Consider the following 44,693-nt stretch of genomic DNA (forward strand, 5'->3'; position numbering starts at 1 on the left):
ATACCCAGTTGTTCCGCGAGCTCGTTCTCCGAGTACATGACTCCAGACTTGAGAACCCCATCCCGGATTGCCTGCTGAATCTGGAGATACGCCCGGCGCGAGAGGGTTGGGGGACGCTCGACTGCCTGAATACCCGCCAGCTTCGACATGCCGCCACCTTACCTGGGTTTTGGTATGTGACGTACTTGTATACTACACACTAGTTGTACTAGCGTGAGACGTGGCTCACTCGGCCACACCTCACGAACGGAGAAGCTCCATGCCACTGTCCGTCGATGACAAGGTCGCCATCGAGACCTTGTCGAACACGCAAATGCGCTATCTCGATCAGCATGCAGTCGATGAATGGGTCGGCTGTTGGGCTGACGATGGCCGATTCATCGCCACCTATGGCACCTTTACCGGGCACGCGGCCATCAAGGAGTTCATCGTCGGTCATATCGCCGCGGGCAAGGAAGACGGTGCACGCCATCTGATGTCGAACTACGTCATCGAAGGTGATGGTGACCGCGCGACGTCCTACTGCGTGGTCCTCAAGGTGCAGGTGGAAAAGGCGCCGCACATCATCGCCTCCGGGGTCTACAACGACGTTCTCGTCAGGACGTCGCAGGGCTGGAAATTCGAGTCCCGCCAACTCGACGTCGACAACGGGGTGTTCGCCGCGGCAGCGGCCATCGCCGCCGAGCAAGGCTGATCGCCGATGAGTGCACTTGCCGCTGAGCGTTGGGGCAATCGTGGCCCGCGCGTTGTACTCGTCCACGGAAGCCTGAACTCTGCTGCCGCGGCATTCGCGGAACAGCAGGTTCTTGCCGACCGCTATCAACTCGTCGCTCCCTATCGGCGCGGATACGCACCAAGTCCGTCGACTGACCGAGTGGACCCAGACCGAGACGCCGTCGACATCGTTGACCTCCTCGCGGAGGGCGCTCACCTCGTTGGAACCTCCATGGGAGGTGTCGTAGCGATGCGCGCGGCTGCCTTGGCCCCCGAGAAAGTCCGATCACTGACCGTGATCGAGCCCCCCGCACTGCCGAACGGGGCTGGCCGCCCTGCGGCCGACAAACTTGCAACAGCAATACGCGAGCATTTTGAAGCAGCCGATCCCACTGACTTGGAGACATTCGCCGCCGGATTTCTCGAAGTTCTCAACGTGAGGATGCAGTTGCCGTCACCACTGCCGCCGCCTCTCGCTGAAGCTATCGGTAACCTCACCACTGAGCGTCCTTGGCTCACCGGGGTTCCAGTCGACGTGCTCGCTACGACGTCATTTCCCAAGCTGATAGTCACTGGCGGTGGCACACCGGGATTCGAGGATGTCGCTGATGCTCTGGCCGAGGTGTTGCATGCCAAGCGAGTCCTATTCGAGGGTAGTCCACATGCTGTCCAGCGGATCGGTGAGCGGTTCAATAACGAATTGATTGCCCACCTGACTGCCGCTGAGAAGGCAGCGGTATAACGCGTGGTGGTCTGTTCGCCGACCCTTGGGAGCAGGCCACCCCGCCGTTGCCACAGCCACGTAGTGCTCGTCGTCTCGGATAAGCAAGATCGTGATCGCGACAGCGAAGAAAGTGATCACGAACAGGCTCAGAAGCCCAGATTCCGGCTGAGGGTCTCGGCGACGCGATCTGCGAGACCGATCGAGGACCGCAGGCCGTCACGCCCTCGCAGTGATCCTGCGGCGTATTGCGTGCGTCCGCTCCTTCGGACCGGATCGGGAGTTCGTCGCTGCGGACAACGCGATAGCACCCGAGGGCATCCTCACGGAAACTCTCACCTTCAGCCCGTATCGCTTCGTCGGAACCCTGGAACTGGATCGCGAACATGCCTTTTCAGCACGGCTACCTAGATGTTCGCCGCCGCGTGCCGGTCGCCGCCCCTTGTCGTGAGGACTCTGGATCGAGTGGTCAAACCGGTCAGCGATAAGGTCGGACGTCGCTCCTCGAAGCACCATCCCTCTGTCGACCGAGTGGGCAATCTCCCGCAGGCGGGCGACTTGGTCCGCGTGGCCCGTTCGAAGAGGTTGGCAGCGCCGCCGGTGTCGCGGCGGCAACTATGCGATGACCATGGTCATAGTTGCCGCCACCGGCTGATCTCGAACCCGTGCACCAGCGGATGTCGGCGTTAATGCTGCGGATGCGATGTCGGCACGACGGGTCAGTGCTCTGGGAGCCGCAGTAAAACGGCTTGCCCCTGGCCGCCGCCCCCGCAGATTGTGGCAACTCCGAATTCCTGTTGCCGCAGTCGCATTTCGGTGGCGAGAGTCATCAGAATTCGGAATCCGGAGGCGGCCAGGGGGTGGCCGAGGGCGATCGCGCCGCCGTTGACGTTGACCCGGTCGAGGTCGATGCCGAGATCGCGGGCGGAGGCGAGGACGACTCCGGCGAAGGCCTCGTTGATTTCCCAGAGCCCGATATCGCCGGTGCTCAGACCGTTCCGGTCGAGTAGGACGCGGGCGGCGGCCGCGGGTTTGAGGTGCAGCGACGGGTCGGGGCCGGCAACGACAACTCGGTCGAGGACCTCGACCAGCGGGTCCAGTCCGAGGGAGTCGGCGACACCAAGGGACATCAGCACTCCGGTCGCGGCGGCGTCGGACATCTGCGAGGCATTTCCTGCGGTGATTGTGCCGCCCTCGGTGAACGCCGGGCGCAAGGTCGCGAGGTTGGTGGCGGTACTGCGGGGGCGGATGCCTTCGTCCGCGTCGAGGATGTCGGTCAACGTGCGGATCTCCTGTTTGAACCGCCCGGACTCGGTGGCCGCGGTCGCCCGGCGGTGACTGGCGCAGGCGAATTCGTCCTGGTCTGCACGGGTGATGCCGTGTTCTCGGTTCGCCTGGTCGGAGATCTCGCCCATGCCGGAATCGGATACCGCGCACCACAGTCCGTCGTTGACGAGCAGATCTACCAGTCCGCCGTGCCCGACCTTCGCTGCTGCCCGCATCTGCACGCCGTGCAGGGTGCGGCTCATCGACTCGAAGCCTCCGACGAGGGCGGTGTCGATCTCGCCGCTCCGGATCATCGAGGCCGCCATTCCGGTCGCGGTCAGCGAGGCCAGGCAGACGTCGTTGATGGTGGTGCCCGGCACGGTGGTGGGAACGCCGCCGCGGATCGCGGCGACCCGGGCGGGGTTCTGCCCGTTGCCGGCCTGGACGACGTTGCCGAGGAAGGTGTGGTCGATGTTGACCTGCCCGTCGAGGGGTTCGAGCGCTGCCTGCACGGCTGCGGCGCCGAGGTCGAGCGCCGACAGGTGCGCGAGTGCGCCGCCGAATTTGCCGACGGGTGTGCGGGCCAGTGAGACCAGGACGGGGAAACGGTCGGGGGTCACTGCGTGGCCTCGCTGTCGAGGTCCATGGTGTAGCACACCGCGGTGCCGTCGAGGACGACGGTGCCGTCGTCGCGGGTGACGGTGGTCTTGAGTTCGGTGATCGGCTTGTCCTCACGTGCCGCGGTGACTTCGACCCGGCCGGTGATGATGTCGCCGGGTCGTACGGGTGCCTTGAACGCCCAGTTCACGTTCAAGAACACCGTGCCCGGCCCGGGGAGGTCCTCGGCGACAACTGCGTTGAGGATGGCGCTGGTGATGCCGCCTTGTACGACGATTTCCCCGAACCGGGAAGCTTCGGCGGCAGCCTGGTCGTAGTGCAGGGGGTTGCGGTCGCCGCTGATCTCGGTGAACAGGGCGATGTCGTTGTCACCGACGGTGCGGGAGAGCTCCGCGGTCTGGCCAACTGTCGGGGTGCGGCGAGTCGAGGTGTTGGGCATGGTGTTCCTCCTTGGAACTGTGTTGGGAGTTGGTAGCGGGGGTGGTGCGGGCACGCAGAGCTGCCATCGCCACGGCGCCGATCAGCGGTCCGGGGGCGAGGAGCAGCAAGGCGTAGCGCCAACCGATGAGGTCGGCGACGACGGGGACGAGTTGGATCGTTACGACGGTGAGCAGGAACCCGATCGCTGTCTGCGCGGTGAGGGCGGTGCCGACGAATCGGGAGTCGGCGGTTTCGCTGAGCGAGGTGGAGAACACCCCGGAGTCGGCGATGACGGCGGCACCCCACACCAGCAGAAACGCGAGGAGCACACCGGTGGGGGCGGTGAAGAACAACGGGGACAGGACACAGCACGCGCCGCTGATCACCAGTGCCGTCACTGCGGCGGGGGAGCGGCCGAACCGGTCCGATGCCCACCCGCCGAGCAGGCAGCCCACAATTCCGGCGAGACCGATCGCGGCGAACGCGATGATGCTGGTGGCGGTGACCGGGCCGGTACCGCGTTGTTCGCGGCCGGCGAGGACGAACATCGACATCCAGGTCCACAAGGCGTAGAGCTCCCACATGTGTCCGAAGTAGCCGATATTCGCCAGCCGGGGTCCGCGTTCGCGGAACATGGTGATCGCGTACCGCGCGCTGGGGGTGATCGGCCGGGTGTCCAAGTGCGGGCCGGACGTGATCAGGAGGACGGCGATGAGGGCACCGATTGCGGTGAGGACGGCCGCGGCCATCATCACCGTCCTCCAGGGCAGCGGGCCGAGTCCGCTGATCAGGTGGGGCAGAGCGGAACCGAGGGTAAGGGCTCCGAGCAGCACCCCGAACGCACGGCCCCGGTCGGTCGATTCCGACCAGGAGGCCATGAGTTTCATGCCCACCGGGTACACACCTGCGAGCAGGACGCCGGTGAGAAATCTCAGCGGGATTGCCGCCGAGAGGTCATTTACGAACAGGGCCAACACCGCGGTGCACACCGCGGCACCGAATGCGCTGGCGGCGAGCAGGTACTGCGGGGTGATCCGGTCGGCAAGGTTGAACAGGGTGGAGGTGACCGCCCCGGCGACGAATCCGATCTGCACCGAGGCGGTCAGCCAGACCGCGGCCGTCGACCCGATGCCCCATTCCGACCGCAGGCTGGGGACCACGGCGGTGGCGGAGAACCAGACACACAACCCGAGCACCTGCACGATGGCGATGAGGGCGCGTTGCTGATTGGTCGACGACGCAGTGATCACGGTGATGACTTTCTATTTCAGGACCGGCTGGTCAGGACATTGCCCGCATCGTGCGCATCCGACTGGCCGGCGGAAGGGAAGTCGGCGGAGCCTGGGTTTCCGCGTCTGCGGTTCCCGCGATGGGTTTCCGGGGAGAAGTACGTGGCGATGATCGTGATCAGGCTCAGCCCCACCATGTAGAGGGCGACCGGCCAGGGGCGGTTGTCGGCGAGGCCGAGCAGCAGCACCGCCAGGACCGGGGACAGTCCACCGGCGAGCAGGGAGGCCACCTGGTAGCCGACTGAGGCTCCGGTGTAACGGAGTTCGGGTTCGAACAGCTCCGACATGAACGCCGCCTGCGGGCCGTACATGAGGTCGTGGAAGACCAATCCGATCACGATCGACGCCCAGATCAGCAGGGAGCTCTTGGTGTCCATGAGCAGGAAGAACGGGAACGCGAACAGCGCCGAGAGGACCGCGCCGATCAGATACACCCGACGGCGACCGTACTCGTCGGACAGGCGACCGAAGAACAGGATGGTGAACATGCTGACCACCGAGGCTGCGAGGACACCGATGAGCGCGACCGAGCGGGGGAGTTCTAGGACGGTGGTGACGTAGGTCAGCGCGAAGACCGTGATGATGTAGAAGATCGCGTTCTGTGACATCTTGATTCCGACGGCGAGGAGGACCTGCTTCCACTGCTTGCGGAACACCTCGACGATCGGGAATTTCGCGATGTGCCCGTCGTCCTTGGCCTTCTGGAAGTCGGGGGTCTCCTCCATCTTCAACCGGATCAGCAGACCGATCGCGATCATCACGGAGGAGGCGAGGAACCCCACGCGCCAACCCCAGGTCATGAACGCCTCGTCGGACAGGGTCAGCGTCAGGCTCATGAAGACCCCGTTGGCCAGCAGCAGTCCGGCAGGGACACCGGCCTGTGGCCATGCGCCGAACAGTCCGCGTCGACTCGGGGGTGCGTGTTCGACCGCGACCAGGACGGCGCCGCCCCATTCGCCGCCGACACCGAATCCCTGCACGATGCGCAGGACGAGCAGCAGGATCGGCGCCCATATCCCGGCGACCGCGAAGGTCGGGAGTACCCCGATGAGGGTGGTGGCGACACCCATGATCATCAGGGAGGACACCAGCATCGCCTTGCGGCCGATGCGGTCACCGAAGTGCCCCATGATGACACCGCCGAGGGGGCGGGCGATGAATCCGGCCGAGTAGGTCAGCAGCGCCAGCAGTGTTCCGGTCAGTGGGGAGTAGGAGGGGAAGAACAGATGCGGGAAGACCAGTGCGGCCGCGGTGCCGTAGAGGTAGAAGTCGTACCACTCGATCGTGGTGCCGATGAAGCTGCCCAGACGCGCCCGCCGTTGCATGTCGGCGCTCGAGGTTTGGGGGGTGGAGGTGGTCATGGCGATGTCCGTCCGTTGTCAGGATCGCGGTAGGGAGTTGTGGGGGTGGAATTGCAGCGGGGGCTGCTCGGATCCAGGGATGTTCGGTGCGAGCTGCACCCGCTGGCCGACGTGCACGGTTGCCGGGTCGCAGTCGATGATGTTGGTCATCATGCGGGGGCCCTCGTCGAGTTCGACCAGGGCCAGGACGTAGGGGGTGTCCTGTTCCCATGCCGGGTGGCCGGGTTTGCTGACCACAGTGAACGTCCAGACGGTGCCGGTGCCGGCGGCTCGGATCCAGTCGAGGTTTTCCGACCAGCAGCTCCGGCACATCCCGGCGGGGTAGTGCTGGCAGCGCCGGCAGTCCTCACACTGTTGGATCCACAGTTCACTGTCGGCGGCGCACTTCCAGTACGGCTCGGTCACGGTCGTGGTCACCGGACCCGGCCGCGGCACCGCACGGGCAACTGTCGTGGTCATGTGTTCGCTCCTCCTAGCACTAGTGCGACTTCCTCGCTCATCGTGGCGCCGTTGCCGGTCACCAACGCCAGCTCGGCGTCGGCGACCTGACGTGGGCCAGCGGCGTGCCGCAGCTGCCGCACCGCTTCGATGATGTGGGTCATGCCGCCTGCGAGATCTGCTTGACCGCAGGCTAATTGGCCACCATTTGTGTTCACCGGGAGCGAGCTGGTCGCGGAGAAGTCGTGCTCGGCGACCCACTGCCCGCCCTCGCCTTTGGTGCAGAGTCCGGCGTCTTCGGCGGTGATGGCGACGACGATGGAGTAGCAGTCGTAGATCGAGAGGAAGTCGAGATCGGACGGTCCTACCTGCGCCATCCGGTAGGCGTCGGCGATGGCCGGTGCCAGCGGGGAGGTGGTCAGGTTCGGTGCCTGGCTCAGGGCGCGGTGGGTGACGCGCTCGCCCGCGCCGAGTAGATACACCGGTGGGTGTGGGTAGTCGGCGGCCCGCTCGGCGGAGGTGACCACCAGGGCGGTGGCGCCGCCGCACGGCATGACCATCTCGAACAGACGCAGCGGTGACATCACCATCGGCGAGGACAACACGTCGTCGACGGTCAACGGCTTGCCGTAGAACACGGCATCCGGGTTGAGTTGGGCGTTCGCGCGTTCCTTGACCGCTACGTTCGCGAGTTGCTCGGGGGTGGTGCCGAACTCTGCCATGTGCTTTTGCGCGATCATCGCGTAGGCCTGATTCGCGCCGCTGGCCCCATAGGGGACGTCGAACTCCCGGATCGGGTTGCGGTTCGGGGACCGGGGCACCCGGTCGGGCTTGCGGGTATTGCCCAGCACGCACAGCACGGTCTCGCACATGCCGGCGTTGATGGCGGCGGCCGCACGCCAGACCATCCCTGCGCCGGCGGCACCGCCCAGGTCGACGACGTCGGCGAATCGTGGTTGCAAGCCGAGGTATTCGGCGATGGTGGCAGGCACGTGTTGCGGGGTCTCGCCGACTTGTGGGCCGCAGATGACGCCGTCGATCGCCGACGGTGTCAGGCCGGCGTCGGCGACCGCGGCCCGGCATACCTGCGCGATAATTTCGAGCGTGGAGACGCCGGGGGTAGTGCGCCGGGCCGGCACCTCGGCAGTACCGATGATCGCCCCGAGCTTGCGTGCGCTCATGAGAGGGTCCTGATCAGATCGAGGGCGGCGGGATCGTCGAGGGAGGACGTGTCACCGGATGGGTTGCCGAGATAGACAGCCCGGATCACCCGGCGCAGGATTTTCCCACTGCGGGTACGGGGAAGGGAGTCGACGATGTGCACCTGCTTGGGGGTCAGAGGCTTTCCAAGTTGCCGTCCGACTTCAGCGGCAATGGTGGCCGGAAGCTCGGCGTGCTCACCCTGCTTGGCTTCGGCGACCCGGGCGAACACCACCAGTGCTTCGCCCTTGATGTCGTCGGGGACGCCGATCGCGGCGGACTCGACGACCTGGTCGACGCCGTTGACGACGGATTCGACCTCCGCCGGGCCCAATCGTTTTCCGGCGATCTTGAGGGTGTCGTCGCTGCGGCCGCGCACGTACCAAATGTCATTGTCATCGACCTCGACCCAGTCGCCGTGGTACCAGGTGCCGTCCCACCGGTTCCAGTAGGTGCTGTAGTAGCGGTCGGGGTTGGCCCAGAAGGTCAGCGGCATCCCCGGGGACGGCTGTCGTAGGGCCAGTTCACCGAGCCCGCGGGCGAGACTGCGGCCGTCGCTGTCGACGATGTCCGCACCCATTCCGGGCAAGGGTCCGGCGAACCCGCAGGGGTGGATGGGTTGTGCGGTGGTGTTCGACAGGATGGCCCCCGACACTTCGGTTCCGCCGCTGTAGTTGATGATCGGGATGTGCCCACCGCCGACCCGGGAGTAGAGCCACTCGTACGCATCCGGGGTCCAGGCCTCACCGCTCGAGGCCAGCACCCGCAACTGGCCGGTGTCGATCGGCACCTCGGGGTGGGTGTCCTTGTCCATCAGCGACCGGATGAGGGTCGGGGAGACTCCCATCATGGTCACGCCGAGTTCGCGGACCATGTTCCAGATGCGGTCGGTGTCCGGCCAGTCCGGGGTGCCGGCATAGAGAGCGACGGCGCTACCGGCGATCAGACCACCGAGCACGATGATCGGACTCATGATCCAGCCCGGATCGGTGATCCAGGTCGACACGTCGCCCGGACCGATATCGAAGCTGAACGCGGCATCGCTACCGGCCTTGACGGCGAACCCGGCGTGACCGAGAACCACACCCTTCGGTGCCCCGGTGGTGCCAGAGGTGAATGCAATGAGCATCGGGTGATCGGTGGGGCACTCGGCGGCGGCGACGGGCTCCTCGGTGGTGCCGGTGCCCAACTCGTCCCAGTGCACCGGTCCGGGCAGATCAACAGGCAGCGTGTGCGCCAGCAATGGGACCACGATTGTGGTGGTCAGAGTCCCGAGGTCGGCGAGGGCGGTGGGCAGATCAGCCGGTATTGCGACCTCACGGCCGCGGCGGTGGAACCCATTGGACATGACGTGGGCCTTCGCGCCGGCGATGCGCAATCGATCGATTACCGCCGCCGTGCCGAAACCGGAGTAGATCGGGACCGAGATCGCCCCGATCTTCGCGCAGGCCAGTTGCGCGACCGCGGCTTCGCGCACCATCGGCAATTGGATGCCGACGGTGTCCCCGAACCCGATACCAGCGTCGATCAATCCCCGCGCAACACGGTCAATCTCGAGGGAAAGCTGGGAGAACGTCCACCGTCCGCTGCTGCCGTCCTCGAGCTCCCAGGACAGCGCGGTGTCGTTGCCTCGTCCGGCTCGGATCCAGCGGTCGACCGCGTTGTCGGTGATGTTCAGCGCCCCGCCGGGAAACCACTTGGTCCTGTGCGGGACGTCGAATTGGTCGAACACACCGGACGGTTCACTCTGCCACTCGAGTTGGAGCCAGTCTGCGACGCAGCCCCAGAACCACCCGGGGTCCTCGTTCGCCGCCGCACCCAGCTCGTCGATATCCGTGCATCCGACGTGCTGGGCGAATGCCAGGATCCGACTGCGATCGAGTTCGAGTTGACCCGGCTGCCACACCAGATCATCAATGTCCGACAAGGGGATAGTGGTCACAACATCTCCTACGTTTATGAGCTGAGTCACATGGGTGATCTGCTGGGGAAGACGTTAGGAGTGACGACCGTGATACGTCGCTACGCAAAAAGGAGAACTTCACCGCCCTGGTTTGCAAAATCGGCAATCCGGCCGAGGTTCTCGGACGGCCGCGGAGGAAGAACGCCTCCCGCCGGCGGACCTGTGGAGGCAATAAGGCACGAAGGGGTCATTTCGATGAGGTTGCCCTGTCCGGCGATCGTCCGCCGAACCTCCAGGTCGAGTCTTTTAACCGGGGTGGCCCCGTCATCTACCGCCTGGGTGGGAGTGCACTTGCATGCACGATTCTTTCCCGGAACACCATCACGGCCGGAATGGGAGGGACAGATGTTCGCGGCGGCAAGACCTCCTTGGCCTCGGTGTGGACCTTGGCGAACACCACGTCCGGGTGTTTGCCTCCCGCCACTGTTTGGCTATGAGACCGACCATGCAAGGATTCTGATATGGCGGAGCAGTCCGGGGACGATGCACGAAGCGACCTTGACGAGGCCGCTTTGCAGCAGATGACCAATGAGCTCATCGACCACCTACATCGCCGGGCCCACCAGATCGGCGAACTAATCGCTCAGCGATACCGAGAAAGCATCGTCGAATACCGTTCTCTTCCTGATGGTTTCATCGATCAAGATGTCGCACCCACGGCGCGCGCGAACCTCGAGGCGATGCTCGCCAGCCTCACCGACGACCATGATGCGGTCTCCGACCAAGACGAGACCGCCGCCCGATACGCGCCGTTCCGCGACAGTGCGGTGCGCCGGTTCCATCAGGGTGTTCCCGTGCAGGCTCTGCTTCACGCCTATCGGCTGTGGGGCCACACCGTGTGGGAGCAGGTTCGTCAAGCCCCACAAATCCGGAACAACCCCGAGCTGGGCCTGGTGGTGGCCGGCAAGATCATGCGCCACGTCGACCTGGTGTCCACCGCGGTCGCCCAGGCGTACCTCGAAGAAGCCTCCGGCGTCATCCGGGACCGCGAAGTCGTCCGGCGTGACCTGCTCGAGGCCCTCATCTCCGGCAACCCCTCACAGGAACGTATCGACCGGCTCTCGCAATACTTCGGACTGCCGACGACTGCTCGATACACCGTGGTCCTCGTGCGCAGTCGGCAACTGTCCCAATCGTCTCCAGAATCGCTCAGAAAGACGCTTGGGACCGTGCGAGACCATCTGCACCCCACCGAAACCGGATTCCTCACGGGCGTCCGTGACGAAGAGGTCGTTGCGATCTATCCCCTCCATCAGGCAAGCAGCCAGCACGAGATGCTCAGGGCGCAGGCGGACGCGCTCGCAGCCGAGCTCCCCCGGTATCTCGTCGGCGTCAGCCGCACGCATACCGGCCTCGCGACCGTTTCGTCTGCCTACAGCGAAGCTCAGGACGCCATCACGTCGACCCAGGTCACCGCCGAAAAGAGGGCGCACTTCTACGCGGACGCCATGCTCGATCACATCGTCGAATCCAGCCCGTTCAAGAGCGTCCTGTACGAAGAAGTCATCGAGCCTCTCGAGCAGTACGACCGGGACCACCGCGCCGACCTGCTCGTGACTCTGCGGGCGTACTGCGCTTCGGGATTCAACCTGTCTGTCACGGCGAAAGCGCTTATCGTGCAACCGAACACGGTGCGATATCGGCTCAAACGTATTCACGAGCTCACTGGTCAGGATCCCTTCGTGTCCAACAACCTCATCCTCTTGGCGCTGGCGCTCCGCGCGGCACCGTAGAGGGCGTCCGGGCCAGGCGGCTCCAGCAGTGCTGAGCTCTACCCGCACCACTCTGTCGGAGTCTCGATCGAACCGGTGGCAGCAGAGCTCGGAGCGGCTCGTGAAGCTCGGGGCCGAGGCGCGGCGACCGGGTTTCGTCGAGATCGGGTCGACCCCGGACCTTTCCTGGCGGACGGCGGTGTAGTCGACGATCACCGTCGTCGGTCGGTCACGCTGGGGCACTGTCTTCGGCGTGGTTCCCGGTAGGTGTCGTTGTCAGTTCTGCTGTGGCAGTGCCTCCGCGACTCTGGTGAGCCGGGCTGCGGCGTCGCGCACTCGTTCGATCTTCTCGGTGAGAGCAGCACCTTCGAACGCCTCGACGCGCCCGCCGATGCTTATGGATGCCACGACGGATCCGCTGCGGCCGAGGATCGGCGCGGCCACCGCGGCGACGCCGGGCAGGTAGTCGGAGTTGCTGATCGAGTATCCGGCCTCCTTCACTGCATCGAGGTGTTCGGCCAGTTCGGCCGTGTCGGTCAGTGTCCGGTCGGTGAACGATGGAAGACCGTCTCGGATCCATCTCTGCCGCAGTTCTTTCGAGTGGGCAAGCATGACTATTGGACCGGCGGCGGCATGGTAGGGCATCACCGATCCGATGTTGATCCCGGCGACGACAAGTGGGTTGTTTCCTTCGAGCCGGTCGATGCATACTGCGCCCTCTTCGGCCGGAACCATCAAATACGCGGTGTCGCCGAATGTGTCGGCAAGGTCGACCATGAACGGTCTTGCCGCAGTGCGAATATCGAGCTGGACGAGTGCGGCGGAGCCGATCTCGAACATTGGCATCGCGACGCGATACGAGCCCTCGGCGGTGCGATCGATCCAACCCGCGTGAATGAGGGTCGTCATGAGGCGATGCACTGTGGTCTTGTTCATGCCGCTTGCCGACGTGAGGTCGTTGAGGGTCCAGGTCGGTCGAGCTGCGTCGAAATGCTCGAGCAGGCTGCAAGCCTTCAGGACGGCTCCGACGATGTCGCGGCCGGCTTGGGGTTCGGACTCGATGGGCGCAGCCACTGGTTCTCACTTCCGTTTCGACGCGTGATCGGTCTCGTCATCATACGAACAGGGATCAGGGGGGCCTGTGTTGACATGTGACGCCTACCACTCTAGCGTCGATTTGACGAAATGCGGAATGCATTCCGCAATGCGAAACGGATGGTGGACATGACGGTAACTACCCCAACTCTCAAAGAACTCACATCACGCGGGCTCGTCTACGCGCCCGGTGTATGGGACGGCCTGACCGCGCGGCTCGCCGAACAGGCCGGATTCAGCGCTCTGTGCGCGTCGGGCTTCGCCGTGTCCGCAGCCCTCGGCCTGCCGGACGCCGAGCTGTACACGATGACGGAGAACCTTCAGGCCGTCCGCACTATTCGCGAGTCGTCCAAGCTCCCGCTGGTAGCGGATATCGACACTGGGTATGGCAACGCCGTCAATGCTGCACGGACCGCCGCGAAGTTCGTCGACGCAGGGGCGCAGGGGCTGTTTATCGAGGATCAGGTCTCGCCAAAATCGTGCCCGATCTGCGTCGGCGAGCCCGTCGAGCTCGTTGACGTCGCCGAAGCGACCGGCAAGATCCGCGCAGTTCGTGATTCGATTCCGGATCACGTGCTGGTGATCGCCCGCACGGATTCACGGGGCGACGACGCCATCAGTCGGGCCCAGGCGTACGTGAATGCAGGAGCGGACATGATCATGCCTGTCACCAAGACCTTCGAGACCGTCGAGGAGTGGGAGCGGTGCCACGACGAGGTCGGTGTCCCACTGATGGCGACCCTGACCGCGTCGACATGGACTGAACGAGACTTCACCCCGGAGGTGCTCGATCGGATCGGCGTGCGTCTCGCCCTTCTCCCGACACAGGTGCTGATGGCCGTCACCGGGGCCGCCCAGGAGACACTGCGACGGCTCGCTCGAGGAGAGGCACCGACTTCCGTAAGCGCCGATGCGCTCTCGCATCACGAGTTCGTCGATCTGATCGGATTTCCCGAAGTCGAAGCCATGCAACGCAAGTACCTTCCTGCAGAATCGAAGCGGTGATCGCCTTGGGTTACACGATGGTAGAGAAGATCCTGGGCCGCACCTGCGAGAGTGGAACGGTACGTGCCGGCGAGAATCACGCGGTTCGCCCGGCGCGCATGATCGCGTATGACTTCCCGGGTTACACCGACGTCATGTTCCGCCAGATGCGCGAGGACTTCGGCATCACCGAGCTGTCCGACCCCAGTCGCTACGTCGTGTTCATCGATCACATGTTGACGAAGAACAACGACAAGGAGGCCGAAGTCCATAAGGTGACGCGTGACTGGTGTGAGTTCTACGGCATCGAACTGCACGAGGGTCGCGGGATTGGACACCAACTTACAGCCGAGCTCGGTTTGGCGATTCCAGGCGACTTCCTCGTGCACTTCGACGGGCACATCAGCGGTGTCGGAGCGTTCGGCGCTCTCGGCTGGGGAATCCGACGTGACCTTATCGAGGCGTGGGTGACCGGCAAGCTGTACGTCGACATTCCGGCGACGACGCGATTCGACCTCGTCGGCGGGTTCTCGCCCGGCGTCGACAGTCGCGATCTCGTGCACACGATCATCGATCTGGTGGGTGCAGACGGTTGTGCGCATCAAGTTATGGAATTCGGCGGTCCCGGCGCGCGATCGATGAAGATCGATCATCGTCAGGGACTGTGTGGGATGGCGATGTTCACCGGCGCCGTGTCGGCGGTGTTCGAGCCCGACGAGACCTCGCTCGCCTACGCGAACGAAGTTGCCCGCGAGTCGTTCGAGCCCGTGTATCCCGATTCGGATGCCACCTACGCGGCCCGCCACACTATCGATCTCGCGTCCGTGGTGCCCCGTGTGGTTCAACCCGGCTCGGCGCGCGCGGCGAACACGAAAACCGCAAAGGAAATGTCTGGTACACCGATCACGAAGGCGTTCATCGGATCCTGCGCGAGCGGGCGGATCGAGGACCTGCGGGCCGCGGCTCTCGTTCTCGACGGACGGACGGTGGCTCCCGGCGTGGAATTGAACGTCGTACCCACATCCCAGAAGGTGCACGAACAGGCGGAGAACGAGGGCATTCTCGACGTGCTGCGTGCCGCTGGAGCCACCATCGCCGTGTCGAGCTGCGACTTCTGCTTCGGCTACCAGAAACCACTGCAGGCGGGGGAGAACTGCATCTCCACTGGCGTGCTGAACATTTCGGGAAGGATGGGAAGCTCGGACGCCAACATCTACATGGGATCGCCGTACACGGTGGCAGCAAGCGCTCTCGCCGGCGCGATACAGGAGTCCGTCCAATGAGCGCCTACCCCCCACCCCCGGACATCATCGACGGCAAAGTTGCCTGGATCTTCGGTGACGACTTCGACATCGATCTCGTCGTGGGAGTGTCCAACATCAAGTCATACGATCCCGACCATCTTCGGTCGGTCTGCATGACGGCCTACGACCTGGGGTTCGTCGAGCGAGTACGGCAGGGCGACATCATCGTCGGTGGCCGTAACTTCGGATATGGCCACCCCCACTACCCACCGATGGTCGCGCTCCGTAACGCCGGAATCGCGGCGATCGTCGCCGAGTCGTTCTCGCCCGGCTTCTGGCGAGGTGAGACGTTCAACGGAATGCCGCTCATCACCGTTCCTGGCATCTCCACGGCCGTGGCGACCGGTGATGCCGTGACCCTGGACTGGCGTACCGCCACCCTACGTACCGCGGACGGTGCCGAACTCGTCGGCACTGCCCCCAACGCTCGGACCGTCCAGGTCATCGAAGCGGGCGGCTCGTACGAACTTCTGATGGCAGAACATTCCCTCCCACAGCAAGGACAGGCGCGATGACGAAGGTGGACCATCCCCCCGCTCGCTCAGGGCACGGCGAGGCCGGCGCAGATACGGTCGGCTCGTCGCGGGCGTCGAGCTCCAACGCGCGGCGCGCTGCGATCGCAGGCGGCGTCGGCACCCTGATCGAGTACTACGACTTTGCGGTCTACGGCTTTCTCGCCGTCGTGATCGCGCCGCTGTTCTTCCCCTCAACCAGCCCCGGCGTCTCGATTCTGGCGACGCTCGCCGTCTTCGGTGTCGCCTACGTCGCCCGACCCCTCGGTGGAATCTTCTTCGGCCGCCTCGGTGACCGTCGCGGGCGCAGATCCGCTCTCGTCATCACCGTCGTCTGTATGGGTCTCGCCTGCGGGATCCTCGGACTGCTGCCGACACACTCGTCGGTGGGGTTCCTGGCGCCCATCCTCTTGGTGATCATTCGGCTGGCACAGGGATTCTCGGCAGGCGGCGAGATCGGCGGAGCGGCAACGTACATCGCGGAGTCCGCGCCGGCGAGCCGTCGTGGATTCTTCGGCTCGTTCACCCCGATCGGCTCGACTCTCGGGTTCGCCGTCGCAGCCGCAGTAGTTGGTCTCGTCGCGCTCGGTACCACCGACGAGCAGATGTCCTCATGGGGGTGGCGTATCCCGTTCCTGCTTGCGTTGCCGCTCGCAACGATCTGTCTCCGCGTTCGGCTGAAGCTGGAAGACAGTCCCGAGTTCGAAGAAATGGCCGAGAAGAACCAGGTCACCAAGAGTCCACTTTCCGACGTCGTCAAGAAGAACCCGCTGTCGGTCCTGCGCGTCGTCGGTATCGCGATCGCGATGAACGGCTCCGGCTATATCGGTCTCACGTACTTCAGCGTGTACCTGATCAAGGATCTCGGGTTTTCGAAAGATGCGGTGTACTGGACGTCTGCGATTAGTATCGCGTTGGCATGTGCGACGTTCCCACTCAGTGGAATGCTGACCGACCGGTTTGGACGTAAGCCGGTTCTCCTCGGCGGCTACCTTGCGTACATCGTCATCGCACTGCCGGCGTTCATGGTTCTGGGCGCCACGGCGAGCATCGTCGTGGTCGGAGCCGTGTACTTCCTATACATGGTGCTCAACGGAGTGGTGCAGGTACCGGCATTCCCGTTGTTCACGGAACTCTTCCCGCGGTCGGTTCGGTACACCGGCGTGTCCCTCGGCTTCAACATAGGCACCATCGCCGCAGGCGGCACCGCGCCCTATGTTGCAGCCCAGCTCGTCGAGTCGACCGGAAACAGCATGTCCCCTGCATATTGGGTGATGGGAGTCTCCGCAATCGGCGTCGCCACCGTGCTGACGATCCGCGAAACAGGGAAGTCCTCGCTCCCCGTTTGATAGCCCGATATGGGCCGCGGCGTCGGCTCGGGCGATACATCAGTCCAACTCGCGTCGTTGGGAGACCGGCACGGATATCGACGAACTAGTCGTGTAGCAGAGGTCCCGGCGCAGGGTGGCACGACTCGCATGCCCTACCCAACAACAATGTTGGGTAGGGGGGTGTATGGCGGGGTGAATGACGAGGCAAGAGCCGACGATCGAATCGAAGGCCGAGACCTCCAGGTGATCGGTGTCCTGTTGGTGGCCAGCTTCGTGGTGATCCTCAACGAGACGGTAATGAGCATCGCCATCCCGGTCCTCCAGGTCGACTTGGGCGTACATCCCAGCGTGGGGCAGTGGCTGACGACCATATTCATGCTCACGATGGCGGTGATCATCCCGCTCACCGGCTATCTCATCCAGCGCATCCCCACGCGCACCTTGTTCGTGCTCGCCATGTCGCTGTTCACGGCGGGAACGCTGATCGCGTTCCCCGCACCAGGCTTCGGTGTGCTGGTTCGCCCGCATCGTGCAGGCATCCGGGACAGCCCTCATGCTGCCGCTGCTGATGACGACGACGACGATCATGACGCTGGTGCGACAACGTTGGCGTCAATCGACGCAATGACTCCTGTGTGGATGAATCCGAGGGCGTCGATCGTCTCCGCGGTGTGCGTATCGGAACCGGTCGCGGAGAATAGACAAACTAATCGTCACCCGAGATCCGATGAAGCACGGCAGCCGACGGACTTCGACGATCTTCGCGGCTTCGAGGACGCCGACCAGATGACCCACCGACCCGCGTTCGTGCCGCCACAGACCCCGCCCCTTGTCCTCGTCGGGGCGCAGACGTACGGGCGGAAGCGAACGTCCCCTCTCTGTGGACTCGGCGGGATTGGTTGTGCCTGCTCGCGTTCCGGCCTGGTTAGCCGCTGTTCCGCCTGCGCCTGACCGCGGGCAACCTCGCCGAGCCGGTCTATCACCACCGCAAGAACCACGCGCGCTACTCCGACGTCCAGGTCGGGCCTGCGACCGCATCATCTGGATAGCCCCGCCCGGCCGCGTCGCCGGATGCCTGATCGATCCCGACCCCGCGTCCACCGTGCTTGTCGATCTCTAGGACGGGCCTGGCTGAAGGCGAGGTATCACGGGGGCGGTGTCCGTGCCGTAACGCGACGACACCACAACACGGACACCGTACTTCACCGGGTGCGGCTCGTTCGTTCGGAGCGGGTTTCGTCGACGAGCACCGCAGTCCTCGCGTCGTCGAGTACGACTCCGTAGTCGCGAAGTGCCCCGTCGGGCGTGATCTTGCCGTCGAGGACGTCGTCGAGGACGAGTTGCAGATCGCGGGTAAGCGGGTCACCGTAACCACCACCGCCCGCTGTGACCTGTCGGTGCCGGTCGCCGGCACCGACAGCGCGGTGTGGCTTGGACGGAAGCAGTTCCTCGTTACTCGCGCCGAGGTTGAGGACGTTCGCCGACGAGGCGCCGCTACCTCCGCCGTTCAGTCCGTAGGGCTGGGAGGTGCGCCGGTCGGACCGGATCTGAATGGTGGTGTTGTCGTAGAGCAGTGTCATGTCTCGGTAGGTCGACAGCCCTCCGCGGAACTGTCCGGCGCCACCGGTGTCGGGCAGGTAGCCGTATCCGTCGATTCGAAGGTGTCCGGACTGTTCGAGCTCTTCGATCGGTGTGTTGGCCAGGTTGGCGCCCAGGGGGCTGATTGCGTCGTTTCCGTCGCCGGTGGGGGTGGCGCCCCAGGAGCCACAGAGGATGTCCCAGAGGACGATCGAGGTTCCGTTTGGTTCGGTGACGCCGACCGCGACGGAGTTTGGGCCACCGTCACCCGCTGCGGGGACCCGGTCGGGGAAGGCGGACGCGAGCGCTCCGAGGACGGTGTCGATGATGCGGTAGGCGACCAGTCCGCGGGCACCGCGCGCGGCCGGGCGTCGCCCGTTGAGAATCGAGGCGTCGGGGATGATGAAGGTGAACGGGCGGTAGAAGCCGCTGTTGGCAGGGATGTCCGATCCCAGTGCGCCTTGTAGTGAGGCGTAGGACGCCGAGCGGGTGAAGGATGCTGTCGCGTTGAGTGCCGAGGCCACCTGCGGGGAGGACCCGGTGAAGTCGAAGGTGATGTCGCTGTCGGCGATGGTGATCTTGACCCTGAACGGGATCGGGCCGGATCCGAGGCCGTCGTCGTCGATCGCGTCCTCGAATGTGTACTCGCCGTTGGGTGCGTCGTCGAGCGCTTTTCGGACCAGCAGTTCGGAGTAGTCGAGTAGTTCGTCGGCGAGGTGATCGAATTCTTCGATTCCGTATCGGGTGACTAGCTCGCGGATGCCTTTGCTGCCGGCGTGGCAGGCGGCCAGCTGTGACTCGAGGTCGCCGCGCAGCATTTCCGGTTCGCGCACGTTGCGGAGGATGAGGTCGTAGAAGGTCTGGTTGGTTACCGATGCGTCGACGAGTCGGGACGGCGGAATCTGGATGCCTTCGGCGAAGATGTTTGTCGATTGCACGGCCATGGAGCCGGCGGCCCATCCGCCGACGTCGGCGTGGTTTACGACGGTGACGGCGAACCCGACTAGCTGCCCGATGGGGGAGTCGGTGAAGATCGGGGCGATCGCGAAGATGTCGGGCAGGTGCATGCCGCCGCGGTCGGGGTCGTTGAGGAGGTAGATGTCGCCTTCTTGGAATGTATCGGCGAATTCGGTGAACACCGCTTCCATGGCGTCTGGAATGGAACCGAGATGCACGGGACAGGTGTTGGCCTGAGCGATGATTCGTCCGCGAGCGTCGCAGAGTGCGGCGGAGAAGTCCATGCTGGATGCGACGATTTGTGAGTGCGCGGTGCGAAGGATCGTGATGGCCATTTCGTCGGCGAGGCCGGACACAGCGTTGCGGAAGACTTCAAAGGTGGCTGCGTCGCGGATCGTGGGGCTCATTTCGTTACCTCGTCGTGGGTCGATGTCCAGGTGATGATGATGTTGTGGAACTTGTCCAGGTGTGCGGTGGCGCCGGGTGGGACCAGCACGGTCGAGTCCATGTCCTCGATGATTAGGGGGCCGAGACGGGGTTGATCCGTCAGGTGGAAGCGTGAGATCACCGGGGTGCCGACGTCTTCGGCGAAGCGGCACACTCGCGAGGACTCCTCGAACGCGGGAATGCTGTCCGAGGCGAGGGCCTGGTCGATGGTGACCGGGTTCGGAACGAATCCCCGTACACGGACGTTGACAATCTCGGTCATCTCGTCGGTGCCGGAACGGCCGTAGGTCTTGTGGTGCTCGGCGTGGAAGCGACCGTATGCCTCGCGGATCAGATCTTCGTCGACTGGTCCGTCGGGTAAAGGGATTCGCAGATCGAAGCGCTGCCCGTGGTAGCGCATGTCGAGGATGCGCTCGATCTGAACGGTGTCGGTGTCGATGGTCGTGTTGGTGAGTTTGCCCGTCACGTGCTCGACGAGGTCGTCGAAGGCCCGGCCCAGTTCGCTGGGCTCGGCGTGTTCGGCGCGGTACGGGGCAACGAGCTGGTACTCGGTGTCTGCAACCAACAGTCCGAGGCTGCTGAACAGGCCGGTGTGAAGCGGCACGATGACGGTGCCGATCCCGAGTTCGCGGGCGAGGGATGCGCCGTAGAGGGGCCCTGCGCCGCCGAACGCGACCATGACCGAATCCCGTGGGTCACGGCCACGCTCGCTGGTGACCGCTTTGACGGCCTTCGTCATGCTTGAAATCGCCACGTCGTAGGCGCCGCGGGCGGCGGCCCGAGGCTCGCGGCCCAGCGGGTGTGCGATGGTCTGGAGAACCTTGTCTGCGAGTTCGGGCTGGATGTGCACGCGACCGCCGGCAATCGCGTGGGGGTTGAGGTATCCGAGAACGACGTTCGCGTCGGTCAGGGTGGGTTGGTTGCCGCCCTCGCCGTAGCAGGCCGGTCCGGGGCGGGATCCGGCGCTTTCCGGGCCGACATGCAGGGCGCCGGCGTTGTCGACGGAGACGATACTGCCGCCGCCGGCACCGACTTCGGCGATGTCGATCGACGGGACTCGGACTGCGTATCCGGCGCCCTTACCCAAACCGCGGCTGATGTTCATTCCTCCGCCGACCTCGTAGTCGTTGGCGACGAACGGCTGGCCGTTCTCGACTAGTGACGCCTTGGCGGTGGTCCCGCCCATGTCGAAGGCGACGACATTGTCGAGTTCGAGGAGTTGGGCGAGCTTCTGCACCGCGATGACTCCGGCGGCGGGGCCGGATTCGATGATCTGTGCCGGACGCTCGACCACTGAGCTTGCGTCGAGGAGGCCGCCTGAGGATTGCATGATCGAGAACGGGGCGATCATGCCCTGCTTGTGCAGATTGTGGCCAAGTTCGGTTACATAGTCGTGGACGATGGGGCCGACGTAGGAGTTGACGACGGCGGTGCTGCTGCGTTCGAACTCCTGCATTTCCGGGGAGATGTCGACCGATGCGGTGACGTACACGTCGGGAAGCAGGTCGCGGAGCTGGTCGGCGACGTTGCGTTCTTGCTCAGGGACGACGTGGGAGTTGAGTAGGCACACTGCGACCGCTTCGATCCCGTCTGAGCGGAGCTGTTCGGCGAGTGTTGCGACCTCCTGCGGGTCTACTGGTCGTTCGATGTGACCGTCGGCGAAGATGCGCTGGTCGAGTTCGTACCGGTGCCGACGCCGCGCCAGTGGTGTGGGCTTCTTCCAGGACAGGTCGTAGAGCAATGGCCGCCGCAGCCGACCGATCTCGAGTACGTCGCGGAAGCCCTTGGTGGTGACCAGCGCGGTGCGTGAGCCGCGCATCTCCAGGATGGCGTTGGTGGCGACGGTCGTGGCGTGCAACACGGCAGCGACCTGGGTCGTGTCGACTCCGGCCTCTGCTAGCGCGGCAGTGGCGCCGGTGATGACTCCGGTGCCGAAGTCGGGAGGCGTCGAGAGCACCTTCATCGGCACGATGCGAGCTTCGGGGCCGAGCGCGAGGACATCGGTGAAGGTGCCACCGATGTCTGCGGCCACCAGCCATTGCCCATCTGAGGTCGGGGTTTGGGTGTTGTGGTGCGAAGCCATGTCTCTCCTGGAGTGGATGGTTTTCTGAGGAAGGGCGGGGGCAGCAGGTCGGGGCCGGGCCGCCGGTTGTGTGCCGCGTCACGCTAACCCTAATCCTGGCTTAAGATATTTACAACTAGTGGTTGAGATATTTATGGAAGCGCTACTCATCTCGGGCCATCTCTGGCTCGTAACGGGTGACGCAGTGCTCCGCCGCTCTGCAGTCGGTGGGCGTGCCTCGCCGATCCGCCCCACTGGACGTCCGCGCGGTGTCCGCGAGAACACCAGTCCTCGGGGCAGGTGTGGCGGGTCGAGCGAGACTCGTTCTCTCTCAAAGCGACTCGTGTATCAGTGCAAGGCTGGGGGGCAGGCGGCCGCAGTGCTCCGCGGACGTGGCTTAGTGACGCGCGGCGTCGATGCGGGCGTCGGCGACTCGGTTGGCAGCGGCGCCGGCCGAGACACCGTCGAGGGCGGCGACGTCGAGAATTTCCTGCACCGTGTCGAAGATCTTCTCCACGCGGGGGGTGACGTCGGCTGCGGACTTGTGCTCGAGCTCGCCCGCCATCTGGATCAAACCGCCCACGTTTGCCACGAAGTCCGGCACCCAGGTGATGCGACGCCTGGACAGGGACTGTTCCACGGTCGGGTCGACCAGTTGGTTGTTGGCGGCCCCGCAGACGATGGTTGCCGACAGGTCGCGAACGCTCTGATGACTCAGGGTCGCTCCAAGGGCGCAGGGGGCGTAGATGTCGAGCGGCGAGGAGATCACGCCGGTCGCCGGTGTGAGGTCCGGGAAGGCCTGGGTGGCGCGGTTGAGCGCATCGGCATTGATGTCGCAGGCTACAACGGACGCGCCGGCTTCGGTCAGGAGACGGATGAGGTGATATCCCACCTTCCCGGTTCCCTCCACGCCAACCAGCCGCCCCGCTAGGTTGGCGGATCCCCACGTGGATGCGGCCGCGGCGCGCATCGAGTGGAAGACGCCGAGCGCGGTCAGTGGTGCACTGTCGCCGGAGCCGCCCGCCGCCACGTTGCGGCCGGTTACGTGGTGTGTGTACTTGCCGATGACGTCCATGTCATCCGAGGTGGTCCCGACGTCGCTGGCGGTAATGTAGCGGCCGCCGAGGGTTTCGACGAAGTGGCCGTACGCCGCGAGTAGTGCCTCGGATTTGAGCGTGCGGGGGTCGCCGATGATTACCGCCTTGCCGCCGCCGAGCGGCAGTCCGGCAGCGGCAGCCTTGTAGGTCATGCCCTTCGACAGCCGGAGGGCATCGGTCAGCGCCGCCTGCTCGTCGGCGAAGGGGTAGAACCGTGTGCCTCCGAGAGCCGGGCCGAGAACGGTGGAATGGATCGCAATGATCGCCTTCAACCCGGATTTCACATCCTGGCAGAAGACGACTTGCTCGTGAGGTGAGTCCACGAAGTCGCGACGGTCGAAGACGAAGGTGCGGTGGACATCTCCGACGGTGTCGTGGCTGGTCAAAGTCATGTTCGTGACCTATCTGGGGCGGCGCCGGATGAGACCGTCGCCATCGGTCGTGTGGACCGGAGTTGGTTGGCTGGGTGTGCCAAGCAGGCCAATGCTTCGCGGTATCATCGTGAGATACTTAAAGATCCTTGCAAATATCCTAACCAGAAGTTACGGTCGTCACAAGGCTGCAAATGGGTGTGTCGTTGCGACTTCCCGCGTGGCAGGCCAATCGACCGCCTGCGCTGCGCCTTTCCGACGTGATCGAAGCTTCGAAGGAGTTCTCATGCTCGAACGACTACCTGCGCTCGCACTATCCGACCGTGCCCAGGTCCGCCGGCGCGCCGGCCAGGAGATGGTCCCGATGCGCGGTGTCCCGATGTTGCCGATGCCGCCGCATGTCGTCGATGTTGTGTCGCGGGCGACGCCGGAGGTCTTTCCGCGTGACAGCCGAGGATCGCTCATCTTCAAGACCGCGGTCGCTGAACATTTGCGGGAAGAGTTCGCCTTGGCCGTGAATCCGGACCGGGAACTGCTGGTCACGCACGGCGCTCAGCACGGGCTCAGCGTCGCATTGCGTGCGCTGCTCGTGCCGGGTGACGAAGTCCTGATTCCTGCACCCTCGTACTTTTTCGACGGCACCGTGCGGCTGGCCGGTGCGGTGCCGCGGTACGTGCCGTCCGTCGAATCCGACGGCTGGCGGCTGCCTCTCGACCAGATGGAGGCTGCGATTTCGCCCCGGACCCGGGCCATCCTCCTGTGCAATCCCAACAACCCGACGGGGACCGTGCCCACCCGGGAAGAACTGACCATCGTGCTCGATCTTGCCCGCCGGCACGGCTTGTACGTGTTTGCCGACGAGTCCTACGAACGGTACGTGCACGAGGGACCCGGATACGTGCCGCAGATGTCCCTCGTGGACACCTACGACCAGCTCGTCACGTTGACCAGCCTCAGCAAGAACTACGCGTTCACGAGTTGGAGAGTGGGCTACATCCACGCGAAAGCGGATCTGATCGACATCATCCATGCGGCACTGGAGTGGGATGCGATCAACATCGGTGACATCCCCCAGCTGGCCGCCGCGGCTGCGATCAGCGGACCCCAGGATTGGCTCGACCGTGAATTCTCCACGTTCCGGACGCGCCGTGACCTTCTCCTCGAAGGCGTTACGGCGGCAGGCTTGACGGTGGTCACTCCGCAGGCGGGAATCTTTGCTTTCGTGAACTTTTCGCCGCTTGGAGTCACGGGAGTTGAACTCGAGGAGTCGTTGCTCGACGCGGGCATTACCGCGCTCAGCGGTGACCGTTTCTTCGGTCCCGGGTCATGCGCGCGGGTGCTGTACGGGGGAACCGCGCCAAGTCTCGTCCAGCTCGGGCGACAGTTGAAAGTATTGGCGCACCGCGTAAGCGCGTAGACGCCAGGGGGCCTTGTTCACATGGTTTCCGTGCGAATAGGGGCCCTTAGTTCTCAATCGGTACGTCTACTCGCGACGCACCGAAATGGCTAACGCGGCACGCGGGCGTCGTCGACGGCGGCGGTCGGGATGACGGGAACCCGAATTTCGACCGAGGTCACTTCTGGGCTGGTTGTGAGGGCCTGCAGGATTTCTCGCCGCGCAGACTGAGTGCGGACCTTCATCGCTGCTCGCGCTGCCTCGGGATCCCGGTTGATGATGGCATCGACGACCGCCCGGCGCTCTTCAGTCCTGAAGGGGGGCATCTCGGGTTCGAGCATGACCGCGAGCCGGCCGATACGTTCGATCTCGTCGAAGACGTCGATGATGCTCGCGGCCAGTCGATCGTTGCCGCATCCATTGGCGATGATGGCCTCGAACTCGTAGTTGGCCCGCAGCCTATCGTCGAGGTGGGGGCCGCCGAGTTGTCCATAGCCGTCATCTACGCACAATTCGACCAGCCGGGTTCGGTCCTTCTCGGACAGGCCCTTGGCGGCGGTGAGCGCCGCGGCCTCACTCTGGAGGATTGTGCGCATGTCGCACAGATCGGCTACATCGCTGAGAGTGATCGACGAGACGACATATCCTGCCCGGCGGATCGGGACGACCAGACCGTCGCGGTGGAGCCGTGCCAACGCTTCCCGCACTGGGGTCTTGCTCAGTCCCCATGCGGCTGCGACCTGCTGCTCGGTGAACTGCTCGCCGGGCTTGCGCGCGAGTTCGATGATCTCTCGTTTGAGGCGCTGATATGCCTGCTCCATCAGGTTCGATCCGTCGTGAGCGGATTGGATCAAAGCTGGCTCGAACTTCATAGCGTCTCCTCCACTGCACTTTCAGATACCAGTTCCCATCGTAGAGGTAGGCCAGCCACACGATAAGTATCCTAAAGTGCTATTGAAAATATCTTAACTTGCCTCTACTGTCGTGATACAGGCCACAGCGAGCGGCGACCCGAGTCAGGCTCGACTGCAGCAACTCGACTCGGTCAGCACCGCCACGGGCCGCGTCGTATCTGAAAACCGGGTTGGTCCAATCGCCACACACAGAGTCCTCGTGCTGGGCACTGCGGCTGCGAGATAATGCTCGCAGCGGGACATGGCCAGCCATCCTCCCAATGAAAGGCCCAGTCATGATCAATGACGGTGCTGTCGTCACACTCGATGACGAATCCGAACACCGCATGTGGCGCAAGGTCGGATTCCGAATCCTTCCGCTGGTCGGTGTCGCGTACATCGTCAGTTACATCGACCGGGCCAACCTCGGTTACATCGCCAAGCCGATGGGCGCGGACCTGAGCATGACCTCGGCTCAGATCGGGCTGGCGGCGGGCCTGTTCTTCATCGGATACATCCTTGTCGAAGTACCCAGCAACATGATGCTGCACCGATTCGGCGCGCGACTGTGGATCAGCCGCATCATCGTCACCTGGGGAATCATCACTATGTTGACCGGGGCGGTTCACTCCGCCAGCCAGCTGTACATCGCACGAATTCTGCTCGGATTCGCCGAGGCCGGCCTGGCCGCCGGAATCCTGCTCTATCTGACGTTCTGGTTCCCCAAGAAGCAGCGCACATGGGCGATGTCGACGTTCTTCCTCATGATTCCGCTGTCCGGGATCCTCGGCGCACCGGTCGCGGCTGCGCTCCTGAGATGGGGACAGAGCGTATTGGGCATCGACGGCTGGCGTTCACTGTTCGTCGTCGAAGGTGCGGTCACCGTCCTCGTCGGCATCGTGATCCTGCTCTTCCTCCCGGACCGGCCCTCGAAGGCCAAGTGGCTCAACGCTGCAGAAAAGGCGCACATCGAAGGTGTCCTCGCGCACGAGACCGAACAAAGCATCGGCCACGGTGCACTGACCGACATGCGGCAGGCACTGCTCGACAGGAAGGTGTGGGCGCTCGGGTTCTCGTTCTTCGCGATCGTATTCGGGCTCTATCCCATTGCCTTCTTCCTGCCGACGATGATCTCCAACCTCACCGAGACCATCGGGTCCGCCGGGAACGTGTCCAGCGTCTTGCTCGCCGCCATTCCGTCTGTTGCAGCCATGGTGGCAATGGTGCTGTGGGCGCGGGTCGCCGCGAAGAAGTCGATCATTTTCTCCACCACCGTGCCGATGGCATGCGGTGCGATCGGACTGGTCGCCGCGACGTTCACTCAGAACGGCGTGCTGTTCATCATCGCCGTCTGCGTGAGTGTCTCGGGCATCTACACCGCGATCCCTCAATTTTGGCGCCTGCCGGCACTGAGTATGACCGGCGCGGCCGCGGCCGCCGGTATCGGCCTGATCAACTCGATGAGCAACCTCAGCGGATTCATCGGGCCCTACATGACAGGTGCTATCGAGACGGCCACCGGCAGCTACACCTACGCACTGCTGACCATCGCCGTCATCATAGTTCTGGGCATCGTGGTTCTGCTTTCCGCTGGGCGGCGTGCGGAACGAATCGGCAGCGAGGAGGGTGATACCTCCATTCCCAGCGACGTGACCGAGCCCCGACTCCTTACGGAGAACAAGTGACCTCCAGTCGAAACGTTGGACTGATAGTGGGCGATGTTCAACGCGGAATCATCGCCCAATTCGGTTTCGCCCGCCAAGTTCTCCCCACGCTCGAACACGTGATTCCCGCTGCCCGAGCGCACGACATCGATGTGATCTTCCTGCGAGCGGGATTCCGTGCAAACGGGGCGGATATCAACCCTCGAAACACTCTGTTCCAAAACCTGTTCGAGATGGGTGAAGTGTTCGACGCCGACTCGCCCAGCACCGCCATCGAGCCGGGCCTCGGACCGAAAAACGGCGACACCGTCGTCCTGAAGAGGCGGACGAGCGGGTTCTTCGGAACTGAACTCGATCTCGTTCTCCGCAGCAAGAACATCGATCACATCGTCATCTGCGGTGTGGCCACCGGCGCTATGGTCGCGGCCACCGTCTTCGCCGCATCCGACCTCGACTATCGTATTACCGTCCTGCGCGACGGCTGCGCGGACAGTGACCACTCCGTCCATAATCTACTGATGGACAAGCTCTTTCCATCACGAGGTGTACAGGTATTGAACGCCAAAGAGTGGATCGACGCCCTCCGAACACGACAGAAACGATGACGCGGCGGGACACGATCCGATCACGTGCCGCAGCCTCCCCACCTTCGATGTAGATGCGTCCGCCGCGATCCGGCTTCAGACGAAGAAAGACGACGACAACATGACTCAGTCCATCGAACCTCACCTGAGGCCCCACGACCTCGCTGATCGATATCGATCCGGTACCGGGCCGGTCCTGCTGACCGGTGTGCAGGCAATCGCCCGCGGCCGGGTCGAACTCACCGACCGACTCGAGGGCGGGGAGCCGCCGGTGGTGAAACCGTCCGCCACCGACGGCGAGACGCGCCTGGACATGCTGTCGATCGAATGCGAGGACACCAGCGCGATGGTGCCTCGGGTGACGGCGATGTTCTTCCGGCTGGGAGTCGAGCTGAGAGATTTGTCGACCTGGAGATCGGTGCGAGCGGAGGCCAGGCAAGGCGTCGTCGTCACTATCCGGATCCCGAGACACCTTTCACCGGAAACGCTCGTCAAACGCTTGAATCGGCTGATCGGGGTCATCAAGCTCAGGCACGCGGATTCCATTCTCGACGTCCCACCCTGCAGCACCTGCGTAGAGGTGGGGGCAACCGGTCATTTCGTCGAGGGCGTCGCGCTACTCGGAATCGAGTTCCGGGCGGCAGTCCTCGACTACACCCGCAACTTCATCATTCTCCGCTTCTCCGGACCTCCGGACCATCTCGGCTCGGTCTTGGAGCGCCTCACCAAGCTCGGCGCCAAGAGGATGCCTGGGGACATCCGAGTGTCGACAAGACAAGTGACATCCGCGGTCCTGCTCGGCCGCATACCAAACCCGCCTGATCGGAGCAGGCTCATGTGACTTGAAGACATAGGGTGCGGGCGAACCTGCACGACCTCGCCTGTACGTCCACCCGTAGTGCCATCGACTGTGGGTGCAGGTCTCGTCCTACCAGCGGCGTCCACTGTCGCTCCAACCCCTCCAGAAGTTCTGTGGGGGCTAGCGATACCCTTAACCACACATCATTGACCGGCGGAGCATCAAACTTGCGCCAGCTCACCGGAAACCCAATCTCAGCGCGGTCGCGGCGGCCACCCGGTCGGTACCGAACGCAGAAATCTCGGCAACCATGTCCGACTTCGTCCCCGACAAGACACAACGCCACATCCCTCGGATCAAATCGGACCTGGACGCGGCCGGCTTCGACGACGCAGAGGAAATTGCGCGCGGCGGTTTCGGCGTCGTCTATCGATGCCGTCAGCCACACCTCGACCGGACCGTGGCAGTCAAGGTACTCACCAGCGATCTCGATCAGGCGAATCGTGAGCGTTTCCTCCGCGAACAACGCATCATGGGGCGCCTGACAGGCCACCCCAATATCGTCAACGTACTCGAAGCCGGCGTCACCAACGCGGGCCGACCGTTCATCGTCATGCCGTACCTGCCACAGAGCTCACTCGAGTCCCACATCCGGCGCGACGGTCCACTTCCGTGGACCGCGGTAATTAGCCTCGGGATCAACATGGCCTCGGCCCTCGAGACGGCGCACCAGAGCGGCATCCTCCACCGCGACGTCAAACCCGGCAACATCCTCTTCACCGACTACGGCGGACAGCAACTCACCGACTTCGGAATCGCACACCTCACGGGTGGGTTCGAAACCGGCGCCGGCACCCTAACCGGGTCACCGGCCTTCACCGCCCCGGAGATCCTGCTGGGCAAGCCTGCCTCGATCGCCGCGGACATCTACAGCCTCGGTGCCACACTGTTCTGTGCGCTGACCGGCCATGCCCCCTTCGAACGCCACAGCGGTGAGAAGGTGATCGCCCAGTTCGTCCGCATCACCACCGACCCGATCCCACGACTGGCCGGGCTGGGCATCCCCGACGACGTGTGCGCGGTAGTGGAAAGATCGATGTCCGCGAACCCCGCCAATCGCCCGACGACCGCAGCCGCACTCGGCGTCGCGCTCCAGCACACTCAGCGCCAACACGGATACCCCGTGGACGAGATGGCCTTGAATACTGCGCACCCCGAGCACAGAGAGCACACACCGCCCACCGAGGAGCCGATCGCAGACAGCGCCGCCCGCATCCAGCCTCGCTCCACTGTCGCCGAGGCACCGTCACCATCCAACACCGAGCCCACACACCCCGCGTTCGGGAACGCTCCCGGGAACCTCTCGGCAGAACTCACCAGCTTCGTCGGTCGCCGCCAGGAAATCGCCGCGGCACGCAAGCTGCTCACCACCGCCCGCCTTCTAACGTTGACCGGTATCGGAGGTGTCGGAAAGTCCCGGCTCGCGCGACGCATCGCAACGGACATTCGCCGCGTGTTCGACGACGCCGTCTGGCTCGTCGAACTCGGCGACCTGCACGACCCGGACTTACTCGCCGAGATCGTAGCCACATCACTGCGCCTGCGCACGGACACCGGACTACCCGTCGAGCACATCCTCATTCAGCACCTTGCCTCGCGCCGACTGCTTCTCGTGCTCGATAACTGCGAGCAAATCATCAGCGCAGTCGCGAGACTCACCGAGACATTGCTACGAGCATGCCCGGATCTGCGGATCCTGGCCACCAGCCGCGAGCCGATCGGCATTCAGGGCGAAGTCGCTCTGCGGGTACCACCATTAGGGATCCCGGAAGCGGACAAGGAGCCGTCCCTACGCGGGCTTCCCCAATACGACGCCGTGCAACTGTTCGCAGACAGAGCGACCGCCGCCGTGCCCACCTTCGCGGTCCGCGAAGACAACCGCGTAACCGTGACCCGGATCTGTCAGCGCCTCGACGGGCTTCCACTGCCCATCGAACTCGCCGCAGTCCGGTTGCGCGCCATGTCCGCCGAGCAGATCCTCGCGAGGCTGACCGACCGCTACCAGCTCCTGACCTCGGGCGGTCGCAACGCACCCACCCGCCAGCAGACCCTCCGGCTCTGCATCGACTGGAGTTACGACCTGTGCACACCGCAGGAACGAACACTGTGGAGCCGATTGTCCATATTCGCGGGCAGCTTCGAACTTGACGCGGCCGAGGCGATCTGCGGGCGCGACTGCGCTCCGCAGCTGCTGCTCGACCTGGTGTCTTCGTTGGTCGACAAGTCCATCCTCATCCGAGAAGACGCCGGGACGGTCGTGCGTTATCGGTTACTCGACACCCTCCGCGAATACGGTCGAGGCAAACTCCCACAGGCAGAGCTGGACGAGCTTCGCCGCCAGCACTGCGACTGGTACTCGCAACTGGCAATGCAGGCCGAAGCCGAATGGCTCAGCTCCTACCAGGCGACGTGGATCGCGCGACTGGACCGCGAACAAACGAATCTGCGGGACATGCTCGAATTTTGCCTCTCCGACGCTGCGGATACACCAGGTGTCGAGATGGACCGGAGTGGCGGACTGCGGACGGCAGCTGCGCTGTCGGTGTTCTGGCTCGCACGAGGACAATTCAGCGAGGGCGAACGCTGGCTCACCCGACTCCTCGCGCAGTCGACACCCGGACCCTCACACGAACGGGCAGCCGCGCTGTACTCCGTATCCATGTTCGCCGCCGCGCAGGGGCTGATGCCCGCAGCGCAGGATCGACTCGCCGAACTCAGACTCCTTGCCGACGAACTCAACAGCCCTTCACTCCGGACCCTGTCCACCCACGCAGCCGGATACCTCGCGCTCTACATTGGCCGGCCCTCCGACGCGATCGGAGACTTCGAAGACGCTGTCAGCAGCTTCGAACAGGAAGGAAACCTTCTCCGACAAGTCGGAAGCCTGATCGGACTGGCACTCGCCTGCGGACTGACCGGCGACGAGTCCCGGGCTGTCCGCTGCCATGAACGCATTATCGCGATAACCGAACCATTGGGTGAATCGATCTACCGGTCGTACTCGCGATGGGCGTGTGGGCTCGCGGTGTGGTTACAAGGTGACCCGGAGCGGGCAATGCAACTGATCCAACAAGGTCTGCGGTTGACGCGTCTCGTCGACGACCCACGCGGGTCCGCGTGGTGCCTGCAGACGCTGGCGTGGATTGTCGCCGAGCGGCGCGACGCCAGGCGCGCCGCGGTGCTATTGGGTGCTGCGGAAACGCTCTGGCAGGCGATGGGCAGACCCACGATGCAGTTTCCCAATCTTCGCCGCTACCAGCAAGAATGCGAGCGACGCGTCCAAGCCATACTCGGCGGCAAGGGATTCGAAACTGAATCCGCACGTGGCCGCTCACTCAAATCCGACGAAGCCATCGCCTTCGCCCTCGACGAGAAGCCCGAACAACCCGCTCAAGACAACGATCAGGGCGTAAGTTTGACACGTCGTGAATGGCAAGTGGCCCGCTTAGTGGCCGAGGGAATGACGAACAGGGCTATCGCCGATCGGCTGGTGATCTCACCCCGGACAGCGCAGGGGCACGTCGAGCATGTCTTGGTCAAACTCGGCTTCACTTCACGAGCGCAAATCGCAGCGTGGATCGTCGAGCGCGAGCAGACCCCTCGCCCCTGACCACGAGATCGTCCGCCTCCCTGCCCTCCCTCTGCCGGTCGGTGAGCGCCACGGCGGCAGACTTCACACGCCGAGTTCGTACCCGCGGCACAAAGCATCAAGAAGCCCGATCTGTTTGCAGCGGTATCTTTCGCGAAGCTGGGCTTCGGCGATCTTGCCGACGAATTCGTAACGAAATTCCGGTGGGGCAATGCGGAATCCAGGTAGTGGGTGGATCCGGCGGGCAACCACGGTGCAGAGCGATAGACCTCCCGCACGACGCCACCGTCGACCGCGAGTGCGAACTCGAAACTTTCAGCGCGACTCAGATCGACTCGCCATATTCCTCGGGTCGCGTCGTAGAGCGCGGCGAGCGCGTCGTTCGACGAGTCTTCGAAGCAGGATCCGAGGCGTTCTCGTGCCAGCGTGAGGCTGTTCGTCAGCGTAATCGGACAGTGGCGCGGTTAGCGGCAGGCAGGTGCGCAACGACGTTTAGGTATTCTGCGACGATCGAGTCGACGATGTCCGCGGCGCGCTCGATGGAGTTGATCAGTCCTGCCGATTGGCCTGCCTCGACCTTGCCGTCGATGGTGTCGCCGTGGAGGGCGGCGTCTTTGAGGGTGCTCGCAAGGAACTTTGACTTGCGGTCGTCGAGTGGAGCGCCTCCGTGTTCGAGTTCGAGCATCCGTTTGCTGAAGTCGTTGGACAGCATGCGGATCACGCCGAGGTCGCGTCCGACGACATCGGTATCGTCGATGGTCGCGTCGACGATACGTTGCCGGTAGGTGGGTGCCACGTTCGATTCGTGGCTGGCGATGAAGCGTGTGCCGAATTGTGCTGCGTCCGCGCCCAGGCTCAGTGCTGCGGCGAGACCGGCGCCGTCGGCGAATCCGCCCGACGCGACTAGCGGGATGTTGGGGAGGGCGTTTCGCACGGCCCGGACGATGACCATGGTGGAGACTAAGTCAGCCGGTGGGTGGCCGCCGGCTTCGCCGCCGACGACGATAAGTCCGTCAACGCCTGCGGTCGCCGCCTTTTCGGCGTGTTCTACGGTCGATACGACGTGTAGCCAGCGTGTACCTACGTCCCGGAGTCGGGCCAGGTGCTTCTTCGGCCCGCCTTGTGAGGCCACGATGATCGGCACCGGGTGTGTGACGAGGTGCTCGATGAACTCGTCGGCTCCGGGACGGTATAGGGGTAGGTTCACTGCGAATGGGTGGGTCGACTCCCGGAGCGCGGCTAGTGCCTTGACGAAGTCGTCCGTGCGCATTGGCCCGGCTGCGAGTACTCCGAGGCCGCCCGCCTCGGAGACGGCGAGGGGGAGCGCGGGAGAGGAGGATGCCCAGGACATGCCGGCTTGGACGACGGGGACCCGGATTCCGAGGAGTCGTGTGATTGGAGTGCTGATTTCGATGTCGGTCATCGTGATGCCTCCGCGACCGGATCGGCGGTGAGGATCTTGTTGGCGACGGCGACGGCGTCACTCTTCCGTACTTTTCCGCTGGCTGTCATGCCGATGGATTCGAAGTCGGTGACGATCTGTAGGTGGCGGGGGATCTTGAAGCCTGCCATGTGCTGTTTGCACCATTGCGTCAATTCGTCCTGATCGAGGGTGGAATCGACGCTGAGTTGGATGAACGCGAAAGGAACTTCGAGCAGTCGGGGGTCGGGGACACCGACGACGACGGCCTGGCGGATCGCGGGGTGTTTGTGCAGGATGTCTTCTACTTCTGCGGGTGCGACGTTTTCGCCGCCGACGCGGATGAGTTCTTTGGTGCGGCCGGTGAAGACGAGTCGTCCTGAGTCGTCGAGGTAGCCGATATCTCCGGTGTCTAACCAGCCGTCGTCGCTGAGGGCTGATCGGGTTTGCTCGGGAAGGTTGTAGTACCCCTGCATTACATTCCAGCCGCGGACGAGGATCTCGCCTCGGGTTCCGGGCCCGACATCTGCTCCGTCGGTGAGGGATCGAATACGTACCTCGACGCCGGGTTCGAGTGTCATCGCGGTACTGACACGGACCTCTTCCGGTTCCCACCAGCATGACTGCGCGACGTTCGGGGAGGCTTCGGACAGTCCGTACCCGACGACGCATTCGGTGGCGCCGAGAACATCGATCACCTGGCGCACGATCGAGGACGATGCGGCCACCCAGGCGCCGCGCAGATACAGGGTGCGTGTCCGGATGTCGGGGTGGCCGAGAATCATCAGGGCGATGGTGTCGTTTCCCGAAAAGTGCGTGCACCGCTCGTGTTCGAATAGTCGCAGCGTCTCACCGGGTTTGAAGCGATCCATTGTCACCAGTGTGCAAACGTGTTGAATGCACGCGAGGACGGACAGGCTCGAGCCGGCGACATGGAAGAACGGCCGGGCGCTGTGGAATCGGTCGGCGATGCGCAGGCCGAGGCGGCCGCCGGAGAAGAAGCCGTTGGCACACATGCTGCGGTGGGTGAGCAGAACACCTTTCGGGAAGGACGTGGTGCCCGAGGTGTACTGGATCAGCGCAACGTCATTCGGGTGTGCGACTGCAGCCGGAAGGGCGAGCCCTTTTCCGGCCGCCAGGAAGGTGTCCCATTGCTCGGCGCCTGTCGGCACATCGGAACCGATCACAACGACTGCTCCGAGGTCGGGAAGTTTGGGGAGGTCGCCAGCGGTGAACGGGCCGTCGATGCCGGGGGCGATCTGACGCAAGATGTCGATGAAGTCGACGCGGAGAAACCGGTCCGCGGTGATCAACAGCGCGGACTGTGACTGCCGGAGGACGTGGGCCATCTCGTCCGCTCGGAAACGTGTGTTGACCGGTACGACGACGGCGCCGAGAGCGGTCACTGCGAGGAAGACCTCGACCCAGCGTGGTCCGTTGCCGAGGCAGACCGCGACATGGTCGCCTTTTCGTACTCCTTGGGCTGCCAGAGCGGACCGGATGTGGTCCGATTGGGTAATTAGATCGCGATAGGTCACGCGCTCTCGGGAGGTCACGATGGCTTCGACATCGGGACCGATGGTGGCTGCACGCCGCAGCGCGTCGTGCGTAGTGAGGGGGCACACACCGTCGAGCGTGAAACTCGATGTGTTCACCGGGTGGTCCTTTCGTTGTGCGTCGCCATGAAGCGGTCGACACCGTCTTTCCAACCGCCGTCGGCGAGATTTTGTTCGATGGCGGCCATCTCGATTCGGATTCCGCGATCGAGGTCGGTTTCCGAGCCGAGGTCGATCGATCGTTTGGTTAAGGACATCGCCAGTGGGGGTGCAGCGGCGATGGATTTGGCGATGGAGTGACCGGTGGTTCTGAGGTCTTCTGGTTCTACGGTACGGATCAGCAGTCCTAGGCGTTCCGCTTCATCGGCCTCGAGTGCTCGGTTGGTGAAGAGTAGCTCTTTGGCACGTCGCTTCCCGATCACCCGTTGGAGTCGTTGGGTGGCGCCCACGGTGCCCCAATGTGCTTCAGGGAATTGGAAGGTGGTGTTGGTGGCGCCGATGATGAAATCGCACGCCATGGAGATCTCGCCGCCGGAACCGACGACGTTGCCGTGGACCAGGGCGACCACCGGTTGTGTGCAGGATTCGATGGCTGCGTAGGCGGCGAACGAGGCGACGCGTCGGCGGCGTACCCAGGCCGCGTCCTTGCCTTTGCGTTCTTTGAGGTCGGCGCCGGCGCAGAACGAGGGCCCGTTTCCGGCGACGAGGACCACGCGCACGGTCGGGTCGTTGCCGAGCTTGTCGAAGGCGTCGCGCAGCAGGTGGCATGTGTGGAGATCGATGGCGTTGCGTGCCTCGGGCCGGTTGAGTACGACTTCTGCGATGCCTGCCGTGATTTCGACGGTTACAGAGTCCGAGACCATGTCAGATCACCCCGGTGGCACGTAGGTTGGCGACGTCGTCCGGGGACAGGGAAAGGCGTTCGGTGAGGATGGTGTCGGTGTCGGCGCCGAGTACGGGGGGAACGCCGACCGCGGGGGAGTCGTACCCGGCGAGCACTAAGGGGGTGCGCAGGGCGGGGAAGGTTCCTTCGGTGGGGTGGTCGAAGGATTGCACGATTTGGCGAGCTCGGGCGTGGTCGGATTCGAGTGCTTCACGGACGGTGCGCACGGCGCCGACCGGGACACCCGCGCTGCGGAGTCGGTCGACGGCGTCGTGACGTTTGATCTGTCCGATCGCGCGCCGTAGCTCGGGCATGAGGTCGATCCGATTCGCCACCCGTTTCGCGTTGGTCGAGAAGCGAGGGTCGTCACCGAGACTGTGGAGTTCGAGTGCTTCGCACAGGGGTTTCCAGTGTTGGTCGGAGGCGCTGATGTGCAGCCACTGTTCGTCGGCGCACACGAACGCGGCCGATGGCACTCGGCCGGGGTGTTCGGTGCCGTTGCGGTGGGGATCCTCGTCGAGCGCGAAGATGCGGGCGGCCGAGAGAGCGGACAGGGCCAGCTGTGCGTCCATCATCGACACGTCCACGTAGCATCCGGCACCTGATTGTGCTCGCCCGACAAGCCCGGTCAACGCTGCAATCGTCACCCACAAACCGGAGGTGAGGTCGGAGACCGGAATTCCGGCTTTCGCGGGGGCCCCGTCGCCGGGGCCGGTCATCGACATGATGCCCGAGAGCGCCTGGAAGATGGTGTCGTAGCCGCGCTCGTCTCGCGAGGGGCCGGTCTGGCCGAAACCTGTGGTGGCGACATAGATCAATCCGGGATTGTCTTGCCGCAGTTGCTCGTAGCCGAGACCCAATGCATCCATCGTCCCGGGTAGGAAGTTCTCGACCACGATGTCAGCGGTGACAGCGAGATCGCGGACGATGCGCTGCCCGGCGGTCGATTTGAGATCGATCGTGATGGATTTCTTGCCGCGGTTGAAGGCGAAGAAGTAGGCGCTCTCTCCGGCCGGCAACCGCGGTTCGAAGGAACGGGACTCGTCGCCGCGGCCGGGTCGCTCGACCTTGATGACTTCGGCACCGAGTTCAGCAAGCGTTTGAGTGGCCAGCGGTGCGGCTAGCACGCGGGAGAAGTCGAGGATGGTGATGCCGTGGAGGGGTGTGGTCATCGTGTCTCCCGGAAGCTGCGCATGATTTGGTTGACGTCCCGGCCGGCTTTCATGGCGGAGTCGAAGGGGAGGTCGGCGACTCGGTAGAACAGTTCCTTGATTGCGCTCAGTGCCGCCGGGGAGTACTGGGACCAGCCGTGGGCGATCGACAGGCCGCGTTCGAGGGCCTGCTCGGGTTCGACGATGTCGTTGGCGAGCCCGTATTGGAGTAGTTCGTCGGCCCGCAGGAGGCGGCCGGTGCTGATCAGCTCGAACGCCAGTTTTCTGCCGAGGTGGCGCTGGATACCGGTCATCACGAGGGCGGGCACGATCGAATGCTTGACCTCTGGGTATCCGAATTTGATGTCGGTGGCGGCGACCATCATGTCGCAGGCGATCGCCAACCCTGCTCCGCCGCCCACCGCGGCGCCCTGGACGACGGACACGATCGGCTTGCTGATCTGTTGGGGAAGCATCTGTGTCCGCGCGGTCAGGTCGGCACGGAGAGCGACATTTTGGGCGTGATCGGGAGTCAGGTCGGTGAACTCCGACAGGTCGGCTCCGGCGCAGAATCCCCGGCCGGTGCCGGCGAGGACGACAGCTTTGACAGTGAGGTCGTGGTCGGCGGAGACGAGCGCATCGTGCAGAGCCTGTGTCAGGGCGGTGTTCAGGGCATTGAGCTTGTCGGGGCGGTTGAGCGTCAGGATGCGAACGGGGCCGTCGTCGACGAGGGTGAGCACCCGGGGATCGGTCAGAGGGGTGGCCGCGTCTCGGTCGAGTGTTGATTCAGACATTCAGTGGTTCCTTGTGTGTGCGGTCGAAGTCGGCCCGGGCGACCATGCTGTAGAGCGGCCGCCCAAGCGCTTCCTCACAGGCGGTGGATGCGCGGGCGAGGGCGTCGAGATCGAGGCCGGTGCGCACACCCATGGCCTCGAAGAGACTGACGAGGTCTTCTGTGCAGACATTGCCGGTCAATCCCGCCCCGTACTGGATGGTCGAGGGATGGCCCCCGACCCCGCCCATCGCCGAGTCGAAGTAGCGGACGCCAGCATCGAGTGYGGCGACGGCGTTCGCGATCGCGGTGCCTCGGGTGTTGTGAAAATGGGCGACGACGGCGAGGTCGGGGAACTCCCGCAGCAGTCGTGCGAAGAGCGTGCGGGTGGTGTGCGGTGTGGCGACGCCGGTGGTGTCGCCGATCGTCACCATCGAGGCGCCCAACTCCGCGAAGCGGGCGACGTCGGCGACGACCGAGTCCTGGGCGATCGAGCCCTCGAAGGGGCAGCCGAATGCGACGGATACCACTCCGACCATTGTGAACTTCCCGCGGGCGAGTTGCGTCATTTCGGTGACGTTGGCCCATTGGCGGGCGCGGCTGGTTCGCAGATTGCGCTGGGTGTGTGCCTCGCTCGCCGAGACAAGGAAGCTCAGTTCGTCGGCGCCGATTCCGTCGTCGAAGTCGGTGAGGGCCCGTTGGACGGCCTTGGGGTTGGGGCAGGTGTTCTTGAACCGGACGCCGGGGGTGCGGGGCAGTCTTGCCAGCACGTCGCGGACATCGGCGAATGCGGGCACCCGTCGGGGGTGGCTGTAGCTACTGGCCTCGATTCGTGTGAATCCGGTGGCGACGAATTGGTTGAGAAGGTCGACCTTGGTGTCGGTCGGCACGAATGTGGGTTCGTGTTGCAGCCCGTCGCGGGCGAAGCACTCGCAGAGGACAACTTCGTCGGTCATGCATTCCTGCCTCTCTTGGTATAGCAAGAATGAGGCAGGGTGTTGACTTTGTCAACACCTGGCGGTGCTTGGTGTGGTCACGAATCGGTGTGCTGCTCTTCTTCCTCGATGACGCGAGCCAGCGAAGTCAAGGTCTCGAGCGCCTGCTCGAGCGCACGAAGGTTTTTCGATCCGAGGTGTCGTTTGATCCGCTGATTCCGCGCGTTGGCTTCACCGATCAGTCCGGCGTAAAGCTCCTGTCCGGATTCGGCCAGGGAAAGCTGAGTAGTTCGACCGGCCCCAAAATCTTTGACGATGAGGCCGCGGTCGTATAGACCCGACACAACCCGGCTCATCTGTGCCTTGTCCAGTCCCGCGCGGCGTGCGAGTCGGTTCAATGTCAAGGGCGCCTCGGCGCCGAGAAGTGCCAGCGTGCGCCATTCTGCCAACGAGACGTCGAACAGGCGGCGATAACGGAGGGCGGCACTGCGGGAGAGCGAATTGCTAACGCGGGAGAGTCGATAGGAGAGCAACTCGGTGATGACGACCATATCGTCGGCATCGATATTGGTGGCGGCGGAGTCCTGGTGCACGACCATCCCTCCCTCTTCGCACGAACCTGATTGATCGATGCCGAACAATACCCGATTCGTGTGAGAAGCCTTTGGTGATATCGAACGCATCAGGGCCTTGTCCACGGCCTGGGGCGCGCCGATGGGATCATTCCAGGTATCGCGTCTGTGCAGGGTCGTAGGCGGGGGCATCGAAGCTGACGAACAGTGCGGGTTGGTGCCCATCGATGTAGTACTTGTGGGGAACCCCGGCGGGGATGGACACGAACGTGCCCACGTCGAGTCGTCGCTCCTCCGTGGGCGTCACGACCCGCGCGGCGCCCGAGAGCAGGATCAGAGAATGATCGGCATCGGGGTGGGCGTGGTTCTTCAGCTCGGTGAACATCTCGACCAAATTGACGCGCAATTGGTCCGACTTCGCCAGCGTCCACCCTCGGTCGCTGGGGTCATCCCACGTCGGAGTCGTCGAGATCAGTGCGTCCCTATTTCTGACTACGGCGGAGGCGGATGCCGACTCGGGCCCGAACGGGCCCGTCGAGAGGTTGTCGAACGCGATCTTCGGAACCTCGAAACTGACGAGGTCAGGCGGGCTAACCCCGATCGGCACCATCTGGAACGCGACTCCCGCCGGGACGTCGGCATAAGCCCCGATCGACGCCACTTCCTGCTGGTCGAGAAAGTCGAAACGGATGGCGCCGTCGAGAATGATGAACATGTGCCTGCCGGGACGGGCGGCGAGCGGCGTACCGTCCCCGAGGGTAATGAGCGCGCTGCGCGAGAGGTCTGTTTCGTGCATCGTCCACACTCGTTGCTGTGCAACGGTTCCCGACGGAGGACTGGCCATCAATTCCCTCTGCCGGATGATCAGTAGCTTAGCCGGGTCGGACGGGGCGGAAACCCGCACGCTCGATGAGGGTGTTGCTGTGCTGCAGCCGAGAAGGGACAGTGCTGCCGCAGATGTCGCCGTGGCGACAAACTGCCGGCGTGACTATTCCATCGTGTACTCGATTCTGTGAGGACGAAGATGGCGTGACGCTGTCGAGACAACGGGTCTGTTGACATGTCCTACACTCGCTGGGCATCCACGTGCGTGAACTCGTCGTGCACTATCTCGCCTCCCAGGACGGTCATCAGGGTTCGCATCTGCGGCAGTTGCGTGGCGGGTTGTGTGAGGGGATCGGAGTCGACGACGATCACGTCGGCCAGCCGTCCGGGAGTGAGGGTGCCTTTGTGGTCGTCGGTGTGTTCGAGGAAGGCTCCGGTGATCGTCCACGCCTCTAGTGCTTCGTGTGGAGTGAGCGTCTGCTGTTCGGTGAGGTGCGCGAGCTCATGATGGGCTCCGCCGGTGAAGGTGGCCATGCCGAGCTTCCAGTCCGGGTCAACGCAGGGGGCGTCGCTGCTGTCGGCGACGGTGACTCCGGCGTCGAGGAGACGCCGGACCGGGAACGCGTCGTTCCAGCGCGCTCGTCCGAGCGCTGGAAGCATCCCCGGGCCGCTGTGATACTTGAACAGGGATTGGGTGACGACGGCGATGTGGTGTTCCTTCAGGCGTCGCGGCGCGTCTGCTGAGAGCACGGTGGCGTGGATGAGGGCATGCCGGGCGTCGGGCCAAGGATCTGCTTCCTGGGCGTCGGCGATGGCGTCGATTGCGGCGTCGGCCGCCTTGTCCCCGGTGACGTGAATCTGGACGTTCAGGCGGTGGCGGTGGGCGCGTGTGACCATCTTCGTCAGCTCGGTGCGTCGTGTGTCGAAGTCGGTGCCGGCGACGACGAGATCGCCGGTCTCTCCGTCGGGGTAGGGATGGTGCATGCAGGCGGTGCGGGCGCTGGGGACGCCGTCGGCGAACAGTTTGATGCCGCCGATCCGCACCCAGTCGTCGCCGAGGCCGGTGGTGGCTCCTGAGAACTCGAGTGCCTGGGCGAGTGTGGCGTCCGACGAGCTGGTCGAGGGCCAGTCCCAGTGCAGCAGAGTCGATATCCGTACGGTTGCTCGTCCTTGCCGTCGAAGTTCGACGTAGTCGCGGAGCAGTTCCGGCCACACGACCGGGTCGGTGATACTGGTGATGCCCTGGGTGTTGAGGAAGGCCATGGCGTCAACGATGGCGTCCAGTCGGCGATGTCGGTCAATGTGCGGGATGTTTCGAGTGACCAGGGCGCCGGCGCTTTCGAGGAGCCATCCGGTGGGATCGCCCGCATCGTCGCGGACTATGCGGCCGCCGACCGGATCCGGTGACCTGCGATCGATGCCCGCGCTCTCCAGTGCGGCGCGGTTGGCCCACACGCTGTGGAGTGAGTCGTGGTGTAAGACTACCGGGGTGATCGATCCGTCGATCTCCAGGTCACGCCAGTGCGGCATCCGTGAATTGTCGACGAATTCGTTGATCCGTTTTTCGTGCCATGATCCACCGACCAGCCACGCGTCATCGGTGCGATTGAGGGCTTGGGAGAGTGCGGCCCGGATGTCGGTGATCGAGGTCGCGGCGTGCAGGTTCAGGCGAGAGGGCATCCTCGATTCCGCGAACAGTGCCAAGTGCAGGTGGGCGTCGTTGATTCCTGGGATTACGCACGCGCCCGCCAGGTCGATGACTTGGGTTGTGGGTCCGATCCACGGCGCGAGGTCGGGGTCGGATCCGACCGCGACGATCGTCTCGTCCCGAATCGCGAGGGCGGTGGCGACCGGCATGGTGGGGTCGAGGGTGCGGATGATGCCATTTCGGAGTACCAACGTGGCCGAGTAAGAAGTATGCATTGTCACCATCCGCGGGTAAGGACGCCGTCGAGGGCGTCGACGAAAAAGTCTGCGTGATCCCTGGTGAAGGTCAGTGGGGGTTTGATCTTGAGGATGTTCCAGTGCGGGCCGGTGGGATACACGAGTACTCCGTTGTCTTTCATCCGATTGCAGATCGTGAGCGTTTCGGTGCTGGCGTGCTGTTTCGTGACGTCGTCGAGGACGAATTCGACGCCGCTGTAGAAGCCTTGTCCACGAACATCTCCGATCAGTGGGTGGCGTTGTCCGAGTTCGCGGAGCGCTTGACGGAGGTACTCGCCGGTGGTGTCCGCGTTCTGTTGCAGCTCTTCGTCGGCGAGGACGTTGAGGACTTCATGGGCGACGACGCAGGCGGTCGGGTTGCCGCCGTAGGTAGAGAAGAATCGTCCTGTTTCGTCGAAGCGTCGGGAGTGGGCTCGGGTGGTGACCATGGCGGCGACGGGGAACCCGTTGCCCATAGATTTGCCCATGGTGACGAAGTCGGGCACGACCTGGGGTCCCTGCGTTTGGAAGCCCCAGAATGCGGAGCCGAGGCGCCCGAATCCGACCTGGACCTCGTCCGCGATGGTCAAAATGCCGCGTTCGCGTGCGGCGGCGTGGATGGGTGCGAGGTAGTTCGGGGGGAGTACGATCTGGCCGCCGCCGGCGAGGAGTGCTTCGTAGATGAAGGCGGCTGGTGGGCGGCCCTCGGCGATGAGCCGATCGAAGTCGGCGATCACCTCGCGCGCGTATTTGGTGCCGGCATCGGGGTCGTCGTAGCCGTATGTGCCGTGGTACCGGTCGGGATTCGGCACGGCGTGTGTTGTATCCGGTTTTCCGTAGTGCTTGTACCGAGCCGGGCTGACGTCGGAAACGACGCTGGTGTACCCGTGGTAGGCATCCTCGATGACCACGATGTCGTCGCGACCGGTGACATGGCGCGCCATGCGGAGGGCGAGGTCGTTGGCCTCGCTGCCCGAGTTGAGCATGTAGACGACGTCGAGTCCGTCGGGAAGGGTGTCGACGAGGGCGTCGGTGTAGTCGGTGAGGGCATCGTAGACGAATCGGCTATTGGTCTGGAGCCGTCCCAGTTGCCGTGCGGCCGCGGCGGTCAGTCGTGGGTGACAGTGCCCGAGGAGGGTGACGTTGTTCAGCGCGTCGAGGTACCGGTTGCCGTTCTCGTCGAAGAACCAGCAACCGTGGGCGCGCACCATGTCCAAGGGTTCTTCGAAATAGGTCGGATGGGTTCGGGGGAGATGCGCGGCCCGGCGGGTGAGACTGACGGGCAGTCGCGCGGACCATGATCTGGTTGTGTTGTCCGGGCCGAGTAGTGCACTGGCGTCTGGCGCGAGTTGCTCGAGAACGTCGATGTCGGCGTTGGAGCAGAACCAGGGGACGGCGGCGGTGTCGGGGTCGACGGTCAAGAGTTGCGCGAGCATCGGGGTCGCCGGGTCGGTTGTCCGTCCGATGCGGGTTCCGGCGTCGACGTGGCCTGTCGGGGTGTCCACGAGTCCGCGATACCGGGTCCATACCGGTGCGCCCGTCGGTGTGTGGTCGACGATGAGGTCACCGTTAGCGCTGATTCGGGCGTCGCCGGCCAGGGGCGCGATGATCGCGGTTGAAGCCCGCGTATGGACCTGCAGTGCGAGGAGGATGTCGGCTCGGTCATCGGCGTGCGTACGCGGGCCGCTGCGGGCGAATTGTGGCTCGCGGTAGCGTCCTATTGTCGTCACCTTTTCACTGCATCCGACATCGCGGCCCGTGTCTGCGGCTGTTAGTGCCGGGGCGTCGAGTGGGTCGATGCCGTCGAAGTTGGTGCTTCGCACGCTGTGGTCGGTGACCCGGACCGGGCCGACGATGATCGGCACGAATCGATGCTTCGTCTCGGTGATCCATCGGTTCGCGCTTTCGATGTGGTGTGCGCGGGGGAATCCACAGGCTTTGCGGAACGCGGCCGCCACCACCAGTGGATCCTTGGATGTTAGCCTCAATTTTTCGTGCCCTCTGATTGGTGGGTGGGTTTCGGCTGGGGTGTGCTGGTGCGGGACAGATTTTGGTGTGTGGGTGTGAGTGTGCGCCCGATGTCGCTCGGGTGGGTGCCCGGTTCCACCGGCCGGGGTTTGGCATTCGTGTGTCGTATGAGTAGGAGGCTGCGGTCAGGTGAAGGCGGCGCGGATGCGATACCACGCTGTGGCAATGGCTTGGGCCCATTGCCAACTCGAGTCGATCCGAAC

34 protein-coding genes and 1 pseudogene are annotated in these 44,693 nt (G+C 64.1%); 13 read left to right on the plus strand and 22 right to left on the minus strand.

What is annotated here, in order from left to right; all coding sequences use genetic code 11:
* Positions 1 to 259 precede the first annotated feature (259 nt).
* Positions 260 to 694: a nuclear transport factor 2 family protein gene (locus AC1DWT_RS27410; RefSeq protein WP_061698572.1), complete on the plus strand. Its 435-nt coding sequence runs from the start codon at positions 260 to 262 to the stop codon at positions 692 to 694.
* A 6-nt stretch (positions 695 to 700) separates the two neighbouring features.
* The gene (locus AC1DWT_RS27415) at positions 701 to 1,456 is read left to right on the plus strand and encodes an alpha/beta fold hydrolase (protein ID WP_063886832.1); all 756 of its coding nucleotides are present in this window, start codon (positions 701 to 703) and stop codon (positions 1,454 to 1,456) included.
* A 698-nt stretch (positions 1,457 to 2,154) separates the two neighbouring features.
* Here the strand turns inward: AC1DWT_RS27415 and AC1DWT_RS27420 are convergent.
* The 7 genes from AC1DWT_RS27420 to AC1DWT_RS27450 are packed head-to-tail and all read right to left on the minus strand — an operon-like array spanning position 2,155 to position 9,969.
* Positions 2,155 to 3,321, minus strand: a complete 1,167-nt coding sequence (locus AC1DWT_RS27420) for a thiolase family protein (RefSeq protein WP_477923009.1) — start codon at positions 3,319 to 3,321, stop codon at positions 2,155 to 2,157.
* A complete protein-coding gene (locus AC1DWT_RS27425; RefSeq protein ID WP_477923011.1) occupies positions 3,318 to 3,758 on the minus strand; it encodes a MaoC family dehydratase in 441 nt (146 codons plus the stop codon). The genes AC1DWT_RS27420 and AC1DWT_RS27425 overlap by 4 nt, the downstream gene beginning before the upstream one ends.
* Positions 3,688 to 4,989 carry an MFS transporter gene (locus tag AC1DWT_RS27430; protein ID WP_477923013.1) on the minus strand — a complete coding sequence of 434 codons (1,302 nt, stop codon included), beginning with the start codon at positions 4,987 to 4,989 and terminating at the stop codon, positions 3,688 to 3,690. The genes AC1DWT_RS27425 and AC1DWT_RS27430 overlap by 71 nt, the downstream gene beginning before the upstream one ends.
* A gap of 17 nt (positions 4,990 to 5,006) precedes the next feature.
* Positions 5,007 to 6,389, minus strand: a complete 1,383-nt coding sequence (locus tag AC1DWT_RS27435; RefSeq protein ID WP_477923014.1) for an MFS transporter — start codon at positions 6,387 to 6,389, stop codon at positions 5,007 to 5,009.
* 18 nt (positions 6,390 to 6,407) lie between these two features.
* Positions 6,408 to 6,848: a Zn-ribbon domain-containing OB-fold protein gene (locus AC1DWT_RS27440; RefSeq protein ID WP_061698566.1), complete on the minus strand. Its 441-nt coding sequence runs from the start codon at positions 6,846 to 6,848 to the stop codon at positions 6,408 to 6,410.
* On the minus strand, positions 6,845 to 8,008 hold the full coding sequence (locus AC1DWT_RS27445) for a thiolase family protein (RefSeq protein WP_061698565.1): 1,164 nt from the start codon (positions 8,006 to 8,008) through the stop codon (positions 6,845 to 6,847). The genes AC1DWT_RS27440 and AC1DWT_RS27445 overlap by 4 nt, the downstream gene beginning before the upstream one ends.
* On the minus strand, positions 8,005 to 9,969 hold the full coding sequence (locus tag AC1DWT_RS27450; protein WP_477923016.1) for an AMP-binding protein: 1,965 nt from the start codon (positions 9,967 to 9,969) through the stop codon (positions 8,005 to 8,007). The genes AC1DWT_RS27445 and AC1DWT_RS27450 overlap by 4 nt, the downstream gene beginning before the upstream one ends.
* Before the next feature lie 482 nt (positions 9,970 to 10,451).
* Here AC1DWT_RS27450 and AC1DWT_RS27455 point away from each other — a divergent pair, with 482 nt between their 5' ends.
* The gene (locus AC1DWT_RS27455) at positions 10,452 to 11,723 is read left to right on the plus strand and encodes a PucR family transcriptional regulator (RefSeq protein ID WP_477923017.1); all 1,272 of its coding nucleotides are present in this window, start codon (positions 10,452 to 10,454) and stop codon (positions 11,721 to 11,723) included.
* Between the two features lie 255 nt (positions 11,724 to 11,978).
* On the opposite strand, the gene AC1DWT_RS27460 is transcribed toward AC1DWT_RS27455, so the two are convergent.
* Positions 11,979 to 12,776, minus strand: a complete 798-nt coding sequence (locus AC1DWT_RS27460) for an IclR family transcriptional regulator (protein ID WP_105423288.1) — start codon at positions 12,774 to 12,776, stop codon at positions 11,979 to 11,981.
* A 150-nt stretch (positions 12,777 to 12,926) separates the two neighbouring features.
* Here AC1DWT_RS27460 and AC1DWT_RS27465 point away from each other — a divergent pair, with 150 nt between their 5' ends.
* From AC1DWT_RS27465 to AC1DWT_RS27485, 5 genes and pseudogenes are all read left to right on the plus strand, one after another.
* Positions 12,927 to 13,802 (plus strand): isocitrate lyase/PEP mutase family protein, encoded by an 876-nt coding sequence (locus AC1DWT_RS27465; protein ID WP_477923019.1) that lies wholly within the window; start codon positions 12,927 to 12,929, stop codon positions 13,800 to 13,802.
* A gap of 17 nt (positions 13,803 to 13,819) precedes the next feature.
* A complete protein-coding gene (locus tag AC1DWT_RS27470) occupies positions 13,820 to 15,064 on the plus strand; it encodes a 3-isopropylmalate dehydratase large subunit (protein WP_477923045.1) in 1,245 nt (414 codons plus the stop codon).
* Positions 15,061 to 15,600, plus strand: coding sequence for a 3-isopropylmalate dehydratase small subunit (locus AC1DWT_RS27475; protein ID WP_477923021.1), 540 nt, complete (start codon positions 15,061 to 15,063; stop codon positions 15,598 to 15,600). Before AC1DWT_RS27470 ends, AC1DWT_RS27475 begins: the two co-directional genes overlap by 4 nt.
* Positions 15,597 to 16,946 (plus strand): MFS transporter, encoded by a 1,350-nt coding sequence (locus AC1DWT_RS27480; protein ID WP_477923023.1) that lies wholly within the window; start codon positions 15,597 to 15,599, stop codon positions 16,944 to 16,946. The genes AC1DWT_RS27475 and AC1DWT_RS27480 overlap by 4 nt, the downstream gene beginning before the upstream one ends.
* A 147-nt stretch (positions 16,947 to 17,093) precedes the next feature.
* Positions 17,094 to 17,526 (plus strand): annotated as a pseudogene (locus tag AC1DWT_RS27485) (MFS transporter); the annotation flags it as partial.
* 604 nt (positions 17,527 to 18,130) lie between these two features.
* Here the strand turns inward: AC1DWT_RS27485 and AC1DWT_RS27490 are convergent.
* The 3 genes from AC1DWT_RS27490 to AC1DWT_RS27500 all read right to left on the minus strand — a co-directional run bounded on the left by AC1DWT_RS27490 (position 18,131) and on the right by AC1DWT_RS27500 (position 23,461).
* Positions 18,131 to 19,870: a hydantoinase B/oxoprolinase family protein gene (locus AC1DWT_RS27490; RefSeq protein ID WP_477923025.1), complete on the minus strand. Its 1,740-nt coding sequence runs from the start codon at positions 19,868 to 19,870 to the stop codon at positions 18,131 to 18,133.
* On the minus strand, positions 19,867 to 21,993 hold the full coding sequence (locus AC1DWT_RS27495; protein WP_477923026.1) for a hydantoinase/oxoprolinase family protein: 2,127 nt from the start codon (positions 21,991 to 21,993) through the stop codon (positions 19,867 to 19,869). The genes AC1DWT_RS27490 and AC1DWT_RS27495 overlap by 4 nt, the downstream gene beginning before the upstream one ends.
* Before the next feature lie 376 nt (positions 21,994 to 22,369).
* Positions 22,370 to 23,461, minus strand: a complete 1,092-nt coding sequence (locus AC1DWT_RS27500; protein ID WP_477923027.1) for a Glu/Leu/Phe/Val family dehydrogenase — start codon at positions 23,459 to 23,461, stop codon at positions 22,370 to 22,372.
* Between the two features lie 265 nt (positions 23,462 to 23,726).
* Here AC1DWT_RS27500 and AC1DWT_RS27505 point away from each other — a divergent pair, with 265 nt between their 5' ends.
* Positions 23,727 to 24,857: a pyridoxal phosphate-dependent aminotransferase gene (locus AC1DWT_RS27505; protein ID WP_477923028.1), complete on the plus strand. Its 1,131-nt coding sequence runs from the start codon at positions 23,727 to 23,729 to the stop codon at positions 24,855 to 24,857.
* An 89-nt stretch (positions 24,858 to 24,946) separates the two neighbouring features.
* Here AC1DWT_RS27505 and AC1DWT_RS27510 read toward each other — a convergent pair whose 3' ends face one another.
* Positions 24,947 to 25,708 carry a GntR family transcriptional regulator gene (locus tag AC1DWT_RS27510; protein ID WP_477923029.1) on the minus strand — a complete coding sequence of 254 codons (762 nt, stop codon included), beginning with the start codon at positions 25,706 to 25,708 and terminating at the stop codon, positions 24,947 to 24,949.
* Positions 25,709 to 26,025: 317 nt separating this feature from the next.
* Here AC1DWT_RS27510 and AC1DWT_RS27515 point away from each other — a divergent pair, with 317 nt between their 5' ends.
* The 4 genes from AC1DWT_RS27515 (at position 26,026) to AC1DWT_RS27530 (ending at position 32,446) form a co-directional block, all read left to right on the plus strand.
* A complete protein-coding gene (locus AC1DWT_RS27515; RefSeq protein ID WP_477923030.1) occupies positions 26,026 to 27,414 on the plus strand; it encodes an MFS transporter in 1,389 nt (462 codons plus the stop codon).
* On the plus strand, positions 27,411 to 27,998 hold the full coding sequence (locus tag AC1DWT_RS27520) for a cysteine hydrolase family protein (RefSeq protein WP_477923031.1): 588 nt from the start codon (positions 27,411 to 27,413) through the stop codon (positions 27,996 to 27,998). The genes AC1DWT_RS27515 and AC1DWT_RS27520 overlap by 4 nt, the downstream gene beginning before the upstream one ends.
* Positions 27,999 to 28,098: 100 nt before the next feature.
* Positions 28,099 to 28,818 carry an acetolactate synthase small subunit gene (locus AC1DWT_RS27525; protein ID WP_477923047.1) on the plus strand — a complete coding sequence of 240 codons (720 nt, stop codon included), beginning with the start codon at positions 28,099 to 28,101 and terminating at the stop codon, positions 28,816 to 28,818.
* Positions 28,819 to 29,086: 268 nt separating this feature from the next.
* Complete coding sequence (locus AC1DWT_RS27530) at positions 29,087 to 32,446, plus strand: protein kinase domain-containing protein (RefSeq protein ID WP_477923032.1); 3,360 nt, start codon at positions 29,087 to 29,089, stop codon at positions 32,444 to 32,446.
* 418 nt (positions 32,447 to 32,864) lie between these two features.
* Here the strand turns inward: AC1DWT_RS27530 and AC1DWT_RS27535 are convergent, their stop codons facing one another.
* The 10 genes from AC1DWT_RS27535 to AC1DWT_RS27580 form a co-directional block, all read right to left on the minus strand.
* A complete protein-coding gene (locus AC1DWT_RS27535) occupies positions 32,865 to 33,848 on the minus strand; it encodes an NAD(P)H-dependent flavin oxidoreductase (protein ID WP_477923033.1) in 984 nt (327 codons plus the stop codon).
* Entirely contained in the window at positions 33,845 to 35,500 is a 1,656-nt protein-coding gene (locus tag AC1DWT_RS27540; protein ID WP_477923034.1) for a class I adenylate-forming enzyme family protein, read from the minus strand. Before AC1DWT_RS27540 ends, AC1DWT_RS27535 begins: the two co-directional genes overlap by 4 nt.
* Complete coding sequence (locus AC1DWT_RS27545) at positions 35,497 to 36,264, minus strand: enoyl-CoA hydratase/isomerase family protein (protein ID WP_477923035.1); 768 nt, start codon at positions 36,262 to 36,264, stop codon at positions 35,497 to 35,499. Before AC1DWT_RS27545 ends, AC1DWT_RS27540 begins: the two co-directional genes overlap by 4 nt.
* 1 nt (position 36,265) lies before the next feature.
* A complete protein-coding gene (locus AC1DWT_RS27550) occupies positions 36,266 to 37,456 on the minus strand; it encodes a CaiB/BaiF CoA transferase family protein (protein WP_477923036.1) in 1,191 nt (396 codons plus the stop codon).
* Positions 37,453 to 38,229 (minus strand): enoyl-CoA hydratase/isomerase family protein, encoded by a 777-nt coding sequence (locus AC1DWT_RS27555; RefSeq protein WP_477923037.1) that lies wholly within the window; start codon positions 38,227 to 38,229, stop codon positions 37,453 to 37,455. The genes AC1DWT_RS27550 and AC1DWT_RS27555 overlap by 4 nt, the downstream gene beginning before the upstream one ends.
* Positions 38,222 to 39,163 carry a hydroxymethylglutaryl-CoA lyase gene (locus tag AC1DWT_RS27560; RefSeq protein WP_477923038.1) on the minus strand — a complete coding sequence of 314 codons (942 nt, stop codon included), beginning with the start codon at positions 39,161 to 39,163 and terminating at the stop codon, positions 38,222 to 38,224. The genes AC1DWT_RS27555 and AC1DWT_RS27560 overlap by 8 nt, the downstream gene beginning before the upstream one ends.
* Before the next feature lie 77 nt (positions 39,164 to 39,240).
* Positions 39,241 to 39,840 (minus strand): MarR family winged helix-turn-helix transcriptional regulator, encoded by a 600-nt coding sequence (locus AC1DWT_RS27565; protein ID WP_477923040.1) that lies wholly within the window; start codon positions 39,838 to 39,840, stop codon positions 39,241 to 39,243.
* Positions 39,841 to 39,862: 22 nt separating this feature from the next.
* Positions 39,863 to 40,510 (minus strand): cupin domain-containing protein, encoded by a 648-nt coding sequence (locus tag AC1DWT_RS27570; RefSeq protein WP_477923041.1) that lies wholly within the window; start codon positions 40,508 to 40,510, stop codon positions 39,863 to 39,865.
* 269 nt (positions 40,511 to 40,779) lie between these two features.
* Complete coding sequence (locus tag AC1DWT_RS27575) at positions 40,780 to 42,462, minus strand: amidohydrolase (RefSeq protein WP_477923042.1); 1,683 nt, start codon at positions 42,460 to 42,462, stop codon at positions 40,780 to 40,782.
* Positions 42,463 to 42,464: 2 nt separating this feature from the next.
* Positions 42,465 to 44,327: an aminotransferase class III-fold pyridoxal phosphate-dependent enzyme gene (locus AC1DWT_RS27580; RefSeq protein WP_477923043.1), complete on the minus strand. Its 1,863-nt coding sequence runs from the start codon at positions 44,325 to 44,327 to the stop codon at positions 42,465 to 42,467.
* Between the last annotated feature and the right edge of the window lie 366 nt (positions 44,328 to 44,693).

The organism is Rhodococcus sp. P4_B6 (assembly GCF_056402215.1).

What these genes read in the sequence shown, in the direction of transcription:
- AC1DWT_RS27525 (WP_477923047.1), top strand. Translation starts at nt 28,099, where the DNA reads ATGACTCAGTCCATCGAACCTCACCTGAGGCCCCACGACCTCGCTGAT.
- AC1DWT_RS27510 (WP_477923029.1), bottom strand. Translation starts at nt 25,708, where the DNA reads ATGAAGTTCGAGCCAGCTTTGATCCAATCCGCTCACGACGGATCGAAC.
- AC1DWT_RS27550 (WP_477923036.1), bottom strand. Translation starts at nt 37,456, where the DNA reads ATGACCACACCCCTCCACGGCATCACCATCCTCGACTTCTCCCGCGTG.
- AC1DWT_RS27490 (WP_477923025.1), bottom strand. Translation starts at nt 19,870, where the DNA reads ATGAGCCCCACGATCCGCGACGCAGCCACCTTTGAAGTCTTCCGCAAC.
- AC1DWT_RS27465 (WP_477923019.1), top strand. Translation starts at nt 12,927, where the DNA reads ATGACGGTAACTACCCCAACTCTCAAAGAACTCACATCACGCGGGCTC.
- AC1DWT_RS27425 (WP_477923011.1), bottom strand. Translation starts at nt 3,758, where the DNA reads ATGCCCAACACCTCGACTCGCCGCACCCCGACAGTTGGCCAGACCGCG.
- AC1DWT_RS27440 (WP_061698566.1), bottom strand. Translation starts at nt 6,848, where the DNA reads ATGACCACGACAGTTGCCCGTGCGGTGCCGCGGCCGGGTCCGGTGACC.
- AC1DWT_RS27470 (WP_477923045.1), top strand. Translation starts at nt 13,820, where the DNA reads ATGGTAGAGAAGATCCTGGGCCGCACCTGCGAGAGTGGAACGGTACGT.
- AC1DWT_RS27410 (WP_061698572.1), top strand. Translation starts at nt 260, where the DNA reads ATGCCACTGTCCGTCGATGACAAGGTCGCCATCGAGACCTTGTCGAAC.
- AC1DWT_RS27475 (WP_477923021.1), top strand. Translation starts at nt 15,061, where the DNA reads ATGAGCGCCTACCCCCCACCCCCGGACATCATCGACGGCAAAGTTGCC.
- AC1DWT_RS27495 (WP_477923026.1), bottom strand. Translation starts at nt 21,993, where the DNA reads ATGGCTTCGCACCACAACACCCAAACCCCGACCTCAGATGGGCAATGG.
- AC1DWT_RS27505 (WP_477923028.1), top strand. Translation starts at nt 23,727, where the DNA reads ATGCTCGAACGACTACCTGCGCTCGCACTATCCGACCGTGCCCAGGTC.
- AC1DWT_RS27500 (WP_477923027.1), bottom strand. Translation starts at nt 23,461, where the DNA reads ATGACTTTGACCAGCCACGACACCGTCGGAGATGTCCACCGCACCTTC.
- AC1DWT_RS27545 (WP_477923035.1), bottom strand. Translation starts at nt 36,264, where the DNA reads ATGGTCTCGGACTCTGTAACCGTCGAAATCACGGCAGGCATCGCAGAA.
- AC1DWT_RS27530 (WP_477923032.1), top strand. Translation starts at nt 29,087, where the DNA reads ATGTCCGACTTCGTCCCCGACAAGACACAACGCCACATCCCTCGGATC.
- AC1DWT_RS27455 (WP_477923017.1), top strand. Translation starts at nt 10,452, where the DNA reads ATGGCGGAGCAGTCCGGGGACGATGCACGAAGCGACCTTGACGAGGCC.
- AC1DWT_RS27515 (WP_477923030.1), top strand. Translation starts at nt 26,026, where the DNA reads ATGATCAATGACGGTGCTGTCGTCACACTCGATGACGAATCCGAACAC.
- AC1DWT_RS27415 (WP_063886832.1), top strand. Translation starts at nt 701, where the DNA reads ATGAGTGCACTTGCCGCTGAGCGTTGGGGCAATCGTGGCCCGCGCGTT.
- AC1DWT_RS27555 (WP_477923037.1), bottom strand. Translation starts at nt 38,229, where the DNA reads ATGTCTGAATCAACACTCGACCGAGACGCGGCCACCCCTCTGACCGAT.
- AC1DWT_RS27435 (WP_477923014.1), bottom strand. Translation starts at nt 6,389, where the DNA reads ATGACCACCTCCACCCCCCAAACCTCGAGCGCCGACATGCAACGGCGG.
- AC1DWT_RS27445 (WP_061698565.1), bottom strand. Translation starts at nt 8,008, where the DNA reads ATGAGCGCACGCAAGCTCGGGGCGATCATCGGTACTGCCGAGGTGCCG.
- AC1DWT_RS27575 (WP_477923042.1), bottom strand. Translation starts at nt 42,462, where the DNA reads ATGCATACTTCTTACTCGGCCACGTTGGTACTCCGAAATGGCATCATC.
- AC1DWT_RS27570 (WP_477923041.1), bottom strand. Translation starts at nt 40,510, where the DNA reads ATGCACGAAACAGACCTCTCGCGCAGCGCGCTCATTACCCTCGGGGAC.
- AC1DWT_RS27480 (WP_477923023.1), top strand. Translation starts at nt 15,597, where the DNA reads ATGACGAAGGTGGACCATCCCCCCGCTCGCTCAGGGCACGGCGAGGCC.
- AC1DWT_RS27535 (WP_477923033.1), bottom strand. Translation starts at nt 33,848, where the DNA reads ATGACCGACATCGAAATCAGCACTCCAATCACACGACTCCTCGGAATC.